Genomic DNA, 56,382 nt, shown 5'->3' on the forward strand with positions numbered 1-56,382 from the left:
ACCAGGCTACACGGGCACTGCTAGAACAGTCAGCGATCCAGGCGCACAGCTACCTCGACCAGCTGTTCTTCCGCCCAGGCACGGTCCTCACCCGCAGTGGTGACTACTTCCAGGTCTTCAGCCAGTTCAAGAAAAACTGCCTCGAACACTTGCACCGCAGCCTCCCGGCGTTAGCCCCTCGGGTTAAACCGCAGTCGCCCCTGAAAATCGCCAGCGACCCCATACCCGAGCAAATAGAGGGCTTCGACACACCGCCGCGCACCTTGAGCGACCACTGGCCAGCAGGGGAAGCCGAGGCGCAGAGCCGCCTGACGCGCTTTCTTGATGAGGTGATTGACGACTACCATCACCTGCGCGACCTCCCCGCCAAGCCGGGCACCAGCCAGCTCTCGGCTTATCTGGCCGCTGGGGTAATCTCGCCCCGGCAATGCCTGCACGGCGCCCTGGCGTGCAACCGGGGCGAGTTCGACAGCGGCAGCACGGGCGTCCAAACCTGGATTAACGAGCTGCTGTGGCGGGAGTTCTACAAGCACATCCTGACGGGTTATCCACAGGTCTCCCGGCACCGCGCCTTCCGCACCCACACCGAAGCCTTGCCATGGCGCGATGCGCCTGAAGACCTCGCGGCCTGGGAACAGGGGCGCACCGGCTTCCCGATCATCGATGCCGCCATGCGCCAGTTGCTGGACACCGGGTGGATGCACAACCGGCTGCGCATGATCGTCGCCATGTTTCTCAGCAAGAACCTGCTGATCGACTGGCGCAAAGGCGAACGGCATTTCATGCTCCATCTGATAGACGGTGACCTGGCGGCCAACAATGGTGGCTGGCAATGGAGCGCGTCCACCGGGACCGATGCAGTGCCCTACTTCCGCATCTTCAACCCGGTTTCGCAGTCTCAGCGCTTCGACCCGCAAGGGCGATTCATTCGCCACTGGGTACCGGAATTGCAAGCACTGGATGAGAAAGCCATTCATCAGCCCGTAAAGGCTGCGGATCTTTTTGCACCTAATTCGTATCACAATCCAATAGTCGATCTCGGCAGCAGTCGCCAGCGTGCATTGGAAGCCTTCAAAGGCCTTCCGCGCCGGCAGGATCAGGGGGCAGTATCGTGAACAGTACTCGCAGTTTCTGGGTAACAGGGGCCAGTAACGGATTAGGGCTGGCTTTGGTAGAGCGGCTGCTCGAGCAAGGGCATCGGGTGGCCGCCAGTGCCAGGGAATGCGAAGCACTGGATACACTGGGCGAACGTTTCGCCCCGCAGTTGGTGCGGCTGCCGGGGGAGTTGCAGGTACTGGAACAGGCGGATGCAGCCAGTACATTGTTGCTGAATACTTGGGGTTCGCTGGATTGCCTGATCATCAATGCCGGCACCAGTGATTACCTGGCCGACGACGTGCCCGATGACGAGCTGTTCGAGGCCATCGCCAGCGGCAACCTGGTGGCCAGCGAACATTGCCTGACCAGTGCCTTGCCGCTGCTGACGAAGGGTGATGCACCTCAGGTAATGGCCATCCTCAATCGCTACTCGGCCTCGCAGCTGTTTGCACCCACCCAGGTTGCCAGCGGCTTCAACAGCACTGCCCAGTGGCTTCGCGAGCAACGCCAGGTACTGGATAAGCTGCAGATCAGCTTGACGGTAGTGGGGCCACAATCGTTGAAAACACCCGTGACAACGGCGCAAGCGATACCCGAGGCCTGGACGCCTGAAAGCGCTGCCGAGGAACTGTTGCAGCGATTACCGCAACGCGAGCCGGAATTGGTACTGGAGACGCTGGACCTGAGCAGCTTGTGGCCACTACGGCCCTGATCTTGTAGGAGCAGCCTCGCGCTGCGAAGAGGCCGGTGAAATCACAAAGAATCTCGGCTGTTATCACCGGCCTCTTCGCAGCGCAAGGCTGCTCCTACAAGGGTGCGGGGCAGCTTAGAGCGCCATGCGGTAATGCAGGCTGTAGCGCTCTACACCGTCCAGCATTGGAAGACGCCAGGTACCGGAAACGCTGGACCTGTAGGAGCAGCCTTGTGCTGCGAAGAGGCCGGTGAGACCACAAAGAATCTCTGCTGCTATTACCGGCCTCTTCGCAGCGCAAGGCTGCTCCTACAAGGGTGCGGGGTAGCTAGAGCGCCATGCGGTAATGCAGGCTGTAGCTCTCTACACCGTCGTTAGGTTGCTTGATGCCAGCATTGGAATAGTGAATGGCACGCACACCAATTTCATGCCCGCCCGCAAAGCGCAGTCCAAAACCGATTCGGTCTTCGAACTGGAACGCCGAGCCCAGTTCATTGCTTTCAAGCTCAGTGCTGGAAAAGGCCGCGACGCCAATCCCGGCCTCGATATAGGGCTTTACCGAATCCCCCGCAAACTCATAAACGAATACCGGTGCGAACGACAGGCTGTGGTTGCTCGCGGTCTTGTCGCCATCCCAGTAGGTGTAACCCCCATCCCAATACCCGGTCAGGCGGCCAACGTTGGTCTGCCACCAGCTCGCGTCCCAGTTCGATTGCAGACCCAGCCGGTAGACCATGGTCGAGTCACCCGTCTGCCCCACCGAAAATGAAACATCGGCCGCCTGCGCCGACACTGCTTGCCCCAAGGTAAAGACGGCAGCCGCCGCCAAGCCGAGCAGTTTCCTCATAAGAAACATCCTTCTTCCTAATGCTGTTGTTAGTGTTCGCCTCGTGTCAGGCAAATCGGTAGAAATCGGCAGTGGTACGATAGTTCAGCTGATTTTCACGTTTTTTTCACAACGTAAAGCGTTGCACACTGTCGGACTTCTGCCACAGCAACGGTAGGATTTTTCTCAGGGATTGTGGGTCGGCACTGGTCCAGAAGCGGGTATCCACTGCCGGGCCCTCAGCCAGCAGGTCGCTGGCGCCCAGCAGACGCTGCAGTTGACGTGCCACGGCGGCGCCGGTATCGATGATGGCCACGTCCGCCGGCACCATGTCGGCCAGCAGCGTGCGCAGGAAGGGGTAATGCGTGCAACCCAGGATCAGCGTGTCGCAGCCAGCCGCCAGCAGCGGCTGCACATAGCCGAGCAACAACTGGCGCAAGGCCGGGCTGCTCAGGTCGCCGGTTTCGATCCGCTCGACCAGGCCGGGGCAAGGCTGGGTGACCACGCGCACATCGCTGGCGAAGCGGTCGAGCAACGCCGCGAACTTGGCGCTCTGCAAGGTGCCGGTCGTGGCCAGCACGCCGACCACGCCGGAGCGGGTGGCTGCAGCAGCCGGCTTTACCGCTGGCTCCATGCCTACCAGCGGCCATTGCGGGTACAGCTCGCGCAGGTCGGCAACGGCCGCCACTGTCGCGGTATTACAGGCCAGGACAAAGGCCTTGGCGCCTTGCTGCTGAAAGAACTCGGCAATACGCCGGCAGCGCTGGCGGATGTAATCCGCCGACTTTTCACCGTAAGGCACGTGCCCGCAATCGGCCACATACAGCAGTGATTCGTTAGGCAGCAGGCGCTGGATCTCGGCCAGTACCGACAAACCGCCGACCCCCGAATCCATTACGCCAATCGGCGCCGAACGCTCAGCCATCGCGCTTGCCACAGACCGCGCAAGCCGGGTCGCGCTTGACCCGCAGCTCACGAATGCGCGTGCCGAGGGCATCGATCAGCAACAGGCGGCCCACCAGTGGCTCGCCGAACCCCGCCAAGAGTTTCATCGCTTCTAGGGCCTGCAGGCTACCTACCAGCCCCACCAGCGGGCCGATTACACCGGCTTCGCTGCAGGTCAGTTCAGCCTCGCTGCCATGGCCATACAGGCAGTGGTAGCAAGGGCTGTAGTCACGCCGCGGGTCGAACACCGACAGCTGGCCTTCGAGGCGGATCGCCGCGCCACTGACCAGCGGTTTACCGGCAGCAACGCACGCAGCGTTGACCGCCTCGCGGGTAGAAAAGTTGTCGGAGCAGTCCAGCACCAGGTCGACCGCCGCCACCGCAGCGGCCAGCGAGTCCTCGTCCAACGCCTGGCGATGAGCGACAAGGCTGATCTCTGGGTTGATCGCCTCCAGGCGCTGCAGCGCCGAGTCCACCTTGCTCATGCCGACGCTTGCGCTGTCATGGATCACCTGGCGTTGCAGGTTGGTCAGGTCGACGGTGTCGAAGTCCGCCAGGTGCAGCTCACCCACGCCCGCCGCAGCCAGGTACAGCGCGACAGGCGAGCCCAAGCCACCGAGGCCGACGATCAGGGCCTTGCTCTGCTTGAGCCGCAGTTGGCCGTCGATATCGATCTGCGCCAGCAAGACCTGCCGGCTGTAGCGCAACAGTTCCTGATCACTCAGCATGGCAGGCGCCCCAGGGTAATGCGTTCATGGCGGCCCAGGTCCGTGCGGCTGGCCACCTCGCTAAAGCCGTGTTCAGCCAGCAAGGCGCGCACCGCTGCGGCCTGATCGTAGCCGTGCTCCAACAACAACCAGCCACCTGGCAGCAGGTGACGTGGCGCCTGGGCGGCAATCACGCGCAGGTCGTCCAGGCCATCTGTGCCCGCCACCAGCGCGCTGCTGGGCTCGAAGCGCACGTCGCCGGCGACCAGGTGCGGGTCTTCACTGGCGATATACGGCGGGTTGCTGACAATCAGGTCAAAGCGCGCATCGCCCAGGCCATCGAACCAGTGGCTGACACGCACCTGGACGTTAGCCAGCCCCAGGCGCTGTCGATTACGCTCGGCCAACGCGACCGCCTCCTCCACCCGGTCTACCGCTGTCACCTGCCAGGCCGGGCGATCGCCGGCCAACGCCAGGGCAATGGCCCCGGTCCCGGTGCCCAGGTCGAGCACCTTGGCCGGGGTTGCTGGCTGAAGCTCCAGGGCAGTCTCGACCAGCAGCTCGGTGTCCGGACGCGGGATCAGCGTATGCGGCGCCACTTCCAGGTCGATGTTCCAGAACCCTTGCTGCCCGAGGATATAGGCGACCGGCTCGCCACTACGGCGGCGCTGCAGGTAACCGGCGTAGGTGTCGGCCGCTTCGCTGCTGACGATGCGCTCGGGCCAGGTATGCAGGTAGCTGCGCGACTTGCCGATGGCCGCAGCCAGCAACAGTTCGGCATCCAGCCGCTCGGTGGGCGATTCGGGCAACTGCGCATTGCGCAGCAAGCTGGCGATGATGGTCATCAGTCCCCCAGGGCGGCCAGTTGATCGGCCTGGTATTCGGCCAACAGCGGTTCGATCACGGCGTCTACGCCACCGGCGAGGATGTCGTCCAGCGAATACAAGGTCAGGTTGATGCGGTGATCGGTGACCCGGCCCTGTGGATAATTGTAGGTGCGGATACGCTCGGAGCGGTCACCGGAGCCCACCAGCAGCTTGCGCTCACTGGCAATAGCGTTCTGCGCGGCGCTGGTCTGCATGTCGTTGAGCTTGGCCGACAGCCAGGACATGGCGCGCGCGCGGTTTTTGTGCTGCGAGCGTTCTTCCTGGCACTCGACCACCATACCGGTGGGTAAGTGGGTGATGCGCACCGCCGAGTCGGTCTTGTTGATGTGCTGGCCGCCGGCGCCGGAGGCGCGGTAGGTGTCCACGCGCAAGTCGGCCGGGTTGATCTCGATCGCGGCCTGCTCGTCGGGCTCGGGCAGCACCGCCACGGTGCACGCCGAGGTGTGGATACGGCCTTGGGACTCAGTTTCCGGCACGCGCTGCACGCGGTGTGCGCCCGATTCGAACTTGAGCTTGCCGTACACGCTTTCGCCTTCGACACGGGCAATGATTTCCTTGTAGCCGCCGTGTTCGCCTTCGTTCTCGGAAAGAATCTCCAAGCGCCAGCCACGCTTCTCGGCATAGCGCGAATACATGCGGAACAAGTCGCCCGAAAAGATCGCCGCCTCGTCGCCACCGGTGCCGGCGCGGATTTCGAGGAACACGTTGCGCCCATCGTTAGGGTCCTTGGGCAGCAGCATGCGTTGCAGCTGGGCTTCCAGCGTCAGCAATTGCTCCTTGGCTTCGCGCACTTCTTCCACGGCCATTTCACGCATGTCCGGGTCGCTGTCCTTGAGCAGCGCCTGGGCGCCTTCGAGGTCGTCCTGGACTTTGCGCCACGCTTGATAGGCAGCGTAGACCGGCTCGACTTCGGCGTATTCGCGGGAATAGGCGCGGAAACGCGTCTGGTCGGAGATGACTTCAGCGTCACCGAGCAGTGCGGTCAGTTCTTCGAAGCGGTCCTGGATGATATCCAGTTTGTTCAGCAGCGACGCTTTCATTGCGAGGATTTGTCCGTCGAGCCCTCGTTGAGGGCAAAGAGTTCCTGGGCCATGGCCAGCGCATCGAGGCGGCCCTCGGCCGAGAGCTTTTTCAGCTGCACGCTGGGGGCGTGCAGGAGTTTGTTGGTCAGGCCCCGGGCCAGTTGGGCCAGCACGTCTTCGGGGTTGCCGCCGTTGGCCAGCAGACGCTGGGCTTTTTGCAGTTCTTCATCCCGCAGCCGCTCGCTTTGCTGGCGATAGGCCTTGAGCACGTCCACCGCAGCCAGCTCGCGCAGGCGCACCATGAAGTCTTCGGCGCCCACCGACACCAGCTCTTCGGCGGCCTGGGCAGCGCCCTGGCGGCTCTTGAGGTTTTCTGCGACCACATCGTGCAGGTCATCGACGGTGTAGAGGTAAACGTCGTCGAGTTCGCCGACTTCGGGCTCGATGTCACGCGGGACGGCGATGTCGACCATGAAGATCGGCTTGTGCCGGCGTTGCTTCAGCGCGCTCTCGACCGCGCCCTTGCCGAGGATCGGCAACTGGCTGGCGGTGGAGCTGATGACGATGTCGCTGTTGGCCAGCTCTTGCGGGATGTCGGCCAGCAGCACGGCATGGGCGCCAAACTGCTCGGCCAGGGTACTGGCGCGCTCCAGGGTCCGGTTGGCCACGACGATACGCCGCACGCCTTGCTCGTGGAGGTGGCGGGCGACCAGGGTGATGGTCTCGCCGGCGCCAATCAGCAGCGCCTGGCTGCGCCCCAGGTCACTGAAGATCTGCCGCGCCAGGCTCACTGCGGCGAACGCCACCGAGACCGGGTTCTCGCCGATCGCGGTGTCGGTGCGCACCTGCTTGGCGGCACTGAAGGTGGCCTGGAACAGGCGCCCGAGCAGCGGGCCGACAGTGCCGGCCTCACGCGCCACGGCGTAGGCAGACTTCATCTGGCCGAGGATCTGCGGCTCGCCAAGCACCAGCGAGTCGAGGCCCGAGGCCACGCGCATCATGTGCCGCACAGCGTCGTGCTCTTCATGGATGTAGGCGCTGGCGCGCAGTTCATCCAGGCTCAGGCGGTGATAATCGGCTAGCCAATGCAGCACCGCGTCGGCAGACAAGTGGTCCTGCTCTATATAAAGCTCGCTACGGTTGCAGGTCGACAGGATCGCCGCTTCACGGCTGGCGGTCAGTCGGCAGAGCTGCTGCAGGGCGTCCACCAGCTGCTCTGGGGTAAACGCCACGCGCTCGCGTACGTCTACCGAGGCAGTCTTATGGTTGATACCAAGTGCAAGAAAGGCCATGCAAGGTCGCTGGTTGTGACGAGAAGCCGATAATTGTCCTCTTTCGCAGGTTCCAGAACAACCACCGTTCGCTATTGTCGTGATGGCGCCGGAATATCCCCTGCCAGCGCTCACCCGGAACCTGCTTGCCCCTGCCATGGTCGCAGTTAACCAAATGCTTCGCAGGTGGGTTTGCCACCGCGCTTGTGTCATCATGCTCCGACCGCCGGTGAGTCCTTTTAAGCCTTTTTATGAACAGACCCTACGCACTGCTGCTTGCCTTCGCCCTGCTCCAGGGTTGCCAGAGCCTGGCCCCGCAAAAAGCCGAGCCTCCCGTTGCCGAGGCCGGCACAGGCGAGGCCGAAAAACCCGTGGTGTACGGTTCGTTCAAGCAAGACACCCTTTATAGCCTGCTGGTCGCGGAGCTGGCCGGCCAGCGCAACCGCTTCGACATCGCCCTGGCCAACTACACCGACCAGGCCGAAAAGACCCAGGACCCTGGCGTGTCCGAGCGTGCCTACCGTATCGCCGAATACCTCGGCGCCGACGAGCCGGCCTTGGACAACGCCCTGGTCTGGGCCCGCAACGACCCTGACAACCTCGACGCCCAACGCGCCGCCGCCATCCAGTTGGCCCGTGCCGGGCGCTACGACGATGCCATGGTCTACATGGAAAAAGTCCTGCAGGGCCAGGGCGATACCCATTTCGACTTCCTCGCCCTGTCCGCCGCCGAGACCGACCAGAGCACCCGCGACGGCTTGCTGCAGAGCTTCGAACGCCTGCTGGTCAAGTACCCGGACAACGGCCAACTGGTGTTCGGCAAGGCGCTGCTGCTGAACCAGGACGGCAAGACCGAAGAAGCGCTTGAGCTGCTTGAGGCGCACCCGCCGCAAGACGGCGAGATCGCCCCGGTCCTGCTGCGCGCCCGCCTGCTGCAAGCCCTCGACCGCGGCAAAGAGGCCCTGCCCCTGCTTCGCGGTGCGATCCGCGACAACCCGGATGACAAACGGCTGCGCCTGACCTACGCCCGCACCCTGGTCGAGCAGGACCGCATGGCCGATGCCAAAAGCGAGTTCATCAGCCTGGTCCAGCAGTACCCCGAAGACGATGAGCTGCGTTACTCGCTGGCCCTGGTCTGCCTGGAAAACAAAGACTGGGATGAAGCCGAAGGCTACCTGCAGGAGCTGGTCGAGCGTGACAGCAACGTCGATGCCGCCCACCTGAACCTGGGCCGCATCCGCGAAGAGCGCCACGACCCCGAAGCCGCCTTGCGCGAATACGCCCTGGTCGGCCCCGGCCCCGACTACCTGCCGGCGCAACTGCGCCAGGCCGATATCCTGATTGCCAACGGCCGCGGCAGCGAGGCCTCGCGCCTGCTCGCCGAAGCCCGTGAGGCGCAGCCGGACGTCGCTGTGCAGCTGTACCTGATCGAGTCGGAAAGCTACAGCAACAACAACAAGGATGCCCAGGCCAACCAGGTGCTGCAGCAGGCCATCCAGCGCTACCCGGACGACCTCAACCTGCTTTACACCCGCGCTATGCTGGCCGAAAAGCGCGACGACCTGCCGCAGATGGAAAAAGACCTGCGCGCCATCATCGCCCGCGAACCCGAAAACGCCATGGCGCTGAACGCCCTGGGTTACACCCTGGCCGACCGCACCACCCGCTACGCCGAAGCTAAGGCGCTGATCGACAAAGCGCACCAGCTGACGCCAGACGACCCGGCCGTGCTCGACAGCCTGGGCTGGGTCGCCTACCGCCAGGGCAAACTCGACGAAGCCGAAGGCTACCTGCGCCAGGCCCTGGCGCGCTTCCCCGACCATGAAGTGGCCGCTCACCTGGGCGAAGTCCTGTGGGCCAACGGCAAGCGCCGTGAAGCCCGCCAGGTCTGGGCCAAGGCCTTCGAAGCCCAGCCCGACAGCCCTATCCTGCGCAAGACCGTACTGCGCCTGACCGGATCAGAGACCCTTTAACGCCATGTTCCTGCGCCATTTCATCACCTTCACCCTGATCGCCCTGCTCGCGGGCTGTGCCGGCTTCGGTAGCCGCGAAGCCCTGCAGGGCCAAGGCGACCCGCAGCAGTGGCGCCAGCACAAGGCGCAACTAAGCACCTTGGATGGCTGGCAGATCAACGGCAAGGTCGGCATCCGCGCCCCGCGCGATTCCGGCAGCGGCACGTTGTTCTGGCTGCAACGCCAGGACTACTACGACATCCGCCTGGCAGGCCCATTGGGCCGTGGCGCCGCCCGCCTGACCGGCCGCCCCGGTGGCGTGGTGCTGGAAGTGGCCAACCAGGGCCGCTACGAAGCGACCAGCCCCGAGGCCCTGCTGGAAGAACAACTGGGCTGGCAACTGCCGGTATCGCACTTGGTCTGGTGGGTGCGTGGCCTGCCCGCGCCCGACAGCAAGAGCAAGCTGACCCTGGACGGCGACAGCCGCCTGGCCAGCCTCGACCAGGATGGCTGGCAGGTCCAGTACCTGAGCTACACCGAGCAGAATGGCTACTGGCTGCCCGAGCGCCTGAAACTGCACGGCAAGGACCTCGACGTGACCCTGGTGGTCAAGGATTGGCAGCCACGCCAGCTGGGGCACTGATCGATGAACACGCTCACCCTGCCGGCCCCGGCCAAGCTCAACCTGTGGCTGCACATCATCGGCCGCCGCCCGGACGGTTACCACGAGCTGGAAACCGTCTTCCAGTTCCTCGACCACGCCGACGAATTGACCTTCGCCCTGCGTGAAGACGGCGAAATCCGCCTGCACACCGACATCGAGGCAGTGCCCCACGACAGCAACCTGATCGTACGCGCCGCACGCAAACTGCAAGCGCAATCCGGCACAACGCTTGGCGCCGATATCTGGCTGACCAAAGTCTTGCCCATGGGCGGTGGCATCGGTGGCGGCAGCTCGGATGCCGCGACCACCCTGCTGGCGCTGGCGCACTTATGGCAACTGGGCTGGGATGAAGACCGCCTGGCGGCCCTGGGCCTGAGCCTGGGCGCCGACGTGCCGGTATTCGTTCGCGGCCACGCGGCATTCGCCCAGGGTGTCGGCGAACAACTGACCCCGGTCGAGCCTGACGAACCCTGGTATGTCGTGCTGGTGCCGCAAGTGTCTGTCAGTACTGTAGAAATTTTTTCACATCCGCAGTTGACACGTGATTCCCTCCCCCTTAAGATGCGCCCCGTTCCCGAGGGAAACAGTCGAAATGACTGCCAACGGGTGGTTGAGCAGCGTTATCCAGAAGTTCGAAACGCATTGAATTCTCTGGGTAAATTCACCGAAGCTCGGCTAACCGGAACTGGAAGTTGTGTGTTTGGGGCCTTCCCAAGCAAAGCCGAAGCTGATAAAGTTCTGGCCCTTCTTTCAGCGACCCAAACAGGGTTTGTGGCGAAAGGAAGCAATATTTCGATGTTGCATCGCAAGCTACAAAGTCTGGTCAAGAAGTCGAGTGCATAGCGCTCGCAGCAACAGATACAGGGGCGTCGCCAAGCGGTAAGGCAGCAGGTTTTGATCCTGCCATGCGTTGGTTCGAATCCAGCCGCCCCTGCCATTTTCCTTATACTCATCCAGGTATACCCTCAGCCTTCAGGTACTGCGCGTGTCCAAGATGATGGTCTTTACGGGGAACGCTAACCCCGATCTGGCTCGGCGTGTCGTACGTCAGCTGCATATCCCTCTCGGTGACGTCTCTGTCGGTAAATTCTCCGACGGCGAGATCAGCACTGAGATCAATGAAAATGTCCGCGGTAAAGACGTCTTCATTATTCAGCCGACCTGTGCCCCGACCAACGATAACCTGATGGAACTGGTAGTGATGGCCGACGCCTTCCGCCGCTCCTCAGCATCCCGAATCACCGCCGTGATTCCTTACTTCGGATACGCCCGCCAGGACCGCCGTCCGCGTTCGGCACGTGTTGCTATCAGCGCCAAAGTCGTCGCTGACATGCTCACTGTCGTAGGTATCGACCGTGTACTCACCGTCGACCTGCACGCTGACCAGATCCAGGGTTTCTTCGATATTCCTGTCGACAACATTTACGGCTCGCCCGTATTGGTCGACGATATCGAAGACCAGCGTTTCGAGAACCTGATGATCGTCTCCCCGGACATCGGTGGTGTCGTGCGCGCACGCGCCGTCGCCAAGTCCCTGGGTGTCGATCTGGGTATCATCGATAAACGCCGCGAAAAGGCTAACCACTCCGAGGTTATGCACATCATCGGCGACGTCGAAGGGCGCACTTGCATCCTGGTAGACGACATGGTCGACACCGCCGGCACCCTGTGCCACGCGGCCAAAGCCCTGAAAGAGCACGGCGCTGCCAAGGTTTATGCCTACTGCACGCACCCTGTCCTGTCGGGCCGCGCGATCGAGAACATCGAGAAGTCGGTACTGGACGAGCTGGTGGTGACCAACACCGTTCCGCTGTCCGCCGCTGCTCAAGCCTGTGACCGTATCCGCCAGTTGGATATCGCACCGGTTGTCGCTGAAGCGGTACGCCGCATCAGCAATGAAGAATCGATCAGTGCGATGTTCCGCTAAGCGGAACACGTGTTGATGTGAAGCGCCCCGCCCCAGCATGTGTTGGGGCGGGGCTTTTTTGCCCACCCCGTTTGGCGCTGGTCGCAAACGCCTGCGGGAGATGGCTATTTTGGAGAAGCAAAATGACTGATTTCATCCTGAACGCCCAAAAGCGTACTGACCTGGGGAAAGGTGCGAGCCGCCGCCTGCGTCACTCGCTGAGCATCCCTGCCGTTGTCTACGGTGGCGGTAAAGACGCCGAGTCCCTGACCATCGTGTCGAAGGAAATCGCCAAACTGTTCGAAAACGAAGCTGCCTACAGCCACGTGATCGAGCTGAACGTTGACGGCGTCAAGCAAAACGTCATCGTCAAGGCCATGCAGCGCCACCCAGCCAAGCAATTCATCATGCACGCTGACTTCGTTCGCGTCGTTGCTGGCCAGAAGCTGACCGCCAAGGTTCCGGTTCACTTCATCGGCGAAGAAGCCCCGATCAAGAAAGGCGGCGAGATCTCGCACGTTGTTTCCGAGATCGAAGTTTCTTGCGAAGCCAAAGACCTGCCTGAGTTCATCGAAGTTGACCTGGCCAACGCCGAAGTCGGCAGCATCATCCACCTGTCGGACCTGAAAGCTCCGAAAGGCGTAGAGTTCGTCGCTCTGGCCCACGGTGATGACAAAGCTGTTGCCAACGTTCACGCGCCACGCGTTGCTCCAGAAGCTGAAGGCGCTGCCGAGTAATCCACTCGCACGCCGGTGTTGATCGGGTTACAGTGCCCCGCGCCCTGTAACCCACCAACTCCAAGGAAGAGCCCCTGACGTGACCGCCATCCAGTTGATCGTTGGCCTGGGTAACCCCGGCCCCGAATACGAACAGACCCGGCATAACGCAGGGGCTCTTTTCGTTGAACGCATTGCCAGCGCCCAGCGCGTCTCCTTGACCGCTGACCGCAAGTATTTCGGCCTGACGGCTAAATTCAGCCATCAGGGCAACGACGTTCGTCTGCTCATTCCCACCACCTACATGAACCGTAGCGGCCAGTCCGTGGCGGCCTTGGCCAATTTCTTCCGCATCAAGCCGGAAGCGATCCTGGTGGCGCATGACGAACTCGACCTGCCTCCAGGCGTCGCCAAGCTCAAACGCGGCGGCGGCCATGGTGGGCACAACGGCCTGCGCGACATCATCGCGCAGCTCGGCAACCAGAACGACTTCCACCGCCTGCGGCTTGGCATTGGCCACCCGGGCGACGCCAAACTGGTCTCCAACTTCGTCCTGGGCCGCGCGCCGCGCGCCGAGCAGGAGAAGCTCGATGCCAGCATCGATTTTGCCCTCGGCGTGCTGCCAGATGTCCTCGCTGGCGATTTCGCCAAGGCGATGCGCGAACTGCACAGCCAGAAGGCCTGATTTCCTAGAGAGGGAATACCCATGGGTTTCAATTGCGGCATCGTCGGCCTGCCCAACGTCGGCAAGTCCACCCTGTTCAACGCCCTGACCAAGTCTGGCATCGCGGCGGAGAACTTCCCTTTCTGCACCATCGAGCCGAACAGCGGCATCGTGCCGATGCCCGACGCGCGCCTCGCTGCACTGGCGGAAATCGTCAAGCCTAACCGCATCCTGCCGACCACCATGGAATTCGTCGACATCGCAGGCCTGGTGGCGGGCGCTTCGAAGGGTGAAGGCCTGGGCAACAAGTTCCTCGCCAACATCCGCGAGACCGATGCCATCGCCCACGTGGTGCGCTGCTTCGAAGACGAGAACGTGATTCACGTTTCCAACAGCGTCGACCCCAAGCGTGACATCGAGATCATCGACCTCGAGCTAATCTTCGCCGACCTCGACAGCTGCGAGAAGCAACTGCAGAAGGTTGCCCGCAACGCCAAGGGCGGCGACAAGGAAGCCCTGGCGCAAAAGGCCATCCTGGAAAAGCTGATCCCGCACTTCACCGAAGGCAAGCCCGCGCGCAGCCTGATGAAGCACATGGCTGACGACGAAAAGGCCGTCATCCGTGGCTTCCACCTGCTGACCAGCAAGCCGGTGATGTACATCGCCAACGTCGCTGAAGACGGCTTCGACAACAACCCGCACCTGGACGTAGTCCGTGCCATCGCCGAAGAAGAAGGTGCGGTCGTGGTGCCGGTCTGCAACAAGATCGAGGCCGAAATCGCCGAGCTGGACGACGGTGAAGAGAAAGACATGTTCCTCGAGGCCCTGGGCCTGGAAGAGCCTGGCCTGAACCGCGTGATCCGTGCCGGTTACGAGCTGCTGAACCTGCAGACCTACTTCACTGCCGGTGTGCAGGAAGTCCGCGCCTGGACAGTCCGCGTCGGCGCCACCGCGCCACAGGCCGCCGGTGTTATCCACACCGACTTCGAAAAAGGCTTCATCCGCGCCGAAGTGGTAGCGTATGACGACTTCATCCAGTTCAAGGGTGAAAGCGGCGCCAAGGAAGCCGGTAAATGGCGCCTGGAAGGTAAAGACTACATCGTCAAAGACGGTGACGTGATGCACTTCCGCTTCAACGTCTGATGGGAGCCGTGGGATTCCACGGTCCTTGAAAGACTTCAAAACCCCCGTGATCGCCAAGCGATACGGGGGTTTTGTGTTTTTGGGCCACCATTTTCATCCATTGAGATCCGAGCGTTCCTTGACTAGTCTTCCGGGTACAACGCCCATAACCCGATTTCAAAAACCGGGTATGGCGAAAACCGGAGATCAGACGATGCTTACTGATACCCAATGCCGCACCGCGAAGCCCAAGGACAAGCCTTACAAACTCACGGATGGAAAAGGCCTGTATCTCGAGGTCAAACCCAACGGCACCAAAGCGTGGCGTTACCGCTTCAGCATCCGTATCACAGACACCGCCAAGGAAAGCACCTTCGCGGTGGGTGACTATGCCATTGCGCCCCGTGGTGAGAGTGATGAGGACGCCTTGGCACGTCGTAAAGGTCGACGCTTCACACTGGCAGAAGCACGCGAAGAACGCCTCAAAGCCCGAGACCTGGTGAAACAAGGTATCAATCCCGCCAGACATCGACAACTGCTGCGCATCAAGCAGCAGCAAGACAACGCCACTACATTCGAGGCGGTCGCGCGGGAGTGGCTGGCACTCTAAAGACTGGGAAGACATCACAAAGGTCAAGCGCCTAGAAATGCTCGAACGCGTAGTGTTTCCGAAGATTGGTCCGTGGTCGATCAAAAGCATCACCCCCGCCCACATCCTGGACGTGCTCACCACCTCAGCGAAGAAAAAGGGTCTGACGGTCGCTGCGGCGGCCAAACGGAACATATCCGGTATTTTTGAACTCGCCGTCTCGACGCTGCGAGCAGATACAGACCCGGTCTATCCAGTGCGCCGCGCCCTGCCCGCTAACAAAACGCAGCACAAACGTCCGCTGACGACCGATGAAATTGGCCAGCTTTTACGCGACGTGGAAGGCCACTGCGGGCGCCATGAAACCGAAGTCGCCTTTCGCCTGATGTGGCTAACGTTATGCCGCCCAAATGAAGCGGTCGAAGCCCGCTGGGAAGAGTTCGACCTAGACGCGGCTCGCTGGCGTATCCCGGCTGAGCGAATGAAGAAGCGTAAAGAGCACAACGTGCCCCTGCCAACTCAGGCTGTCGCAGTGTTACGAGGCTTGCAAACCGTCACTGGCAAATACGAGCACCTCTTCCCCCATCGAGATGAACGCTCGAAACCCATGGTCGCGGCGTCGTTTCGCCAGATGCTGAAATCCCTGGGCTGGAGTGGGAAGTACAGCCCTCATGCCACCAGGACCACGGGGAGCACCCGCCTCAATGAATTGGGCTATCCGGGAGACTGGATTGAGCGTTAACTTGCCCATGCTGAACCGAACGCGGTGCGACGCACCTACAATCAGGCGGAATACTTGGCAGATCGCACAGTCATGATGCAGCAGTGGGCAGATATGCTCGACGCATGGATGCGCGGGCCAACGAATATTACGCCGATCACCAAGAGCATGGCCCGATAATGACGCGTCCACGGTGTGGCGACAGCGGCGACACTGGCGACATCCCACGTGCGACTTGGCCGGCAGCAGGCGACATCGGTGGCGACTGTCGCCGTGGTACGACGTGAACGACGGCTTTTCAGTCAAAGTCCCTGCGCATAGGAAGGCTCCGCATTCCCATGCACAGGGGCTCGCATCAAGAAGGCGACAAACGGCCCATCGTCCACTCACCACCACTCACGGTTACCTCTTTCCGCTATTGAATTTTGGCGCAATGAGCAGTGCCTAACTTGATTGACCCAGCCATCCCACCGGCGCTAGAAAGAAGCCTCGAAGCGCTGCCGCTGGCAGCACCCAGGTGACCCGAACCTTCAAGGTCACGCCGCGTTATGCGGTGGTTCTCCCAAGGGCGATTAGCATCCGGCAGCTCGCCCGGTCACCTTCCAGGTGATGGGTGCTCGCCCTCGTGCGCCAGCTACACCGTACTGCGCTGTCCTGCAGCAACCTAATCGCTTGGCCGATTCTTGCGCCAACTTGCGCCCGTTTCTTTTTCCAGAAAAGAGACGGGCGCTCCTGACACTGCTGCAGCCCTGATCGCACATGGCTTTGCGGCAATCCCCCTCGTGACAATCGGCGTGACAAACGCCGATGTCACCAGCAACAGCGCTGTAGATGATGGCGCCGCAGCCCAAGGAATGGACTGCACCTGACTGACAGTCAGGCATGCCCAGGTCATCGCATTGCTGCTTGCTTGTGGCTCAGGATCTCGCGGCGCTGGTCTCGTCAGTCAGTGCAGCCTCCACCCGCCCACCGCTATCGGTGATCAGGAGGCCAGATCATGAGATGCCCTTGCTCTTGGTCGTAAGGAGCCGCCAGTCCCGCGTCAGTGGACACCCTCACAGGTCGCAGGGGCCTTGATCCCTGATAACACTCAGCATTCTTGGCGGGATGACGTGAGGATGGACTTCAGGCTAGCTAAGAGAGGACACAGATCATGGCTGTAGTTGAAACGCGAGGTGGGTGGAAGGCCAGTCCCAAAACTAGCGAAGCCGGCCCCGTTCAAGCTTCACGAAAACCTGAAGTTGGACACCTCGTCATCGCAAGGGCTATTGTTTGGTAACCTCTACGCTTACCGGTTCACTGAGGATTGTAGCGAGAGGCTACAAGCTTCACCTGGGACGTAGAGGCTGAAGACGGTGATAGATACTAGCCTGGTGGCGAAGCTAAAGGCTGAGAATGCAAGATTGGTCGCCTTGCTGGATGCGCATGGCATCGATTGGCGTCTGCCGGCCGAGCCAGTCAAGATCGAGGTTGTTCAAGCAGAACACACACAACAATTTGGCACAGAAGCAAAGCTTGCCCTATTCCGGAGCTTGTTTCGTGGTAGGACAGACGTTTATCCAATTCGCTGGGAAAGCAAGGCAGGCAAATCAGGATACACACCCGCCTGCGCAAATGAATGGAAACCTGGCGTTTGTGAAAAGCCCCGAATTAAATGCGGGGACTGCGGTAATCGTCAGCTACTTCCTCTCACCGATGAGGTCGTTTATCGCCATCTCGCTGGTGAAGTGGTTATTGGCATCTACCCTCTACTCCCGGATGACACCTGCTATCTTCTGGCGGTCGACTTTGATGAAGCCGAATGGCGTGATGATGCACGAGCCTTCGCTCAGTCGTGTCATGAACTGAACGTACCAATGGCACTGGAAATATCCCGTTCAGGTAAAGGCGCTCATTGCTGGATTTTCTTCAAGCAAAGTGTTCCCGCTCATGATGCCCGACGTCTTGGTGCGGCAATCATCAGCCATGCATGTGAACGTACACGCCAATTGGCACTCACTTCTTATGATCGGTTGTTCCCAAATCAGGACTACATGCCTAAAGGCGGCTTCGGAAATCTCATCGCACTTCCATTGCAAAAGCGAGCCAGAGCTCACAACAACAGCGTTTTTGTCGACAGCGAGCTTGAACCTTATCTCGATCAGTGGGCCTTCTTAGCATCGGTTCAGAAAATGCCTCCGGAGGATATTCCGTTCGTTGTCACCCAAGCGATGGGGAAGCAGGACCCTACAGGAGTCATGTATGTTGACGACGACGGCGATGCAGAACCTTGGAAGGCTCGTGAGTCAAAGTCACCAAAATTGACGTGCCCATTGCCAGCCTCTATCAACGTCACGCTGGCTAACATGATTTACTTTGAAAAGTCGGCGTTGCCGCAACCATTAGCAAACCAGCTTGTCCGGCTAGCCGCGTTTCAAAATCCCGAATTCTACAAAGCTCAAGCCATGCGCATGTCGGTGTGGAACAAGCCGAGAATAATCGGTTGCGCCCAGAACTTCCCCAAACATATTGCGCTGCCACGTGGCTGCCTGGATGCTGCACTGGAGCTGCTAGGGGTAAATGGCATCTCCCCTGAGTTTCAAGATGAACGCTTCGCCGGTGACCCGATTGACGTGAGTTTCCTCGGGACCTTGCGTCCAGACCAGGAAGATGCCATCGGCAAAATGCTGAATCATGATACCGGAATTCTTTGCGCACCTACGGCGTTCGGCAAAACGGTCAGCGCAGCTGCATTGATTGCTAGACGTGGCGTTAACACATTAATACTTGTGCATCGGACCGAATTATTAAGACAGTGGCAAGAACGCGTGCAAGCGTTCTTGGGTGTTGGCAAGGGTGTGGTTGGAACGATTGGGGGCGGAAAAGCAAAACCTACAGGCATCATCGATATTGCCGTAATGCAATCGTTATCGCGAAAAGGTGAGATCAGCGATCACGTAAAAAACTACGGGCAAATTATCGTCGATGAGTGTCATCACCTGTCAGCAGTGTCATTCGAGGCACTACTGAGAACCGCGACTGCGCGATACGTGCTGGGCCTTACGGCAACCCCAGTGCGACGAGATGGGCAACAGCCAATCATTTTCATGCAATGCGGACCGATCCGACACTCTGCCGCTCGACCGGCGAGCGCACCTCATGATCTATCTGTCGTACCTCGACTGCTGCCAAAGCCTGTGGTGGTCCCCGACGGTTCTGGAATCCAAGACGTTTTTCGGAAGTTAGCAGACGACTCTGAGCGCACAGCCAAAATCGTCTCGGAGATCGAGCTGGCGTACAGCCAAGGTAGAAAAATTCTGGTGCTAACAGAGCGGACGGAGCATGTGGATACCTTGGAGTTGGAGTTGAAGCAGCGCGTGAACAACCTTTTCACACTTCATGGGCGAGTGCCTAAAAAACAACGAATTGCCCGTATGCATGAGCTTGAGTGCCTCCCCCCTGATGCACCACGAGTACTCTTGGCGACGGGAAAACTAGTGGGTGAAGGCTTCGATCATCCGCCATTGGACACGCTGGTGCTGGCAATGCCTATCTCATGGAAGGGAATCCTCCAGCAGTATGCAGGACGGTTGCATCGATCACATGCCGACAAAGCTGACGTGCGAGTGATCGACTTCGTTGACGAGGGGAATGCCGCGCTGGTGAGAATGTGGGATAAGCGCCAAGCAGGTTACAAAGCGATGGGCTACCGCATGACCGACCCCTTGATTACCATGGACTTACTTTGAATACGGTTTGACGGTTCATACGCCACTACTCCGCTGCAATCGCGAAACCATAGTTATCCTCAATATCCGGTTCGTTAGCCGCTTACACTCGAAACCCAATATCAGTCAGGTACTGCTCGGCAGTAGTGCCCAGACAAAAACGAATGGTGGTAAAAAAACCCGGCCAACGTTGACGGTAATAGCGCTCCGCAAGTGAGCGCAAGGCTTCCTCAGGGCGAATGTTCTGAAGGCGCAAGCTCTTCTTATTGCGTTCTATATCCCAGTGAACACGTAAGCGCGCCTCACACAAGCGAACGCAATTGAGATTGAGCATATCGATTGTGTGCTGCACCAACTCCTGGGTACTAGGGTGCTTGTTCCCCGGCAGCGCCGTGCGGGCACAGGCCTGCTCATCGGGAAGCAATCGTCCTGTACTTCTCTCCAGGAAAAACAGGCTTGGGAAAGAAGGTAAATTTATTGGATTGATGACCCAGCCCTCGCAGCTTTCAGCAAGCTTGCCAGTTCCAATCATCTGATCCTTGTAGGCATCACAACTGAGGTTGGACGGTAACGGATCTAGCGCATAGGGCGCCGGCACATGGCGCTGAGATCCGCCCATGCAGACTGCGATCATGTTCTGCCAATCAAGTGCCCAGTTATGGGCCATCGCGGTATCCGATTTGGGATGAAAATGCTCCACTCGACACTTAAGTGAATCATTGTCGCGGATGTCAATTTCACAGTAGCCACACAGTCCGCCCTGCCCATTGACTAAGCGAAACCGGATAGCCTCGTACGCAGTTCGACCAGTTGCGTCGCCCCGCATCTGATCCCAAGTACTCCGCAAATTCCCTGCACGATACCCCGCCAGCTCATCGGGTTCATCAAGCCTAATGACTTGCTTCATTCACCCAACTCCCACTTACGATTCTCAATCTGAAGATCAGCATCAAGCAGTGCTGGCTCCTGCCCCTGATAGCGCTCATCTAGCTTTTTGCGCAGTTCCAGAGCTCGCGGACTACTCCACTGGTCTCTATCAACCAACGCCAGGTACTCCTTCAACTCTTGAGTCGCAAGGCTGGCTGGAGGACGTACTTCATCAAGACCCAGCACCTGCCGAAGCATACGCTCCGGCTCCGAGCCTTCGGTGCCTGGTGGCGCGGAATAGACCTTATTGTCCTTCAGTATGCGGATGCACTCGGAAGGCACGGACGTCAACACTTGGGGGCTATGAGTGGTTATAACGAACTGGATTTGCGGGAATACTTCTCGCAATTGGGTAAGGATGATTTGCTGCCAACGTGGGTGCAGGTGCATGTCCACTTCGTCGATCAGCACCACGCCGCGTGTTTGCCTTGCTGCATCGCCCCCCAGATGAGGGTTGAGTTTGATACAGCGATAGGCGATATCACCGATCATGGCTAGCACACTTCGGATGCCATCGCTGAGTTGGTCAACATCCAAGGTGCCATGTAGGCCATGGCTGAGTACCAACGAGCTTTCCTGAGTTACGCTGAATTCCAACTGGTGCCATCCGGTCGTCGTACTGAGAAAGCTATCGATGGCTTGCTGAACAACACGAACACGATCTTCTGCAGCCTGCAGTTCCTCAACACGTGCGCGCCTTTCAAGCTGGCGAATTTGCTGTTCGCGCAGACTCTGAAATGCCCAGATGAACCATTCCTTGAAGTGCTTGTAGGATGAGGCCGGATCCAGGCAGTTCAGGTAGGCGAATGTGCGGACATAAAAGTCGGTTTCGCGAGTGTCATCTTTGCCTTTCAAATTTTCAGTCAGGCGCTTCTGCGCCCAGAGCCGCCCAGTACCGTAGTAGCCAAATACCGGCAGATCCAAAGTCGGCTTTTCCGGGTCTCGGATTTGATCCTGGACAGCACCAGCCCACTGCCGCATAAACCCAGTATCTCCGTCATCCTTGGTCTTGGTAGCTCTGGCTTCTTTATCTCGATAGCGAACCCATGTAGAGACTGCCCCGCTACCAAAGTCTCCAGACATAGTTACCCGAGCTGGTAACTGCCGGGCCATATCTCCACTGGTCAAACGCAACAGGCGCACGTCATCAATAGCGATAGCGTTACCAGGGTCATTGAATGCATTACGTGCGAGGTCGAAGCTATTGACAAAGGGCCAGAGCGCGATACGAATAGCATCCAACAGGGTTGATTTGCCCTGGCCATTTTCAGCCACCAATACGGTTAGCTGTGAATGCAAGGGGACTTCCAGATCTGCGTAACAGCGGAAGTTTTCCAGACGCAACAGATCCAGCTTCACAGGCTTTCCTCCGGCTTAATCACTAGGGATAACATCTCACTCAAGTAGCATTTGACTCTGGCAATGTCGAACTCCAGCTCGCTCTTGAATGGATGCTTAATGTAATAAAGGCTACTCACCTATCGGCCATCCACCAGTAAATTGGCAAGAATGTATTTTTCGCCCGGATTGTAGCGGGAGAAGATCTCGTTCTTGGTGTGCTCCGCGATCATCGGATCGAATAGATGCGCCAGTTGGATACAACACGCCTTCAAGGCCAGCTTGAATTCGCTAGCTGGGGCATCAACCGCCAGAGCTTTACCAGCCTGGGCCAGCTCAAGGCGGGGCTCGTCGCTGCGAAGCAGTATCTGGTCACCGTGACCACCGGCACATTTCTGGTAGCCGACGCGGACCGCCGAGTCACCAGCCTTGTCGACACTTGTGCCTTTAACCACCTCGTCGCCATGCAGGCCGCGAATCTGAGCGTCTTTTGCGATGTCCTCCAGACTGGCCATTCGAGTTTCTACAAATTGTCAACTTTATCAGTCTACTTGAATGCCGCCGACCTCGTCACTCGACCCTCTCAGAAAGAAAGCCCCGATACACGACGGCTTGGGCATCTGCTTGACGGGACGTCGGCTCCACCGAGGCAAATTCACCTGGCTTGGCCCGCGCCACGGTTCACAAATGAAGCTGAGCACCGAACTGCTACACACCTTGATACCGGGCTCACCATAGCAGAGAGGTTTGGTCAAATGCCTCAGCGTGCGGAGAAAAACGCAACCGCAGTGACAGCAAAGTCACACGCCACTCAAACCGGGCGCTAAACCGGGTATGACACATATCGACCCGTACTAAAACCCAGACCTTATGAGGCCTAAGCGCTCTGACTTCTGGTTTAACGTCTGACGTTCAGCGTTTGCCCGCCGACAAAAGCCTCCGAACGGGGGCTTTTGTGTTTCTGCAGCGTTACGGACGCTGTGGGAGCAGGCTTGCCCGCGAAGCATGCAACGTGGTTTATGGCACCGGCTTCGCCGGTGTTCGCGGGTAAACCCGCTCCCACAGGGCCCGCGTTCGCGACCACCAACTAAGCTTTCTCCAACGGGACCTCAAGCGGTTCATGCCCCCGCCCCCTGGAGCCTGCACCATGCCCGATACGCCCCCTCCCCCACGCTTCGACTGGCAACACTGGCTGCCCGGCGTGGTCACCCTGCTTCACTATCAGCGTGCCTGGCTGCCCAGGGACATCGCTGCCGGGCTGGTACTCACCAGCATGCTGGTGCCCGTGGGCATCGCCTACGCCGAAGCCTCTGGCGTACCCGGCATCTACGGCCTCTACGCCACCATCATTCCGCTGCTGGCCTATGCGCTGTTCGGCCCCAGCCGCATCCTGGTATTGGGCCCAGATTCGGCACTGGCCGCGCCCATCCTGGCGGTGGTGGTGCAGTACGCCGCCAGCGACCCGCAGCGCGCCATCACCATCGCCAGCATGATGGCCTTGGTCGCTGGGGTGTTCTGCATGGTCGCCGGCCTGCTGCGCCTGGGCTTCATCACCGAATTGCTGTCCAAGCCGATCCGCTATGGCTACATGAACGGCATCGCCTTGACCGTGCTGATCAGCCAACTGCCCAAACTGTTTGGCTTATCCATCGACAGCCAAGGCCCGCTGCGTGACATCTGGGGCCTGATCCAGGCCCTGCTTGCAGGCCAGGGCCACTGGCCCAGCTTCGTCATCGGCGCCGGCAGCCTGGCGCTGATTCTGCTGCTCAAACCCTTCAAGCGCTTGCCCGGCATCCTGATCGCCGTGGTGCTGGCGACACTGGCGGTGAGCCTGCTCGACCTCGACCAGAGCGGCGTCAAAGTCCTCGGCCAATTACCCCAGGGCCTGCCGGACCTGGTCTTCCCCTGGTTGAGCGATATCGACCTGGTGGAAGTGCTGCTCGGCGGCATCGCAGTGGCGCTGGTGTCATTCGCCGACACCAGCGTACTGTCACGCTCCTACGCGGCCCGCCTGAAGATGCCGGTCAACCCGAACCAGGAAATGTTTGGCCTGGGGGTGGCCAACCTGGCCAGCGGGCTGTTCCAGGGCATCTCGATCAGCAGCAGTTCGTCACGTACCCCTGTGGCTGAAGCAGCCGGGGCCAAGACCCAGCTCACCGGCATCATCGGGGCGCTGGCCGTGACCGTTCTGCTGCTGGTGGCGCCCAACCTGATGCATTACCTGCCCAACAGTGCCCTCGCCGCCGTGGTGATCGCCGCCGCACTGGGGCTGTTCGAATTCGCCGACCTCAAACGCATCTTCCACATGCAGCAATGGGAGTTCTGGCTGTCGTTTACCTGTTTTGTCGGGGTGGCAGTGTTTGGTGCCATTCCGGGTATCGGCATTGCCGTGGCGATTTCAGTCATCGAATTTCTCTGGGATGGCTGGCGGCCGCATTTTGCAGTGCTCGGCCGGGTGGATGGCACCCGCGGCTACCATGATGTGCAGCGCTACCCGCAAGCCCGGCGCATCCCGGGCCTGGTGCTGCTGCGGTGGGATGCGCCGCTGTTTTTTGCCAATGCCGAGCAGTTCCAGAGCACCGTGCTGGCGGCTGTGGAACAGTCCCCTACCGCCGTGCAACGTTTGGTAATTGCCGCGGAGCCTGTGACCAGCATCGACGTGACCTCCGCAGACATGCTCGCTGAACTGGACCGGGCGCTGGAGGCGCGCGGCGTGGAGTTGCAGTTCGCGGAGATGAAAGACCCGGTGAAAGACAAGATGAAGCGCTTTGAGTTGTTCCAGCACATGGGGGAAAAGGCCTTTCACCCCACCGTCGGTGCTGCGGTGGATGCCTACCTGGAAGACACCGGGGTCGACTGGCAGCCCTAATGCACCCACTGCCGTGCCCTGCGCCGGTCGATCCAGATCAGCAGCGCACTGGCATACACCGACACCGCCAAGAACAGCGCCATGCGCACTGCGAACGCGCGGTAGACATCCTGCCCCGCCGCGCTGTCCTGCACCGACTGCCCCAGCAGTATCAACATCGTAGTCAGGCAACTGACCCAATAGGCCGGGCTATGCCGCGTCGCCACCGCGCGGTACAGCCGCCGGGCCTGCCAAAGCGTGAACAGCAGCACCCACAGGAAAAACATCCACAGGTGCACGAACAGGCTCAATGCCCCCCACAGCAGGATCGCCAGCAGCCCGGCCAGCAAGGTCGAGCCAATCAGTTCTCGGCTGGCGTTGCGGGCATGGGTCTCGCTGGCTTGCTGACCGAGGCTCACCGACTTCATGATCAGCGGCATGAACGCGTCCGGTGCGATCAGCGCCAGCAAAAAGGCCGGCATGACGATCAGCGTGGCGCGCAGTGCGACCCAGCTGGCCCGTTCAGCGGCGAGCGGCGGCGGTGTCGGTTGCACAGGTGCGTCAGCCGGTTCGGGGAACATCACATGCGCCAGCGCCGTGCCCAAGGTTGCCAGGAGCATGCCTTTGGACAAGGCCTCGACCACCGACAGCGCCAAGGTGAAATCGCTGGTGCCGGCTGCGGCGATCATGGTCAGGCCGATCACCAGCAAGTTGGCCAACAGGCCGTTGCCGCCTTTCAGGGCATAACGCAGCACCAGAAACACGCCAACGCCCACCAGCAACACCCCGCTCACCGGGGCATGGCGCAGCAGAGGAATCAGCAACAGGCCACTGCCACAACTCAGCAGCACCAGCACGGCCAACGCCGGTGCCGCGCGCAACGGCAGTGGCTGGCTACGCATGGCCAACAGCAGCACCGCGAACACGGGTGCCAAAATCGGCACCGGCAAACCAAAACCGAAGCTGACCGCCAGGCACAGCGCCACGCCCCAGGCCAGGCGAAGCGCACGCTGGCGCCGCAGCTCAATAGGCATACGAGAGCCAGCTCATCAGCCACATGAACACCCGGCCAAGCACGTTCAACGGGTTGCCCTCGCTGGGCAGCGCCATCACCTCGGCTTGGCCCCCCACCCGCAAGCCGGACTTGTCTTCCAGTTGGTCCCGGTCGAGCTCGACTATGACCGGAAAGCGTTGAGCCGAGCGCAGCCATTCACGGCTGTTCTGCACGCTCGGCAGCGTGCCCGGTGGGTTGCTCTGGCCCACGCTGACGCCATAACCGATGCTGCGTATGCGCCCCTTCAGCACCGTCCCAGGCAGCGCATCGAGCACCACCAGCACCGGTGTGCCGGGGCGCAGGCGGCCGAGGTTGTTCTCGGTCAGGTCGGCGCTGATCCACACGTCATGGATCGCAATCAGGGTCATCATCGGGCTGCCGGCGCCCACGTAGTGGCCCACGTCGGTGCGCAGGTCGGTGATCAACCCGTTGGTATCGGCGCGCACCACCGTTCGCTCCAGGTCCAGGCGGGCCTTTTGCACATTCGCCGCCGCGCTGCGCACCTGCGCATTGTCCGCCTGCGCCCCACCCTGCTGCTCACGTGCCCGCACCACTTCGGCACGGGCTGCCGCGACTTGGCTGATGGCCTGGTCGCGCGTGGCCTGCGCGCCTTCCAGGCGGCGCTGCGAAACCGTGCCGGGGTCTTCCTCGATCAGCCGCTTCAGCCGCTCGGCGTCTTGCCGGGCCTTGCGCTCGTTGGCTTGGGCCGCCATCAACGCCGCCTGTGCCGAGTCGATGCCGGCCGTGTGGGCGCCGATCTGCCGGCCCACCGTGTCGAAGTCGGCTTCGGCGCGAGCCAGGGCAATGCGGTATTGCTCCTGGTCCAGTTCGAACAACACTTCGCCCTTGCGCACTTCCTGGTTATTACCCACGGCCACGCGCTTGACCTGGCCGGCCACCTCGGCGCTCACCGGCACCACGTAGGCTTGCAGGCGAGCCTGCTGGGTGTACGGTGTAAAACGGTCGGCCAGCAGGTACCAGAGCAGGCTCACAGCAATCAGCAGCAATACCCAGCGCAGGCCACGGTCGGGCGCTTGCGCGGGCGATTTTTGCGGGGTGTCGGTCATTTTTGCTCACCTGGTGGCTGTGCGCTGGGGGCAGGCTCATCCAGCAAGTCTCCCCAATCGGTGCGTTGCTGCATCTGGCGACGGGTGGCCGGGTCGATCGGCGCACGGCCTGGGTCCCAACCACCCCCCAGGGCCTTGTACAAGGTCACCAGGCTGCTGACGGCATTGCCGCGGCTGACCAGGTAGCCATCCTGTTGTTGCAGCAGCAACTGTTGGGCGTCGAGCACCCGCTGGAAGTCGGCGAACCCTTCGCGGTACTGCGACATGGCCAGGCTCAACGAGCGCTGCGCGGCTTGCGAGGCTTGATCGCGAATGCCAGCACTTTGCAGCGAGCGCACCAGGCCACTGGCGGCATCGTCAGCCTCACGGGCGGCTTCACGCACACTTTGCTGATACAGCTCGATCAATTGCTGCAAGCGCGCGTCCTCGACACGCACGGCGTTCTTGCGCCGGCCGTAGTCGAACGGGTTCCAGATCAGGCTTGGGCCGGCGGCGAGGTCAAGCGTGTTGGGCAGGTGGCTGGCCGAGACGAACGTCCAGCCGAGGCTGCCCAACAGGCTCAGCTGTGGATAAAGGTCAGCTTCGGCCACCCCGACCAGTGCCGATTGTGCCGCCACGGCCTGTTCGGCAGCGCGGATGTCTGGGCGCCGCTGCAACAGGCGAGCAGGCACGTCCTGCAGCAGTGCGCGGTCCGGCAGTGGCAACTGGCCGTATTGCGACTGCAGCTCCGGCAGTGGGCCGGGCGGGCGCCCGAGCAGCGAGCAGAGCACGTTGCGCAGGGCGTTGAGCTGGTTCTCGAACTCGGGGATGGTCGCCTGGGTCGCCAAGTACTGCGTGCGGGCCTGCTGCCAATCGAGTTCGTCATGCTCGCCATGGCGGAACAACCGCTCGGTGATCTCCAGGCTGCGCGCCTGGCGCTTGGCGTTTTCTTCGGCAATGGCAAGGCGCGCCTCGGCGGTACGCAATGCAAAGTAGGTGTCGGCTACCTGGGCCCGCAATAACAACATGGCATCGGCGTAGTTGGCCTGCGAGGCGAAGTACAGGGCATCGGCAGACTCGATGGCACGGCTGAAGCGCCCCCAGAAGTCAATTTCCCAGGCGATGTCGAACCCTGCGCTGGACTGCCAGAACACCGAATCGCGGGCAGTGTCGGTGCCAGACTGGTCCTGCTTGAGGTAGAGGCTTTGCGCCCGCACCTGCTGCAACTGCGGGTAACGCCCAGTCTGCACGATGGCCAGCTGTGCACGTGCCTCGGCGATACGCAGGCCGGCCACGCGCAGGTTGCTGTTGTGGGCGTCGGCTTCGGCGATCAGCGCATCCAGTGTCGGGTCGGCGAACACCTGCCACCACTGGCGAAAGTCCACCGTTGCATCGCGCCGCCCGGCCTGCTCCAGCAGGGGGGTGCTCCACGGGTCCAGCCAGGCCGTTTGCGGGGGGTGAAAGTCTGGCCCGACCTGGGTGCAGCCTGACAGCAAGGCAACCAGGCCCAAGGCGCGACGCCAGGAAGGTGCAGGCATGCCAGGCCCCGGCTCAGGCCGACGGTTCGACAGGGTTTTCGGGTACCTGCAGCGCGACCCATTGCCAGAACAACACGTAAGTCACGCCAAGAATCACCGGGCCGATGAACAGGCCGATAATGCCTTTGACCACCATGCCGCCCAGTGCGCCGATCAGCACCACAGGCATCGGCACATCGACCCCGCGCCCCAGCAGCAGGGGCTTGAGCACATTGTCAGCGAGGCCGGCAACGAAGGTGTAAACGGCAAACACGATGGTCGCCAGGGTGAAGCCCTCGGCATGGAACACGTAGGCGATCACCGGCAACGTGATCAGCGTGGCCGGCGCCTGGGCAATACCCAGCATGAGGATGGCAATCGCCAACATCCCCGCCCCCGGCACGCCCTTGATAACAAAGCCTACGCCGATCAGCAGCATCTGGATGAAGGCGATGCCGATTACGCCCTGGGCAACGGCGCGAATGGTGGCGGTACACAGTTTGGCAATCGACCTGCCGCGCTGCTCGCCGGATACGCGCATGGCAATGCGCTGCGCCGCCAGCTCGCCACGCGCGCCGAAGGCCATGATCACCCCCGAGATGATGATCGCCGCGATGAACATCAGAAACGCCCCCCCGGCACTGGCCGCGGCCCCCAGCAGCACACGCCCGGCGTCCTTGAGCTGCGGCATCATGCTGTTGAGCACCTCGCTCAAGCTCTCGGATGCTGCCAGCCACAAGGCATACAGGCGCGGCCCGATCAACGGCCAGGAAGCCACCGACTCGGAGGGTGTCGGTACGCTCCAGGCGCCGCTCTTGAGCAGCGTTAGCATGCTGTCCACCGACTCGGTGATCGACACCACCACCAGGTAGATCGGCACCAGCAACACCACCAGTACCAGCAGCACCACCACCGTTGCCGCATAGCCGTCCTTGAGCCCCCAGCGCCGCGTGATGCGGCCGTGCAGCGGGTACAGCGTGACGGCCAGGATCACCGCCCACAGCATCAGTTCGAGGAAAGGTTGGAACACCTGGAAGGAGAAGATCACCAGGGCAGCCACCAAGCCTGCCTTGATCAAGACATCGAGCAAGCCCTGCGACAGGGCGCTGTCCAGCTTGAAACTCGGCTGCATGCTTCACCTCCGAACAGTCAGTACGCCGTCGTGGCGCGAGTCAGTGGTCAGTTTCAGGCGTGGGGCGGGTGGCGTCGGGGTCGCGCAGCTGTCGGCTCAGGGCCATCATCACCAACGGCACCACTGCCATCGACAGGGTGATGGCCAGCACCAACAGGTCATGCACTTGCTGCTCGAGCACCTGGTGCTCAAGCGCCAACTTGAACACCACGAACGCAAACTCACCGCCAGACGCCAACACCACCCCCAGGCACAACGCCTGGGGCCGGTTCAGCCCACCGGCCGTACGGCCCAAAGCCACCAACAGCGGCAGCTTGACGCCCACCAGCAACAGCGTGAGCCCCAACACCGCCAAGGGCATGCCGAACAACAGGCGCAAGTCGGCGCTCATGCCCACGCCGACGAAGAACAGCCCAAGCAACAGGCCTTTGAGGGGTTCGATCTGGGTTTCGAGCTCGTGACGGAACGGCGACTCGGCCATCAACACGCCAGCGAGAAACGCACCAAGCGCCATCGAGATGCCGACATGCTCCATCACCCAAGCGGTGCCCAGTACCACCAGCAACGCGGTAGCGGTGGACAGCTCCGGCAATCCGGAGCCGACCGTCCATTTGAATATCGGGGTCATCAGGTAGCGGCCACCCACAATGATCACACCGATGCCGACCGCCACGCCCACCAGCGGCCACGTCCCTTCATCGGCGCGGCTGACATCCCCGCCCAGCAAGGGCACCACGGCAATCAGGGGGATGGCGGCAATGTCCTGGAACAGCAGAATCGCCACCGCCAGGCGCCCGTGCGGCTTGCCTAGGTCCTTGCGCTCGGCCAGCACCTGCAAGCCAAACGCCGTCGACGATAGGGCCAGTCCCAGCCCCAGCACGACGGCCGCCGCCTTCGATTGGCCGAACAGCCAAAAGGCGAGCAGGCCCAGCACCGCGGCGGTCAGCCCGACCTGCAACGAGCCAACGCCGAACAGCGCCCGGCGCATGGTCCACAGGCGGCGTGGCGAAAGCTCGAGGCCAATGACGAACAGCAGCATCACCACGCCCATCTCTGACAGGCGTGCGACGTTATCCGGGTTACCCAGCAAACCCAGCACCGAAGGGCCGATGAGGATGCCGGCCAGCAGATACCCCGGCACGGCCCCCAGTTTCAAACGCTGCGCCAGTGGCACCAGCAGTACCACGGCCAAGAGGAACACCACCGTTGCCTGGAGCAAGCTGCCGTCATGTGGCATAGGTCTACACCCTGTAGGCTCCCCGCGGGGATGGGGTCAGTAACGCGCTTCGACAACCTTGAACGGGTAGTTCACCGCCTTGTACTTGCCGACTTTGCCGCGCTTGGGCAATTTCACGACCTGGTCGCGGGTGATGTCCTTGTAGGGAATGCGGCCGAGCAGGTGGCTGATGATGTTCAGCCGTGCGCGCCGCTTGTCGTTGGAGTGGGCCATGAACCATGGCGCCCAGGAAGAATCCGACGCGGCGAACATGTCATCGCGGGCTCTGGTGTAGTCATCCCAGCGGGTATACGACTTCAGGTCCATCGGGGACAGCTTCCACAGCTTGCGGCCGTCATTGATGCGGTCCTGCAGGCGGCGGGTCTGCTCTTCGGCGCTGACCTCCAGCCAGTATTTGATGAGGATGATCCCCGACTCGACCATCATCTTCTCGAACAACGGCACCACAGTGAGAAACTTGTTGGCCTGTTCATCGCTGCAAAACCCCATCACCCGCTCGACACCGGCGCGGTTGTACCAACTGCGGTCGAAGATCACCACCTCGCCTGCAGCAGGCAGATGGCCCAGGTAGCGTTGCACGTACATCTGGGTTTTTTCCCGCTCGGTCGGCGCCGGCAGCGCCACCACACGGAACACCCGCGGGCTGACTCGCTCGGTGAGGGCCTTGATGGTCCCGCCCTTGCCCGCCCCATCGCGGCCTTCAAAGACGATGCACACCTTCAGGCCCTTGGCCACGACCCATTCCTGCAGCTTTACCAACTCGACGTGAAGGTGCTTGAGCGCCTTCTCGTAGGCCTTGCCGCCCAATTTTTCGGGCTGTGCCTGAGGGTCCTTCTTCTTGGCTGACTTCGACATGGCTCGCTCCCACTGGCGAATGAAGACTCAGTATGGTCGATCCATGGCGGTTTGCCGCTTCGCTTATTACTCCCGCGCCGAGCCTGCTCAGGCATGGCTTGCTCGGTCTCTGTGTGTAGGAGCAGCCTTGCGCTGCGAAGAGGCCGGTGACTGCCTGAAAGATTCTCTGTGCTACACCGGCCTCTTCGCAGCGCAAGGCTGCTCCTACACAGAGCCGTCCGCCGTGCGAGGCAGGGCGCTACTTGGCCAGCTTGTCGTAACTGGTCATCAGGTTGCGGTAATCGGGAAGGTGGTTGGAGAACAGCGTCCCCAGCCCTTCGACATCGTTACGCCAGTCCCGGTGCAGCTCGCAGGCCACGCCGAACCAGGTCATCAGTTGTGCCCCGGCAGCCTCCATGCGCCGCCAGGCCGAATCGCGGGTCAATTCGTTGAAGGTGCCAGAGGCGTCAGTGACGACGAACACCTCGAAGCCCTCCTCCAGTGCCGACAGTGCCGGGAACGCGACGCACACCTCAGTCACTACACCGGCGATCAACAGTTGCTTCTTGCCCGTGGCCTTGACGGCTTTGACGAAGTCTTCGTTGTCCCAGGCGTTGATGTTGCCGGGGCGAGCGATGTAGGGGGCATCGGGGAACTGCGCCTTGAGCTCGGGGACCAACGGGCCGTTGGGGCCGGTTTCGAAGCTGGTGGTGAGGATGGTCGGCAGCTTGAAGTACTGGGCCAGGTCTGCCAGGGCCAGGACGTTGTTTTTGAAGCGGTCCGGATCGATGTCACGCACCAGCGAAAGCAAACCCGCCTGGTGATCGACCAGCAGGACTGCGGCGTTGTTCTTGTCCAGACGCTTGTATTGGAAGGCCATGGTGAAGCTCCTTGCATCAGCAGATGGGGAGTATCAGCGTAGGCAAGGATCAGAGATGGCGGAGACCGTCAGTCGGGGCGCATGCCGCCGTCAGTATTCACGCCGCTTGCGAAACGCCCAACGCCCCACCAGCACGGTGAAGGTCGCCACCAGTGCCACCAGTACCCAGAAGCCATGTGGGTCGTCCGACAGCGGCACGCCACCGACATTCATGCCGAAGAAGCCGGCGATGATGTTGATGGGCAGCGCCAGCACGGTCACCACCGTCAGGGTGAACAGGGTGCGGTTGGTCTGCTCGTTGAGCTTGGCGGCGATCTCTTCCTGCAGCAACTTGATCCGCTCACCCAGGGCGGTGAGGTCGCTGATCACCAGGGTGAACTCTTCGGTCGCCGCGCGCAGCTGGCGCATGTCCTGTTCCTGCAGCCAGTCCGGTGGGCGGTTGAGCAGGCGCAGCAGGGCCCCAGGCTCGAGCGCCAGCAGGCGCTGCAAGCGCACCAGTACCCGACGCATGCTGCTGAGTTCGGCGCGGTTGTCACTCAGGCGCTGGGACAGCAACTGGTCTTCGATGCGATCGACGCTGGTGGTGGTCTCGCGCACGATCTGGGTCAACACATCGCCCTGGTCGCGCAGCAGATGCACCAGCAGTTCGATGGACGAATGGAAGCGCTCGCCTCGCTTGACCGACGAGCGCAGCTTGTCCACCGAATGCAACGGCTGCAAACGCGCGCTGACCAGCAGCTGGCTGCTGGCGCAGGCCCACAGCGTGGAAATGTCCGACGACACCAGGCCGAAGTTGAACACCACATCGTTGACCACCGCCAACAGGGCCGAATCGGCATGTTCGATACGGGTCGACCGGGAGCCCTCGCGCAAGGTTTCGAAAAACGCCTCGGGCAGCGTCAGGTGGGCGCGCAGCCAGCGCTCGCAAGCGGCATGGGCCAGGTTCAGGTGCAGCCATAAAAATTCGTCGGGCTCAGGCGGTTCGCCAAGCTTGCGCAGCAGCTGCGCCGAATCGATCTCGCGACCGGGCTGGCCTGGGCGGAAGGCAAAAGCATAAAGCAGGCCGAACAGGTCATGGTCCTGTTGCGGATGCAGCGCGGGATGACCCATTCGAACTCGCAATGAGGCATTGAGGTTGATGGCAGAAAGGGTGCGGGATGTAGGTTGCAGTTCGATGACAGCGGGTTTGGCGTATGCCGGTCATTTGGGGATAGCCCCGCCAGTTGGCCCATACAAGCGGATCGTCGCTTACTTGGCGACTCGACGATATTGCTGTCTAGGACTGCGAGCAGAATGAGGATCAGTCATTTCGATCAAACCCATAGCAATTGCTGGTTTAAGGTAATTCTTGCTGAATGTGGGACGGTGCGAGAGCCCAAGGCGATCCATCAATTCATTGGCCTTCAATGAAATCCCAATGGGCAGAACATTGAGCAGTCTCGCTACTTGATCGGTTACTTGATCGCCTACTTGATCGCTACCCACTGCTTCGCTGAGGGCCTGAAGCAGTGCTTGGAGCATATACTCGACAAACGGGGTTGCTTCACCAGACTGATCGGCTGCAGCAAGCGCCGAATAGTAGGCTTCTTGCTGCTCACGGATTACCGTTTCTACCGGAAGGTATGCCAGGACTGGTCGCCAACGGCTAAGCAACAGCGTCTGCCAGAGCCGTCCCATTCGCCCATTTCCATCAGCAAACGGGTGGATGAACTCAAACTCGTAGTGAAATACACAGCTGATGATCAGGGGGTGCCAATCGTTTTTTTCGAGCCAGTGCAATAGGCCCTGCACGAGCGTCGCGACTCGACTGGCTGGGGGCGCCATGTGCAGTAAGCGTACCCCGCGATAGATCCCTACGCCCCCCTTGCGAAAATGGCCAGCGTCATCAATCAGCCCTTGCATCAGCATACCGTGTGCAGCGAGGAGATCGTCTTGAGAGCCGGGGCGCCAGTTCGCCATTGCATCATAGGTAACGAATGCATTTCGCACTTCCTGGATTTCACGTGGCAACCCCAATACCCGCTTGCCATCCAGCAATGCAGTTACCTGTTCCACGCTCAACGTATTGTTCTCTATTGCAAGTGATGCCTGGATAGTCCGAATACGGTTGCCCCGGCGCAGTTGCGGCGTCAGCCCGCTGTCCGAGTGAGCAGCCAACAACCCCACAAGCTCACTGATCTCGGCAACCAATGCCAAAATACGAGGTGTTACCGTGAGCGGTGGTTCGTACTTACTCATTGCCTACAGTCCAAGGAGGTAAGGGGCTTCGTCAGTTTTACGTTCTACACGCCAATGGCTGCTGCTCAACACGACTCCTTCCACCTTAATCCACGGGCAATACGAGGGTAAAGCCAGCCAAACATCACTTCACACTTTCCTGAACTGATTATTTGCCCCCAGCGATTTTTCCCCCCGCCAAGCGCCACCAGAATCGCTCACCACAATCACAAAAAGCGTGAGGCCACTCCCGTGGACCAGACACTCCAGGTACGGCAAGCCGCCGCCGACCTCATCGATGCCTTTGCCAGCAACGACACCGCCCGCTACTTCGCCTGCTTCAGCGAAGACGCCACCTTCCTCTTCCACACCTTGGCGCAGCCGCTGTTGTCGCGTGGCGCTTATGAAGCCGTGTGGGCCCAGTGGCAGGCCGACGGTTTTGCCGTGCTGGCGTGTGAGTCGGGCAATGCGCAAGTGAGCCTGCAAGGTGACGTGGCGATCTTCATGCACGATGTGGCCACGCACATCCGCATCGCCGGTGAAGAGCACCAGCTGGCCGAGCGTGAAACCATCGTCTTTCGCCGCCAGGGCGAGCGCTGGTTGGCCTGCCATGAACACCTGTCGGTCGTCACCACCGCCTGATCCTCTTTTACGCGGCCTTGCCGCTCTGCCATCGCACCCACAATAAGGCCCGCGCACTGCGCCGGGCGACAACAACCGCGCTGGAGTATCACCATGAGCCACTCGACCGGTATCGAGACCAACGGCGTCGAACAGATTCCCGACGACCAACGCCACGCCTCCCCGCTTGACCTGTTCCGCCTGATTTTCGGCGGTGCCAATACCTTTGCCACGGCCGTGCTGGGCAGCTTCCCAGTGCTGTTCGGGTTGTCGTTCCAGGCCGGGGTCTGGGCGATTGTGCTCGGGGTCGGCATCGGTGCCATCATCCTCGCCCCCATGGGCCTGTTCGGTGCGCTCAACGGCACCAACAACGCGGTGTCGTCGGGCGCGCACTTCGGCGTGCATGGGCGTATCGTCGGCTCGTTCCTGTCGCTGCTCACCGCCGTGGCGTTCTTCTCGCTGTCGGTGTGGAGCTCGGGCGATGCCCTGGTGGGTGGCGCCAAACGCCTCGCCGGCCTACCGGAAACCGACCTCACCCTGGGCCTTGCCTATGGCCTGTTCGCGGTGTTGGTCCTGGTGGTGTGCATCTTCGGCTTCCGCTTCATGCTGTGGGTCAACAAGATTGCCGTGTGGGCGTCGAGCTTGCTGTTCTTGCTGGGCATCGCGGCCTTCGCCGGGCCGTTCGATGCGGGCTACGCCGGCAGCGTCAACCTTGGCCAAGCGGGCTTCTGGGCAGCCTTCGTCGGTGCGGCGATCCTGGCCATGAGCAACCCGGTGTCGTTCGGTGCGTTCCTGGGCGACTGGTCGCGCTACATTCCGCGGACCACGCCCAAGTCGCGCATCATGCTGGCGGTGATCGGCGCCCAGGCCGCGACCTTGATCCCGTTCCTGTTCGGCCTGTGCACCGCCACCTTGGTCGCCAGCCAGGCGCCTGACTACATCGCGGCCAACAACTATGTCGGCGGCCTGCTGGCGATCTCGCCGAGCTGGTTCTTCCTGCCGGTGTGCCTGATTGCGGTGATCGGCGGCATGTCCACCGGTACCACCGCGCTGTACGGCACGGGCCTGGACATGTCCAGCGTGTTCCCGCGCTTGCTCAGCCGCGCCGCCGCAACCTTGCTGATCGGCGTGCTGGCGATCGGCTTCATCTTCATCGGCCGCTTCACCTTCAACCTGGTGCAGAGCGTGTCGACCTTCGCCGTGCTGATCATCACCTGCACCAGCCCATGGATGGTGATCATGATCCTCGGCCTGATCACCCGTCGCGGCTTCTACCATGCCGATGACCTGCAGGTGTTCACCCGTGGCCAGCGCGGCGGCCACTACTGGTTCACGCACGGCTGGAACTGGCGCGGCATGGGGGCGTGGATCCCCAGCGCGGCAATCGGCCTGTGCTTCGTCAACCTGCCGGGTCAGTTCGTCGGCCCGCTGGGCGACCTGGCCGGCGGCATCGACCTGAGCCTGCCAGTAACCTTAGGGCTGGCGGGAGTACTGTACCTCGCCCTGCTCAACCTGTTCCCTGAACCTGCTGGCGTGTATGGGCCCAATGGCCCGCGCTGGGTGCGCTGCAAAAGCACCTCGCATGCGCCGGTAATCACTGCCGAAATGGCCTGACTGGAATTTGCCCATGACCACTTCTCACTACATCGCCGGCCGCTGGGTCGAAGGCCAAGGCAGCGACTGCATCAGCGTCAATGACCCTGCACTGGGCCAGCCCTTCGCCGAATTGATGGCCGCCAGCGTTGCCCAGGTCGACCAAGCCGTGGCCGCCGCGCGCGAAGCCCTGCCGGCCTGGAAGCAGACCAGCGCCAGCGAACGTGCAGCGTACCTGCGCGGTTTCGCCGAGCAACTCGGGCAGCGCCGCGAAGCGTTGATCACCCTGCAGATGCGCAACAACGGCAAGCCGCGCCACGAGGCCGAAATCGACCTGGACGACGCGATTGCCACCTTCAGCTACTACGCCGACCTGGCGGAGCAGTTGCCGCAAAAGAACCGCGACGTGCCCCTGGCCGCGCCCGGCTTCACCGCCCGCACCCGCCTGGAACCGGTCGGCGTGGTCGGCCTGATCGTGCCGTGGAACTTCCCGCTGGTGACCAGCGCCTGGAAGCTCGCCCCCGCCTTGGCCGCAGGCTGCACCGTGGTGCTCAAGCCTTCGGAAGTCACCCCGCTGATCGAGCAGGCTTACGGCCAGATCGCCGAGGCCCTCGGCCTGCCCGCTGGCGTGCTGAACATCGTCAACGGTAAGGCCGAAACCGGCGCGGCGCTGAGTAACCACGCAGGCCTGGACAAGCTGTCGTTCACCGGCAGCAACAGTGTTGGCAGCCAGGTGATGCGCAGCGCTTCTGCCCAATGCCGGCCCGTGACGCTGGAGCTGGGCGGCAAGTCGGCGATCGTGGTGTTCGATGATTGCGACATCGACCAGGCCGTGGAATGGATTGTCGCTGGCATCAGCTGGAACGCCGGGCAGATGTGCTCGGCCACCTCACGCCTGCTGGTGCAGGACGGTATCGCCGATGCGCTGCTGCCGCGCTTGCAGGCGGCACTGGAGAACCTGCGGGTGGGCAACCCGTTGAGCGAAGAAGTGGACATGGGCCCGCTGACCAGCCAGGCGCAATGGCTGAAGGTTGCCAGCTACTTCGCCACCGCACGCGAAGAGGGCCTGCAATGCCTGGCCGGCGGCAAAGCGCTGGACCGTGACGGCTGGTTCGTCAGCCCCACGCTGTATGTGGACGTCCCGGCCCACAGCCGCCTGTGGACCGAAGAGATCTTCGGCCCGGTGCTGTGTGCACGGCGCTTCACCACTGAAGCGCAGGCGATCGCCGAAGCCAACGACAGCCGCTTCGGCCTGGTGGCCACGGTCTGCTCTGCCGACCTGGAACGCGCCGAACGCGTTGCCGATGCGCTGGAAGTTGGCCACGTGTGGATCAACTCGGTGCAGGCAGTATTCGTCGAGACCTCGTGGGGCGGAACCAAAGGCAGCGGCATCGGGCGCGAGCTCGGGCCCTGGGGGTTGTCGGGGTACCTCTCGGTGAAGCATGTGACGCGCTGCCTGGGTTAACCCCAGCAGCTGGTCAAGAAGCCCCTTGCTGACAGATGTCACAAGGGGCTTTTGCTTTGCGCTTGATTCCGTTTCACAAAGGCCCCCATGGCCACGTGACTTTTCAGTCATCGCGCAAAGTCCCACTTCCTGGTACCCCCACAATCACAACACCAGGCCGGACCACCATGCACCCTCAACGCACCGCCTTGCACAACGAACTGCACGCTCGCCCGTCGCTGTATTTCGACGGCCCGGCCCATGTCTTCCACCTCGCCTTGCTCGGCGGCGATGCAGCGTGTGCGGCGCTGCTGCAACGCTGCTGCCCAAAGGCGCAGGACATCAACGCAGCGCAGGGCATTACCCGGCTGGACGGGCACCCGTTCAAATGGGAACGGCACACCGAGTTCTTCACCCTGACCCTGGTGGTGCCCTGCTCCACCGCCAACACCGAGTGGCAAGCCCTGCCACAGGTGCTGGCCGAAGCCATCGCCCCGCAAACGGCGCAGGTGATCAATGCGGTGCAGGTGCTGGTCCGCGACGAACAGGACCTCGACCTGAGCCACTATGGCTTCAAAGACCCCTGCGGCTCCTGTGTGGGCGGTGGCGATGCGTCGGTGTGGAGCGATTTTCGCCTGACCGAGGACGGTACCAACCGCTTCCTGTTCATCAATCGCCGCCTCAATGCCTACCGCCAGGGCCGCATGATCCGGCGCCTGCTGGAGATCGAAACCTACCGCATGATGGCCTCGCTGACCCTGACCACGGCCAAGGCCCTGAGCCAGGAGCTGGACGCCTTCGACAAGACCCTGGTGAGCCTGTCCGAACGCAGCGCCGGGGGCGATGGCCACGACTCCAAGGGGCTGCTCGACGCCATCGCCCTGCTCTCGCGCCAGGTGGTCAGCCATACGGTGAAGACCCGCCACCGCTTCGGCGCCACCCAGGCGTATGCGCAACTGGTGTTTGAGCGGTTGGCTGAACTGCGCGAGAGCCACGTGGGCGATTGCCAGCGGTTGGGCGTGTTCATCGAACGCCGGTTCAAGCCTACGGTGCGTTACTGCGCAGCCACCGAGCAACGGCTGGAGCAGTTGGCGAAGAATGTCGCCAACCTGGGGGACCTGCTGCAGGCCAGGGTGCAGGTAGAGATGGAAGAGCAGAACGCAGAGATCCTGCGCAGCCTCAATGCCCGGGCCGACGCCCAGGTGAAGATTCAGCGGGCGGTGGAGGGGCTGTCGATCATCGCCATCACCTATTACCTGTTGAACCTGTTCAAGCTGCTGTATGGCGGGCTGAATGTGCTGGGGGTGGGGCTGACGGCGCGGGATGGGTTGTTGGCGATGGCGCCGCCAGTGCTGTTAGTGCTGCTGGTGATCCTGGTGAGGATCAGGCAGGCCAAGCAGCATTGAAACCCAATCGCCGGCAAGCCCGCGCCTCCAGGCCCCTGCTAGCGCAGAACCTGTGGGAGCGGGCTTGCCCGCGAATGGGCCGCACCGCGGCCCCGGCTTCACGCCGGCTCGTCAGCCGGGCGCGCGCCCTCTTGCACCAACACCATGCTTTGCGGCGACGACAGCGGGATACCCTCATCGCGCAACCGGCCAAGAATGGTGAACAGCAGGTCACTGCGCGTGCCCGACACCTGCCGCGGCCCCGCCACGTAACCACTGACGCCAATGACCATGCCGCTGGTGGTCAGGTCCTTGAACGACACCGAACACGCGGGTGCATCCAGAATCGCTTCGTGCTCCTGGTACGCCGCCAGCAGTAATTCCCGCACACGGTTGGCATCGGTTTCCAGCGGCAAGGTCAGGGTAATGCTGACCACCCCAAGGGCATTGCCCATGGTCACGTTGCGCACGTTTTGCGAGATGAACTGCGAGTTGGGCACGATCACCGTCGAGCGGTCGGACATCTGAATCTCGGTGGCGCGCACGTTGATGCGGCGGATATCACCCTCGACACCGGCCAGGCTGACCCAGTCGCCCACCTTTACCGGGCGCTCGGTGAGCAGGATCAGGCCGGAGATGAAGTTCTGCACGATCTGCTGCAGACCAAAACCGATACCGACCGACAGCGCACTCACCACCCAAGTCAGGCTGGTCAGGTTGATGCGCAGGGTCGACATCACCAGCATGGCCAGGAACAGGAAGCCCAGGTAACCCACCAGCGTCACCAGCGAGGCACGCATGCCGGCGTCCATGTCGGTTTCCGGCAACAGGCGCTCGCTCAACCAGCGCTTGAGCACACGAATACCGAACATGCCGCCGAAGAACATCACCACCGCCAGCAGGATGTCCTGCGGCACGATGTTCATGTTGCCGAGCATCTTGCCGCCGGTGTCGTCCCAATCCCCCAGGCTGAGCAGCAATTCGCCGGGGCTGGTGCCCGACGGCGTCAAGGCCAGCAGTACCGCCAGGAACAGCAACACAGTGCGACCAATGCCGGCGAGAATCGTGCTGGCCTGGGCCTGATGACGCGGCGCCAGGCCCAGTGTCGACGCCAAGGCCAGGCCACCGGGCTGACGAGGCGACAGCAGGGTTTCGCACAGGTCACCGAGGAAGGTGGTCAACAGGTAGGCACAGGTAGCCACCACGCTGATCCACAGCAACTTGGCGGTCAGGAAGTAGGCCAGGGTCAGGAAGCCGGCCAGCAGTGCCAGCACGATCAGCCCTACCCACACCACGATGACGAAGGGGATCAGCCCCGCCAGGCCGGTCGGGCGCTCCAGGTCATGCTTGCGCAAGGTGCGGCGGTAGCGCAGCAAGGCCACCGAGAAAATCACCGCCACCACCAGCGCGGTCAGGCCGTTGGTGGCCACGGTCAGCGCCAGGCTGGTGCCGATCACGCTATTGATGCGCTCCTGGGTCAGCAGCACCATCAACGCCAGGGCCAGCAGTTTGGGGAACCAACCCAGGGCGCTGGCCACTTCATCGTGGATGGGTGGCAGGCGCCAGGACGGGCGCTGCAGCATCAACATGGCGCGGCCCAGGCCCGAAATGAAGGCGCTGAACACCACCAGGGTAAGGATATGGTTGGTCAGGCTGGCGATGTCCGAACCCAGCTCGGCGCTGCTTTCCAGGCCCCAGCGCAGCAGCGACACGGAGCCGGCGATGGTACCCAGCGTCGCCAGGCTGACGCTCAGGGCCAAGGCGCTGCGGCGCAGGCGGCCTTCCGGCAGCCAGCGGATCATGGCGTCTGCCAGCAGGCGTTCGAGCAGGCGACGGACCAAGGTCCAGACCAGGATTGCCGCCACCAGGCTGGTCAGGAACAACCAGCGATGCTCGGCACTGAACGCGCTAGCCACGGCATCGGCCGCCTCGCCGCGCAGGTCTCGCAGGCGACTCAGGTCTTCAGCGGTAGGGCGGATCAGCGATTGCCAGAACGCCGGGGTCAGCGGGCTGGTCGCGCGGCTGGTGACCTGCGAGTTGAACTGGCTGCGGCGCAGGTTGACGATCTGCGTGGACAGGTCGCGGGCCGACTGGGTCAGCTTGGTCGCCTGTTCCTGCTCGGCCAATACGGACTTTTTCTGCGCCTCGAGGTCCTTGCGCTGAAGCGTGATGGTCGCGGTCTCGTCCGGCTGGGGCGGGCCAAGCACCTTGAGTTTGTCGTCCAGGCCCTCAACGTCGGTGGTCCGCAGCGCACTCAGTGCATCGGCCTGACGCTGAACCTGCATGGCGGCCTGGCGCAACTGCGAGAGCACGTCGTCATTGGCGTTGCTGGTGACGCCCTGGCGGATCTCGTCGAGTCGGTCATTCAGTTGCTCAAGGCTCGCGTTTTCTTCGAGCACCGGCAGTTCGGCAGCGGCCAGGCTGGAGACTGGCGTGGCCGGTGCGGACCAGGCCGGGGTGGCCAATGCCACCATCAGGGCCAATACGCCTAGGCAATAACGGGCAAGGCTGACACGCCTCATCGAACATTCCTCTATACATTTCGATTTGGCGGGGGATTCTACGCGGCTTGAGGCGATCAGGAGAGTGCCGTTTCTCGCTTGAGCAGTTGCTGCTTGCGCTCGACGCCCCAGCGGTAGCCACTGATATCGCCATCGCGGCGAACCACCCGGTGGCACGGGATGGCCACGGCAATGCGGTTGGCGGCGCAGGCCATGGCCACCGCGCGCACCGCCTTGGGTGCGCCGATACGCTCGGCGATGTCGGTGTAACTGACCCGACAGCCGGCCGGCACCTCGCGCAGGGCCTGCCAGACCCGCTCCTGAAAAGCCGTGCCTTGTACATCCAAAGGCAGCGCCAGGCCCAGTGCCGGCGCTTCGACAAAGCCCACCACCTCGGCGACCACGCGTTCATATTCGTTGTCGCCGCCTATCAGCCGGGCATTGGGGAACTGGTCCTGCAACGCGTGCAGCAGTAGTTCGGGGTCATCACCCAGCAGGATCGCGCAAATGCCCTTCTCGCTCTGCGCCACCAATATCGCCCCCAGCGAACACTGGCCCAGCGCAAAGCGAATGGTCGCCCCCTGCCCGCCGGCACGGTAGGCCTTGGGGCGCATGCCCAGGCGTTGCTCGGCACTTTCGTAGAAGCGGCTGTTGGAGTTGTAGCCGGCGTCATAGATGGCATCGGTGACTGAGCGCTGATCATTGTCCAGGTGCTCGCGCAGGCGCCTGGCACGAAATGCCGAAGCGTAAGCCTTGGGGGTCAAGCCCGTTTCGGCCTTGAACAGGCGGTGCAGGTGAAAGGGGCTGACGGCCAGTTGTGCACTGAGTTGGTCGAGATTCGGCGAAATCTCGTCGCCCTCGAGCAGGCGGCAGGCGCGGGTGACCAGTTCGCTACGCCGGGTTGCAGTGGCACGGCTCGCGCTCGTGCAACGCTTGCAGGCCCGGTAACCCGCAGATTCGGCAGCGGCGGCATCGCTGTAGAACGCGACGTTTTCGCGCTTGGCCATGCGCGCTTTGCAGCCAGGGCGGCAGTAGATACCGGTGGTGCGCACGGCGTAGACGAAGTGACCGGCGGCGTTGCCGTCGCGAGCCTGCACGGCCTGCCAACGTTGTTCGGAGGTTGTGTAGGGTTTCATCGCGGGTTACCTCTTATCTTTATCGCCTGTACCGGCCTCTTCGCGGGCAAGCCCGCTCCCACAGGTACACCACGGGTCCCGACGACAGTGGAGACCTTGTGGGAGCTGGCTTGCCAGCGAAGAGGCCGGTGCAGGCACAGCAAATACCTCAGGCCCGCCACAGGTACCAGGCCGCCACGGTCCGGAACGGGCGCCAGCCACCGCCCAGCGAGCGCATCTGCGCCGGCGTCGGTGCTTTCTCCAGCCCCTTGAGCCGACGATACCCCTCACGCACCGCGAAGTCGTCGACCGGCAGAATGTCCGAACGCTCAAGGCAATAGATCAGCAACATCTCCACCGTCCAGCGCCCTACCCCGCGCAAGGCCACCAGGCGCTCGATCAACGCGTCATCGGGCATGGCCAGCGCCTCCTCGCGGCTGGGCACCACCCCCGCTAGGCGGGCCTGGGCAATGCCCTGAACCGTGGCTGCCTTGCTCGCCGAAAAACCACACGCACGCATCGCCTCTGGCGTTACGGCCAGCAATTGCTGCGGTGCGGGAAAGCCGCCTTCAGGGAACAGCGCCAACAGCCGGCCCAAAATCGACTCGGCAGCGCGTGCATGCAACTGCTGGTAGGCAATCGCCCGTACCAGCGCCTCATAAGGCTCGCGTCCCGGCGTCGCCTGGTGCAGGCACGGCCCGATCGCTGCGATATGCCGCGCCCAGTCCGGATCCGAGTCGGCCAGGTAGCGGGCAGCTTCCCCGTAGGCTTCGGGCGAAAGGTCAGCCAGGATCATAGCGGCTCCAACACGTCGACTAGAGGCCTAGCTTAGCCCAACCGCTCATCGGCGAAACGCCGGATCTTGCGCGGCTAATTCCTGGCATACCATTGCTCTGCGGCGCGTTACCCGCATAGAATTGAGAACTATTCACAATCGCGCACGCTCACGGGATCAGGCCTTCGATACGATGCAGATCAACGACACGCTCAAGCCCACCGAGGTCGCTCTGCTCTATCAGTCCCACCACGCCTGGCTAAGTAGCTGGCTGCGCAGCCGGGTCGGGTGCCATGAGCATGCTGCCGACCTGGCCCAGGATACCTTCGTCCGGGTGTTGCGTGCCCGGCAGGCCTCACCGCTCAAGGAGCCCCGCGCCTACCTCAGCGCCATCGCCCGGGGGCTGATGATCGACCAGTTCCGCCGCCGCGCCCTGGAGCGGGCCTATCAGGAAAGCCTGGCCCACCTGCCGGAAGCCGAAGTGCCCAGCGAGGAACACCGGCTGGTCATCCTCGATACGCTGGAACGCCTCGACCGCGCCCTGCAGGCGCTGAAGCCGCGGGTGCGGCAGGCCTTTCTGCTGGCCCAGATCGACGGGCTGAGCATCGCGCAGATCGCCCTGCAGCTGGATGTGTCCCGCGCGACCATCGAGCGCGACTTGGCCAAGGCCCTGGGTGTCTGCTACCGGTTGCGTTATGCCGAACGCTGAGAACGCCCCCGCGCAAACCCAGGTCGACCAGGCCATCGACTGGCTGGTGAAACTGCGCTTCGACACCCCCAGCCCGCGTACCGAGCGGCAATTCCAGCAATGGCTGGCCAGCCACCCACAAAACCCTCAGGCCTGGCAGCGTGTCAGCAGCCTCAGCGACGAGCTGGCCGGGCTGCCCAAGGCACTGAGCCGACGCACCCTCGACGCCAGCCAGCGCCAGCACAGCAGCCGCCGAGACCACCTCAAGCTGCTGGCGCTGTTGGCCGTTGGCGGCAGCCTGGGCTGGGCCGCACGCGCGCCCTTGGGCCTGCCGCAGCTACTGGCCGACAGCAGCACCGCGGCGGGTGAACGTCGGCAATTGCAAGGCAGTGATGGCAGCCGTATCCAGCTCAACACCGCCAGTGCCATCGACCTGCACTACAGCAGCCAACAACGACTGCTAGAACTGATACGGGGCGAGGTTAGCCTGGACGCCAACGCCAACGACAGCCGCCCCTTCCGCATCGATACCCGTGTCGGCACCTTGGGCACACTCGACGGCCAACTGCTGCTGCGCGAAAACGACAATGGCTTGTTGTTGGCCGTACGCCGTGGCGAGGTCACACTGTTCCCCGCGTCGCCTTCAGCGCGGTTGGTACAGGCTGGCGAAACCTTGCAGGTGCAGGCCAACGGCAGCTCGCAGGCCGTGAGCCTGCGCAGCGACCCGTGGGGCTGGACCGACGGCGTGCTCAGCGTGCAGCAGATGCCGCTGGGCGAATTCGCGGCGGAGCTGGCCCGCTACCGCCCGGGCCTGCTGCGCTGCGCCGACGAAGTGGCAAACCTCAAGGTCTCCGGCACCTACCAGCTGGCCGATACCGGGCAGATTCTGCAATTGCTCACGCGCAGCCTGCCGGTGCGGGTCGAGTACCGCACACGCTATTGGGTGAGCATCGACGCCGCCTGAACCCCGCGTGGTCAGTCCGCCACCGCGCGCAGGCGCCCTGCCCGCCGGTACGACTGCCGGGCAAAACAGACGAACAACCCTGCCATGATCGCCAGCGCCATCGGCAACCCGTGCGGTGCCACATCCATCGCCGCGCCACTGACCAGCGGCCCGATCAGGCTGCCCACACCCCACAGCAAGCCGACGCTGGCATTGGCCGTGACCAGGTCCTGCCCTTTGAAGCGCTGCCCGATCAGCACCAGCGCCAAGGTGTAGATGCCCCCCGCCACTGCGCCCAGCACCACCAGCAGCGGCCACAGCAACCAGGTCATCTGCAGCAGCCACGGCAGGCCGATGCCGATCAGCATCGCCACCAGGCCGCACACCAGGTGCAGCCCGGTGCGCTCGACCCGGTCGGCCAACCAGCCCAAAGGCAGCTGGAACAGCATGTCGCCAGCAAACACCACCGTCACCATCAGCGCCGCCACACCCACGGCAAAGCCGTGGCTGGTGGCGTACACCGGCAGCAGCGACAGCACCACGGCGTCGAAGAAGGAGAAGAACAGCACCGCCACGCACAAGGCCGGCGCCACGCGGAAGAACCCGGCCAGGCCGAAGCTTTTTTCGCCTTCTTCATGCTCGACGTAGTCGTTGGGCACGGTCAGCACGATGCACAGCAGCGCCAGGCCATAGCAGGCGGTGACTACGCCAGTGATCCATGGGCTGTCGGCGCCCAGCACGGCCAGCATTGCCGGGCCGAGTACCTGGAAGCCGGTAAAGCTGGTGGCATACAGGGCCATGATTTTGCCGCGGTTGTGCTCTGGGCACAGCTCGTTGACCCAGGACTCGCCCAGAATGATGGCGATACCCATGCCGATGCCCAGGCCCAAGCGCAGCAACGCCAGCAACCAGATCGAGTCGAAAGCCGACTCCAGCAAGGCGATGCTGACGGTGCACAGGCTGAAGCACAGCAGGTAGATGGTGCGCCGGGTCAGGCGCCGGCAGCAGGCGTCGACCATGAACGCCGAAAGCATCATCCCGGCTGCCGGGATGGCCGAAATAATGCCGATTTCCAGCGTGCCTGCGCCGGCCTCATGCAGTCGCAACGACACCAACGGCAGGCTGGCCCCCAGGCTGAAGCCCACCACCGACACGGCGAACAACAGGCCCGCCAGCAAACGCATGTTCATTTACCACTCCTTGCAAACCGAAAAGACGAGCAAACACGAGCGCGCACGCCGGGACGGCGGACGACGCAAAAGCGCGGATCAGTTCAGGGCAAGGTGTGGCGAGAAGGTGAAGGCAAACAGCACGCTGCGCCGACGCTTGAGCACCGTGTCGCTCGGCCACGCACGACGCAGGGCCTGGAGTGCAGGCTGGCGAGCAGGTGGGAGGGACGGGTTACGGCGCATTGCTTTGACTACGCAGGTTGGAGAAAAGAGGCGGCACTCTAGGCTAACGGTGGTCGGGCCGTCAATCGTCTGGGGGCCGCCGCACGACCTATTCCGGCCAGTCCTGTGCTCGGCAAGGCGGCTCCTTGTAGGAGCGGCCTTGCGTCGCGATTGGGCTGCGCGGCAGCCCCTTACAGGCTCAACGCTTGCTGGTAGACGGCAGGAATACCGCCAACAACCCGAACAACGGCAGGAACGAGCACACGCCATACACGTACTCGATACCGCGCAAGTCCGCGACATACCCCAGCAGCGCCGCGCCAATGCCGCCGAAGCCGAACATAAGCCCGAAGAAGATCCCGGCAATCATGCCCACGCTGCCCGGCACCAGCTCCTGCGCATACACCACGATGGCCGAAAACGCCGAGGCCAGGATGAAGCCGATCACCACGCTCAGCACGGTGGTCCAGAACAGGTCGGCATACGGCAGCGCCAGGGTGAACGGTGTCACGCCGAGAATGGAGAACCAGATCACCGCCTTGCGCCCGATACGGTCACCGATCGGCCCGCCGAAGAAGGTACCGGCCGCCACCGCGCCCAGGAACAGGAACAGGTGCAGCTGCGAGCTGGCCACCGAGACGTCGAACTTTTCGATCAGGTAGAAGGTGAAGTAGCTCGTGAAGCTGGCCATGTAGAAGTACTTCGAGAACACCAACAGGCCCAGCACGATCAGCGCCGCGATCACCCGCTTGCGCGAGATGCCATGGGTGGCCTGCACCACCTTGCGGGCCTTGGCCTGGTTGAGGTGCTCCTTGTACCAGCTACGCAGCATCAGGGTCACGGCGAAGAAGAACAGCCCCGCCAGGCCAAACCAGGCCACGTGCGTTTGCCCGAACGGGATGACGATCGCCGCCGCCAGCAGTGGCCCCAGCGCCGAGCCGGTGTTGCCGCCTACCTGGAAGGTCGATTGGGCCAGACCAAAACGCCCGCCCGAGGCCAACCGCGCGATGCGCGAGGTTTCTGGGTGGAAGGTGGATGAACCAATGCCCACCAGCGCCGAGGCCAGCAGGATCATCGGGAAGCTGCCGACAAAGGCCAGCATGACGATCCCCACCAGCGTGCACAGGGTGCCCATCGGCAGCAGGTTGGGGGCGGGCCGGCGGTCGGTAAAGAAGCCGACCCAAGGCTGCAGCAGCGAGGCGGTTATCTGGAATGTCAGGGTGATCATGCCGATCTGGGCGAAGCTCAGGTCGTAGTTGGCCTTGAGCATCGGGTAGATCGCCGGCAGCACCGACTGGATCAGGTCATTGATCAAGTGCGCCAGGGCGCAGAAGCCGATGATGCGCATCACCAACGGGTTGGCAGGGTTCGCCGCTGCGCTGGTGGACGCTGTGGAGGTGCTACTGATGGCCATGTGCCTGAATCTCCGTCCGCAGGTTTGGGATCCGATTATCGGGAAACAAATAGATACATAGCTACCTTTTTTATCCCTCCGTCGAAACGTACTTGTAAATGGTTCTCAATATAATTAGCATCCTCGACTCATTCCCCTGTCATCGTTGGGCGAAACGGCCCCTATCGTGAGCAGACCGATCCCATGAGCCCGATGCCCGCCAAGCAACTCCAGCCCGACCCTCAGCAGGAAGCCCTGGAGTGGTTTTCCCGTTTGCGTCAGCCCGGCTGTGACGAAGGCGAACGCCAGGTGTTTGCCGCCTGGTGCCAGGCGCCGCAGAACGCCCAAGCCTACGCTGAACTGGAAACCTTTTGGCAACAGCTGCAACCGCCACCGGCACGGCCCCGACCGCGGCAGATAAACACGCGCCGCAGCCACCTGGGCAAATGGCTGGCGCTGCTGTTTTTGCTGGTGATGGGCGCTTTGGCCTACCTGTACTGGCCACTGATGCAACGCCTGGGCAGCGAACTGCACACCGACGTGGGCGAACGCCGTAGCCTGCGCCTGCCCGACGGCTCGACCCTGCACCTGGACAGCGCCAGCGCGATGAACGTCGACCTGCGTGGCCGTACCCGCCAGTTGCACCTGGTACAAGGCCAGGTCTACCTGGAGGTCCTGCTCGACGGCCGGGCCATGGAGGTAGAAGTGGGCGATGCGCTCATCCAGGTATTTGGCACCCGGCTGCAAATCGCGCGCTATGCGCACCACGACGAGCTGGTGGTGCTCAGTGGCAAGGCCATGGTTGTGCAGGCCGGCGAGCAGCGCCTGGTCTCGGCGGGTGAACGGGTGAGCTTCGACGGCACACGAATCGATACTGTGCAAAAAACCGATCTGAAAACTGCCGACAGCTGGCGCAGCGGCCGCCTGCGCGCCACCGATATGCCGCTTGGGCAGGTGCTGGAACGCCTGGCCGGTTACCAGGGCGAACGCCTGTGGATACTCGACGCACACACCGCCCATCGGCGCGTGAGCGGCGATTTCAACCTCGACCGCCCTGCCGAAAGCCTCGCCGCACTGGCCAGCGCCCAGCAATTGCAGCTGCACAGCATGCTCGGGCACTGGCTGATCGTTCGCTGAAGGCGGGCCTGGCGGCTAAGTTTTTGAAAGCGTGCAAATTTTTTTTGAAATGAGTGTTGACAGAGGGGCATCACAAGGGAATAATGCGCGCCATTGGCTACATAGCTCAGTTGGTTAGAGCATAGCATTCATAATGCTGGGGTCCGGGGTTCAAGTCCCTGTGTAGCCACCAATCATGATAAAGGGCTTACCGAAAGGTAGGCCCTTTTTCTTTGCCTGTGAAAAAGTTACGGCGTCTCCGACAACTGACCCAGTGCGATGTGCTAAATCCACACTGCTGTAAGCAATGCCAGCACTGCCATCAGGGCCAGCACTTTCATTGTCAGAGCCGTACGCGCGGCAGGCGCATGCTCGTGCAAATAGGTCTCGATTTCCTGCATGCGCTTAAAGGCTTCGATGTGCTCTTCGTCTTGGGCCAACCAGACACGAAAAGCCTTGCGCTCGCGGCCACTCGGCTGGCCGTTAAGGCGCCCCAGCCATTCGACGGCTTCGTATAGGATTTCGGGGCTCATAACGGCGACCCATTGAGGCATTGGCGCAACCACACCAGCAGCCACGGGTGACAGCCCCTGCACCAGTCATCCAGGCATTTTGCGGCGGGAAATAGAGGTATTTTCATCGCGAGGCTTCGCAAATGGGAATGATTCTATTCTAAATTGCCACTACCCGACATGCAATCACCGGCTTGACGCAGGTTTTCACTTGCCTGTCCGAAGGATCCTGCCTGATGCGATCACATCGCTACAACTGATAGAAATACCAGGTGCCCACCCTGCCCTGTCAGCGCACATTCGCCATTACAACTGCCAGACCAAGGCCGATCAGCGCCAAGCCAATCACTCGGTCCATCATGACTTGCCGCTCGATCATCGCCTTGCGCAATGCCGTGCTGGAGAAGAACACCGCCACCAGGCTGAACCACACCCAATGGGCAAACGACATGAACGCGCCGTAAGCGAAGTCCAGCGCCAGCGGGCTACCCGGCTGCACCACCTGGGTGTAGGCGCTGATGACGAAGAGCATGGTCTTGGGGTTCAGGGCGTTGGTCAGAAACCCGGTGCGCAGTGCCGCCCTCAGGCTGGCACCGGTGTCTTGGCCAACGCCGTCGAGGTGGATGCGCGTGGTGTTGGTCAGCGATTTATAGCCTAGGTAGATCAGGTACCCAGCACCGACGACCTTTATGAACAGGAACAGGGGTGGGCTCTGGCTGATGATCACGGCGATACCCAGCACCGTATACAGCACATGCACCTGCACGCCCAAGGCGATCCCCACCGCAGCCGCCAGTCCGGCTTTACGGCCCTGTGCATAACTGCTGCGGGTGACCATGGCGAAGTCGGCCCCCGGGCTGATGACGGCAAGGATGGTAAACAGGGCTACGGCGATGAGTTCGGTCATTGGCGGGTCTCGATTGGCGATGAAAATGCACAGACGCGCCGATTATCTTGGGCTTATGGGCCGCTAAAAATCGATTTATAGTGGCGGATATTCGATAGTTTTTCTCACAGAGGTGCAGTGCTTGTACTGGCCTCTTCGCGGGCAAGCCCGCTCCTACAGGTGCTGTGCACACTTCATGAATGCGCGATCCTTGTGGGAGCGGGCTTGCCCGCGAAGAGGCCGGAACAGGCACCACAAAACCATGAAACTGCCCCCTCTCAACGCCTTCCGCTACTTCGACATTGCCGCCGAAACCGAAAGCTTCGTGCGCGCCGCCGAGCGCCTGCATGTCACCCACGGCGCGGTCAGCCGGCAGGTACGGCTGCTTGAGGAAAGCCTCGGCATCGAACTGTTCGAGCGCCGCAACCGGGCCATCTTCCTCACCGCCGCCGGCCGTGCGTTGCATGGCACCACCCAGGCCATGTTCGAACAGCTCGAAGGCGCCGTGCAGCGCCTGCAACAGCAGGAGCGCGACAACGTGCTGGTGCTCTCCTGCGAGCCCACCATCGCCATGCGCTGGCTGATCCCGCGCCTGCCGCGCTTCCACAGCGCCCACCCCGACCTGCAACTGCATCTGGTAGCCGCCGGTGGGCCGCTGGACTTCGCGCGCAGCGGCGTCGACCTGGCGCTGCGCCGCGATGACTTCCACTGGGACCGCCAACTGCATCACCGCAAAATCTGCGACGAATGGATCGGCCCGGTCTGCCGCCCCGGCGCCGCCACCGGCCTGGACGGCCAGCGCTTATTGCACAGCCGCACCCGGCCCAGCGCCTGGCCCACCTGGCTGCGCCTGAGCGAACAACGGGCCAGGCACACCGAGCGCAGCGACTATGAGCATTTCTATTTGTCGATCCAGGCCGCCAGCGCGGGCCTGGGCCTGGCCATGGGGTCAGCCCTGATGGTGCGCGACGAGCTCGACAGCGGCCAACTGCAGGCCCCTTTCGGCTTCTTGCGCGACGGCTCTGCCTATCACCTGCTCAGCCCGCAGCCGCTGGACGAGGGTGGCAAGCGCCAGCGCTTCGCCGAATGGGTGATCGACGAATGCCAGGCCTGCCTGGCTCACTTGGGTTTGATACAGAACGACGACCCGGCGCTGCCATCGCCACCCCAGGTGCGGTAGCCGGCCGTGTCGACATGAATACGACCTGACGGGTAGCGGCCCAGGCCCATGTTCCAGGCTTGGCCATGCTGTTGCCAGAAACGGCACAACGGGTTGGGGTCGGCCCAGGCCGGCAACAGCATATCGACGGCGAAGGCGCGGGTGTGGGCGCTGTTGGCGGCGCCACCGGCGCAGACGTTCAGGCGCGGGTCACGGTAGGCTGAAACCACCTCGAACTGGCGCAGGATGCCTTGATCGCCGAGGGTTTTGAGCAGCGACAGTGTCGAGCGCACCGCAGGCCATTGGCTGGCCGGCGGCACCGCAAACGGCGACGCCCGGCACAGCTTCCAGTCCGAGGCCGAGCGAAGCAGTTGGTGAATAGGCACCACCCCATACAAGCGGGCATCTACCAGCATCTCGCGGAACGGGCGAGTCTGATGATCGCCAGCCCATTGGGCGAACATCCACACGTCGCGGTCATCGGCCTGCGCCGCATTGACCGCCCACATCCCCGCCACCAGCAGTAGCCACTTCGTCCCTGTCATCCCTACTCCCGGCTCAAGCCTCATGGCCTGTAATTGGGGCCGCTTGGCAGCCCATCGCCGCGGCTGGTCACCACGACAATCCCTCAGGTATAGCGCAGTATAGAGAGGCTCCCACACCTGTGGGAGCTCCTATGGTTTTTGCCATTAGTCCAACGCCCGCAACCGATACTGCGGCGGCAGTTGGGCGAACCCGCTGATGGTGGTGTCCAGACTCTTCCAACGCCCGTCCTTGATGCCGTAGATGCAGCCATGCACCGACAGCTCCTGCCCACGGTGCCAGGCGTTCTGCACGATGCTGGTGTGGGCCACGTTGGCGACCTGCTGGATCACGTTCAGCTCGCACAGGCGATCGACCTGCGCCTCTTCGGTTTCAAGCTTGGCCAGCTCACCGCGCTTTTCGTAGTACAAGTCGCGAATCGAACGCAGCCAGCCGTCGATCAAGCCTAGCTGGCGGTCCTGCATGGCGGCGCGCACGCCGCCGCAGCCGTAGTGGCCGGTGACCAGGATGTGTTTGACCTTGAGCACTTCGACGGCGTACTGGATCACCGACAGGCAGTTAAGGTCGGTGTGCAGCACGACGTTGGCGACATTGCGGTGGACGAACAGGTCGCCGGGCAGCATGCCGACGATCTCGTTGGCCGGCACCCGCGCATCGGAGCAGCCGATCCAGAGGAATTCCGGGGTTTGCTGACGGGCCAGTTTGGCGAAGAAATCGGGGTCACGCTGGGTGATGGCATCGGCCCAGCGCGCATTGTTGTCGATCAGTTCCTGCAGGTCGTGCATGGTCTTGCCTCATCAGGTTGTACCTGTGTGACTGGACCTGCGCCTGAGGGGTCACTCCTCGAACAGGGTGCAGGCCATCACCAGGGCGTCTTCACGGCCACCCGCGACCGGGTAGTAGTCGCGGCGGCGGCCGATTTCGTTGAACCCGTAGCGCTCGTACAACCGATAGGCCGACTGGTTGCTGGCACGCACCTCCAAGAAGCACTCACGCTTCTTCCAGGCGTGCCTGAATGAACCCCTGGACAAAATCGCGTGCAGCGTCCGGGCCTTGGTCCATAAACGATAGATCGACAGATCTCAATCGACGCCACCTATTTGCTTTCTATCTGACAGCTTCATGACCGGATCGTAGGGCGTGAATGAACCTACATGGTTAGACCTGCCTTGCAGCATCTAGAATCTGTAAAGATTATCGCTTAGCTGATCTGCGAATCCAACTAACAATTCCACTCACACCCTCACAAACGTAATCCCTCACCTCGCCAACTCTCACTGTCCTTCCATATTTATTGTATAACGCTTCTCTCGCTTCTTCCGTTGCCTTAGAATCGAGCATATCTAAATAATCTAGCGCGATAGTTCTATTGTCTGGAACATTACTATCATTAGAAAACAACTCGAGTTGAGAATTCTCAATTCGATCTTTCATTCTGGCTTTAACCAGCCCCCTGTTGACATCAGCCTGCGGTTTTTGAATGAGACCTCCTTCTTGCTTCAAGCGCTTTGACACCCCAGCCTCTACGGGTGACGCAGCACGCTTACGCGAAGCATGAATCCCCTCAGAGCGAGGGCTAATCGTTGTAGTAATCCTTGGAAAATTCTGTACCTGACTCTTTCCAAATAAACCATCTGAATAATAACTCGGCCCAGTGCGCGCAGTGGGTGCAGTGGGTGCAGTGGGTGCAGTGGGTGCTGTAAGCGACGCCACCCAATCAAAGTGGCTTGATAAGCCATAATAGTAGGTGATGTGGCCACTAGGGTCCGTACGATTCACTGGGTCACCCCCGCAGTAAACATACGCATTCACGCCTCCTCTACCAAACGGACTGAATTCATCAGGCGAGTTGAAGCGATGGGTAACAACGTCAAAAAAACGATAACCGTTCCCAAGAAAGTAACCGATTGGCAACAATGACTGCATCTGGCCTGCGAAGCCAATCAGCGACTCCATACCCCTCTGGAAGCCATAAGGTGAATAGGCTACCGATTTAGACCCTGTACCGGACTCACCTATCACAGAGCCCATGCCATCCGAAGCAAGCATCATCGTTTGCTGAAGATCATTGGCAACCTTTCGTTCGACAAGCCGCATACCCGCAGCCTGGATCAACGAACTGCAACGGCCTTCCTGCCAAACAGTGCGTACTGCATCCCCTTCATAAAAAAACCAAGCACCCGTGAAAGTCTTCATGGTCGTAATACTCAGAATTCCCATCCCAATGATTCAGAACGCGAAGCCCTTTGTATACTGGTAAAAATGCCAGGATCGCTTCTGGGGTAACTCGGAAGCCGAGCGCAGCAACGGGTGAATCGGCACCACGCCATAGTATGCGCTAGGGGGCTGGCAGCCAGCGCATCAGCGAATGGACCGCACCTTCACTCTTCGAACAACGTACAAGCCATCACCAGCGCATCCTCGCGCCCGCCCGCCATGGGGTAGTAATCCCGCCGGCGGCCGATCTCGTTGAAGCCATAGCGCTCATACAACCGATACGCCGACTGGTTGCTGGCGCGCACCTCGAGGAAGCACTCCCGGCCATTGAGCTGGTAAGCCCGCGCCATCAGGTGCTCGAGCAGACGCAGGCCCAGGCCACACCCCTGGTTCTCGGGTTTGACGGTGATGTTGAGCAGGTGCGCCTCGTCGATGATCACGTTGATCACGCCGTGGCCGACCTGCTGCTGGCCATCGAACATCAGCCACACTTCGTAGGACTTGAGCGCATCCTGAAAGATTCCGCGGGTCCAGGGATGACTGAACGCGGCATATTCGATCTTAAGCACGGCATCCAGATCCGCCTCGGTCATCGGGCGGAAACTGATCGATTCACTCATTCAACGCTCTTCCAGCGCGCCATCAGCTGGCGCATGGCTTTCCAGACGTCCGCCTTGCGCTGCGGCTCGTCCATCAACAGTTCAAGGCCCGGCAAGGCCCAGGCTTCGCCCAGGCCCTCGAGCTTCAGTACTTGGTAGTAGGTGTGCGCATCGGCATTGCCGGCGAAGCGCAGCGCGGGCAGGCCGATCAGCCACAAGCAGTTGCACGGGGCTTCTTCCAGGCGTGCCTGGATGAACCCTTGGACAAAATCGCGTGCAGCGTCCGGGCCCTGGTCCATGTTGCCGCGCACCAGCAACGGCCAGCGGACCGGCTCGCCGATGATCTGCGGGGCGTCGGGCAGGCCGGCGGCGCGCAGCATGTCCTTGAGCAGCAGGTAGGACGGGTCGCGGCTCTGGAAGGGCTGACCGGTGGCCAGTTCCACCAGCAGCAGGCAACTGCCGGCACGCAGCAACTGCAGCGAGAAACGTGGCGGCGGCACCGGGGCCGGGCGCGGTGCGGGCGCTTCTGGCTCAGCTTCGGCTGGCTTGGCGGCGGGCTTTGCGGTGCTGCCGGGGCGCGGAATTTCGATTTTCGGGCGTTCGCCAGAGCGTGCCTGAGGGGCGGCTGGCGCCGGCTGGTTGGCCGCCGGTGCAGGCCTGACCTCGAAGTCGATGTCTTCGACCGGCGCCACCGGCAATAGCAGTTCGGGGCGCGACGGTGCGGCGAACGGCAGTTCGGCGCGCGGCAGCCAGTGCACCACTTGCATGGCGGAGAGGTAGGCGCGGCGACGGGGTTCGGTCAGCACTGGGCGGGTATCCGGAGGGTTGAAACAATCGGGCATTCTAACGCGTACGCCTTGGGTTTTGCAGTGTTGTTGAGATCGAGCGCCGCGCGGGCGGCGCTCGATCTCACAGGCGCCAAAGCGCTCCCGCCATACCCCTAAAAAACCAAGGGACATCTCTCATTACAGACCAAGGGGTGA

The 56,382-nt window shown here is 62.0% G+C and carries 50 protein-coding genes, 2 tRNA genes and 3 pseudogenes (1 of these 55 only partly in view); 23 read left to right on the forward strand and 32 right to left on the reverse strand.

Annotation, left to right across the window (positions count from 1 at the left end):
• Positions 1 to 1,115, forward strand: partial view of a deoxyribodipyrimidine photo-lyase gene (gene phrB / locus D886_RS0113650; protein WP_027594468.1) — the 3' portion only. The gene continues 328 nt to the left of window position 1, outside the view; only the last 1,115 of its 1,443 coding nucleotides appear in the window; its start codon lies beyond the left edge, outside the window; the stop codon is at positions 1,113 to 1,115.
• Complete coding sequence (locus tag D886_RS0113655) at positions 1,112 to 1,810, forward strand: SDR family oxidoreductase (RefSeq protein WP_177323894.1); 699 nt, start codon at positions 1,112 to 1,114, stop codon at positions 1,808 to 1,810. Before phrB ends, D886_RS0113655 begins: the two co-directional genes overlap by 4 nt.
• A gap of 307 nt (positions 1,811 to 2,117) precedes the next feature.
• On the opposite strand, the gene D886_RS0113660 is transcribed toward D886_RS0113655, so the two are convergent.
• The 6 genes from D886_RS0113660 to hemA all read right to left on the reverse strand — a co-directional run bounded on the left by D886_RS0113660 (position 2,118) and on the right by hemA (position 7,468).
• Positions 2,118 to 2,636 (reverse strand): acyloxyacyl hydrolase, encoded by a 519-nt coding sequence (locus tag D886_RS0113660; RefSeq protein WP_027594470.1) that lies wholly within the window; start codon positions 2,634 to 2,636, stop codon positions 2,118 to 2,120.
• A 106-nt stretch (positions 2,637 to 2,742) separates the two neighbouring features.
• On the reverse strand, positions 2,743 to 3,540 hold the full coding sequence (murI, locus tag D886_RS0113665) for a glutamate racemase (protein ID WP_027594471.1): 798 nt from the start codon (positions 3,538 to 3,540) through the stop codon (positions 2,743 to 2,745).
• On the reverse strand, positions 3,533 to 4,288 hold the full coding sequence (locus tag D886_RS0113670; protein WP_027594472.1) for a molybdopterin-synthase adenylyltransferase MoeB: 756 nt from the start codon (positions 4,286 to 4,288) through the stop codon (positions 3,533 to 3,535). The genes murI and D886_RS0113670 overlap by 8 nt, the downstream gene beginning before the upstream one ends.
• On the reverse strand, positions 4,282 to 5,112 hold the full coding sequence (gene prmC / locus D886_RS0113675; RefSeq protein ID WP_027594473.1) for a peptide chain release factor N(5)-glutamine methyltransferase: 831 nt from the start codon (positions 5,110 to 5,112) through the stop codon (positions 4,282 to 4,284). Before prmC ends, D886_RS0113670 begins: the two co-directional genes overlap by 7 nt.
• Complete coding sequence (prfA, locus tag D886_RS0113680) at positions 5,112 to 6,194, reverse strand: peptide chain release factor 1 (protein ID WP_027594474.1); 1,083 nt, start codon at positions 6,192 to 6,194, stop codon at positions 5,112 to 5,114. Before prfA ends, prmC begins: the two co-directional genes overlap by 1 nt.
• A complete protein-coding gene (hemA, locus tag D886_RS0113685; protein ID WP_027594475.1) occupies positions 6,191 to 7,468 on the reverse strand; it encodes a glutamyl-tRNA reductase in 1,278 nt (425 codons plus the stop codon). The genes prfA and hemA overlap by 4 nt, the downstream gene beginning before the upstream one ends.
• 230 nt (positions 7,469 to 7,698) lie before the next feature.
• Here hemA and D886_RS0113690 point away from each other — a divergent pair, with 230 nt between their 5' ends.
• The 10 genes and pseudogenes from D886_RS0113690 to D886_RS0113735 all read left to right on the forward strand — a co-directional run bounded on the left by D886_RS0113690 (position 7,699) and on the right by D886_RS0113735 (position 19,509).
• Positions 7,699 to 9,420, forward strand: coding sequence for a tetratricopeptide repeat protein (locus tag D886_RS0113690; protein ID WP_027594476.1), 1,722 nt, complete (start codon positions 7,699 to 7,701; stop codon positions 9,418 to 9,420).
• A 4-nt stretch (positions 9,421 to 9,424) separates the two neighbouring features.
• Positions 9,425 to 10,042: a lipoprotein insertase outer membrane protein LolB gene (gene lolB, locus D886_RS0113695; RefSeq protein ID WP_027594477.1), complete on the forward strand. Its 618-nt coding sequence runs from the start codon at positions 9,425 to 9,427 to the stop codon at positions 10,040 to 10,042.
• A gap of 3 nt (positions 10,043 to 10,045) precedes the next feature.
• Positions 10,046 to 10,906, forward strand: coding sequence for a 4-(cytidine 5'-diphospho)-2-C-methyl-D-erythritol kinase (ispE, locus tag D886_RS0113700; protein ID WP_027594478.1), 861 nt, complete (start codon positions 10,046 to 10,048; stop codon positions 10,904 to 10,906).
• 19 nt (positions 10,907 to 10,925) lie between these two features.
• Positions 10,926 to 11,000: transfer RNA gene (locus tag D886_RS0113705), tRNA-Gln, on the forward strand.
• A gap of 48 nt (positions 11,001 to 11,048) precedes the next feature.
• Positions 11,049 to 11,990 carry a ribose-phosphate pyrophosphokinase gene (locus D886_RS0113710; RefSeq protein WP_003247410.1) on the forward strand — a complete coding sequence of 314 codons (942 nt, stop codon included), beginning with the start codon at positions 11,049 to 11,051 and terminating at the stop codon, positions 11,988 to 11,990.
• A 122-nt stretch (positions 11,991 to 12,112) separates the two neighbouring features.
• Positions 12,113 to 12,706 (forward strand): 50S ribosomal protein L25/general stress protein Ctc, encoded by a 594-nt coding sequence (locus tag D886_RS0113715; RefSeq protein ID WP_027594479.1) that lies wholly within the window; start codon positions 12,113 to 12,115, stop codon positions 12,704 to 12,706.
• Between the two features lie 79 nt (positions 12,707 to 12,785).
• Positions 12,786 to 13,370 carry an aminoacyl-tRNA hydrolase gene (gene pth / locus D886_RS0113720; protein ID WP_008099045.1) on the forward strand — a complete coding sequence of 195 codons (585 nt, stop codon included), beginning with the start codon at positions 12,786 to 12,788 and terminating at the stop codon, positions 13,368 to 13,370.
• A 21-nt stretch (positions 13,371 to 13,391) separates the two neighbouring features.
• Positions 13,392 to 14,492, forward strand: a complete 1,101-nt coding sequence (gene ychF, locus D886_RS0113725) for a redox-regulated ATPase YchF (protein WP_027594480.1) — start codon at positions 13,392 to 13,394, stop codon at positions 14,490 to 14,492.
• 193 nt (positions 14,493 to 14,685) lie between these two features.
• Positions 14,686 to 15,961: pseudogene (locus D886_RS26965) on the forward strand (tyrosine-type recombinase/integrase).
• Between the two features lie 1,175 nt (positions 15,962 to 17,136).
• The gene (locus D886_RS0113735) at positions 17,137 to 19,509 is read left to right on the forward strand and encodes a DEAD/DEAH box helicase family protein (protein WP_027594481.1); all 2,373 of its coding nucleotides are present in this window, start codon (positions 17,137 to 17,139) and stop codon (positions 19,507 to 19,509) included.
• 82 nt (positions 19,510 to 19,591) lie between these two features.
• Here D886_RS0113735 and D886_RS0113740 read toward each other — a convergent pair whose 3' ends face one another.
• The 3 genes from D886_RS0113740 to D886_RS0113755 all read right to left on the reverse strand — a co-directional run bounded on the left by D886_RS0113740 (position 19,592) and on the right by D886_RS0113755 (position 22,268).
• The gene (locus D886_RS0113740; RefSeq protein WP_027594482.1) at positions 19,592 to 20,395 is read right to left on the reverse strand and encodes a retron system putative HNH endonuclease; all 804 of its coding nucleotides are present in this window, start codon (positions 20,393 to 20,395) and stop codon (positions 19,592 to 19,594) included.
• Positions 20,392 to 21,774, reverse strand: a complete 1,383-nt coding sequence (locus D886_RS0113745; protein ID WP_050580752.1) for an AAA family ATPase — start codon at positions 21,772 to 21,774, stop codon at positions 20,392 to 20,394. Before D886_RS0113745 ends, D886_RS0113740 begins: the two co-directional genes overlap by 4 nt.
• 119 nt (positions 21,775 to 21,893) lie before the next feature.
• A complete protein-coding gene (locus D886_RS0113755; RefSeq protein WP_027594484.1) occupies positions 21,894 to 22,268 on the reverse strand; it encodes a hypothetical protein in 375 nt (124 codons plus the stop codon).
• Positions 22,269 to 22,308: 40 nt separating this feature from the next.
• On the opposite strand from D886_RS0113755, the gene tnpB reads away from it, so the two are divergent.
• Together tnpB and D886_RS0113760 are read left to right on the forward strand one after the other, a co-directional pair.
• Complete coding sequence (tnpB, locus tag D886_RS28845; RefSeq protein ID WP_143491101.1) at positions 22,309 to 22,491, forward strand: IS66 family insertion sequence element accessory protein TnpB; 183 nt, start codon at positions 22,309 to 22,311, stop codon at positions 22,489 to 22,491.
• A 409-nt stretch (positions 22,492 to 22,900) separates the two neighbouring features.
• On the forward strand, positions 22,901 to 24,622 hold the full coding sequence (locus tag D886_RS0113760; protein WP_027594485.1) for a SulP family inorganic anion transporter: 1,722 nt from the start codon (positions 22,901 to 22,903) through the stop codon (positions 24,620 to 24,622).
• On the opposite strand, the gene D886_RS0113765 is transcribed toward D886_RS0113760, so the two are convergent.
• The 9 genes from D886_RS0113765 to D886_RS0113805 form a co-directional block, all read right to left on the reverse strand.
• On the reverse strand, positions 24,619 to 25,635 hold the full coding sequence (locus tag D886_RS0113765; protein ID WP_027594486.1) for a DUF2955 domain-containing protein: 1,017 nt from the start codon (positions 25,633 to 25,635) through the stop codon (positions 24,619 to 24,621). The two genes, D886_RS0113760 and D886_RS0113765, sit on opposite strands and share 4 nt — an antisense overlap.
• Entirely contained in the window at positions 25,625 to 26,722 is a 1,098-nt protein-coding gene (locus tag D886_RS0113770; RefSeq protein ID WP_027594487.1) for an HlyD family secretion protein, read from the reverse strand. Before D886_RS0113770 ends, D886_RS0113765 begins: the two co-directional genes overlap by 11 nt.
• Positions 26,719 to 28,239: an efflux transporter outer membrane subunit gene (locus tag D886_RS0113775; protein ID WP_027594488.1), complete on the reverse strand. Its 1,521-nt coding sequence runs from the start codon at positions 28,237 to 28,239 to the stop codon at positions 26,719 to 26,721. The genes D886_RS0113770 and D886_RS0113775 overlap by 4 nt, the downstream gene beginning before the upstream one ends.
• 13 nt (positions 28,240 to 28,252) lie before the next feature.
• Entirely contained in the window at positions 28,253 to 29,350 is a 1,098-nt protein-coding gene (locus D886_RS0113780; RefSeq protein WP_027594489.1) for an AI-2E family transporter, read from the reverse strand.
• 40 nt (positions 29,351 to 29,390) lie between these two features.
• Complete coding sequence (locus D886_RS0113785; RefSeq protein WP_027594490.1) at positions 29,391 to 30,587, reverse strand: monovalent cation:proton antiporter-2 (CPA2) family protein; 1,197 nt, start codon at positions 30,585 to 30,587, stop codon at positions 29,391 to 29,393.
• Between the two features lie 36 nt (positions 30,588 to 30,623).
• Positions 30,624 to 31,442 (reverse strand): polyphosphate kinase 2, encoded by an 819-nt coding sequence (gene ppk2 / locus D886_RS0113790; RefSeq protein WP_027594491.1) that lies wholly within the window; start codon positions 31,440 to 31,442, stop codon positions 30,624 to 30,626.
• A gap of 238 nt (positions 31,443 to 31,680) precedes the next feature.
• The gene (gene ycaC / locus D886_RS0113795) at positions 31,681 to 32,301 is read right to left on the reverse strand and encodes an isochorismate family cysteine hydrolase YcaC (protein WP_027594492.1); all 621 of its coding nucleotides are present in this window, start codon (positions 32,299 to 32,301) and stop codon (positions 31,681 to 31,683) included.
• Positions 32,302 to 32,391: 90 nt separating this feature from the next.
• Positions 32,392 to 33,411 carry a transporter gene (locus D886_RS0113800; protein WP_027594493.1) on the reverse strand — a complete coding sequence of 340 codons (1,020 nt, stop codon included), beginning with the start codon at positions 33,409 to 33,411 and terminating at the stop codon, positions 32,392 to 32,394.
• Positions 33,412 to 33,549: 138 nt separating this feature from the next.
• Positions 33,550 to 34,539, reverse strand: a complete 990-nt coding sequence (locus D886_RS0113805) for a Fic family protein (protein ID WP_027594494.1) — start codon at positions 34,537 to 34,539, stop codon at positions 33,550 to 33,552.
• 231 nt (positions 34,540 to 34,770) lie between these two features.
• On the opposite strand from D886_RS0113805, the gene D886_RS0113810 reads away from it, so the two are divergent.
• The 4 genes from D886_RS0113810 (at position 34,771) to D886_RS0113825 (ending at position 39,582) form a co-directional block, all read left to right on the forward strand.
• Positions 34,771 to 35,160, forward strand: coding sequence for a nuclear transport factor 2 family protein (locus D886_RS0113810; RefSeq protein ID WP_027594495.1), 390 nt, complete (start codon positions 34,771 to 34,773; stop codon positions 35,158 to 35,160).
• Between the two features lie 93 nt (positions 35,161 to 35,253).
• Complete coding sequence (locus D886_RS0113815; protein WP_027594496.1) at positions 35,254 to 36,753, forward strand: cytosine permease; 1,500 nt, start codon at positions 35,254 to 35,256, stop codon at positions 36,751 to 36,753.
• Positions 36,754 to 36,766: 13 nt separating this feature from the next.
• Positions 36,767 to 38,197, forward strand: coding sequence for an aldehyde dehydrogenase family protein (locus D886_RS0113820; protein ID WP_027594497.1), 1,431 nt, complete (start codon positions 36,767 to 36,769; stop codon positions 38,195 to 38,197).
• 167 nt (positions 38,198 to 38,364) lie between these two features.
• Positions 38,365 to 39,582, forward strand: a complete 1,218-nt coding sequence (locus tag D886_RS0113825; protein WP_027594498.1) for a DUF3422 domain-containing protein — start codon at positions 38,365 to 38,367, stop codon at positions 39,580 to 39,582.
• A gap of 98 nt (positions 39,583 to 39,680) precedes the next feature.
• Here the strand turns inward: D886_RS0113825 and D886_RS0113830 are convergent, their stop codons facing one another.
• The 3 genes from D886_RS0113830 to D886_RS0113840 form a co-directional block, all read right to left on the reverse strand.
• Positions 39,681 to 42,083, reverse strand: a complete 2,403-nt coding sequence (locus D886_RS0113830) for a DUF3772 domain-containing protein (protein WP_027594499.1) — start codon at positions 42,081 to 42,083, stop codon at positions 39,681 to 39,683.
• A gap of 56 nt (positions 42,084 to 42,139) precedes the next feature.
• Positions 42,140 to 43,198, reverse strand: coding sequence for a bifunctional DNA-binding transcriptional regulator/O6-methylguanine-DNA methyltransferase Ada (gene ada, locus D886_RS0113835; RefSeq protein WP_027594500.1), 1,059 nt, complete (start codon positions 43,196 to 43,198; stop codon positions 42,140 to 42,142).
• A 148-nt stretch (positions 43,199 to 43,346) separates the two neighbouring features.
• Complete coding sequence (locus D886_RS0113840) at positions 43,347 to 43,973, reverse strand: DNA-3-methyladenine glycosylase (RefSeq protein ID WP_027594501.1); 627 nt, start codon at positions 43,971 to 43,973, stop codon at positions 43,347 to 43,349.
• 172 nt (positions 43,974 to 44,145) lie between these two features.
• Between D886_RS0113840 and D886_RS0113845 the strand changes: the two genes are divergently transcribed.
• Both D886_RS0113845 and D886_RS0113850 read left to right on the forward strand, forming a co-directional pair.
• Entirely contained in the window at positions 44,146 to 44,661 is a 516-nt protein-coding gene (locus tag D886_RS0113845) for a sigma-70 family RNA polymerase sigma factor (RefSeq protein ID WP_027594502.1), read from the forward strand.
• Positions 44,648 to 45,604: a FecR domain-containing protein gene (locus D886_RS0113850; RefSeq protein WP_027594503.1), complete on the forward strand. Its 957-nt coding sequence runs from the start codon at positions 44,648 to 44,650 to the stop codon at positions 45,602 to 45,604. The genes D886_RS0113845 and D886_RS0113850 overlap by 14 nt, the downstream gene beginning before the upstream one ends.
• An 11-nt stretch (positions 45,605 to 45,615) precedes the next feature.
• Here the strand turns inward: D886_RS0113850 and D886_RS0113855 are convergent, their stop codons facing one another.
• Together D886_RS0113855 and D886_RS0113860 are read right to left on the reverse strand one after the other, a co-directional pair.
• On the reverse strand, positions 45,616 to 46,773 hold the full coding sequence (locus tag D886_RS0113855) for an MFS transporter (protein ID WP_027594504.1): 1,158 nt from the start codon (positions 46,771 to 46,773) through the stop codon (positions 45,616 to 45,618).
• A 400-nt stretch (positions 46,774 to 47,173) separates the two neighbouring features.
• On the reverse strand, positions 47,174 to 48,388 hold the full coding sequence (locus D886_RS0113860) for an MFS transporter (RefSeq protein WP_027594505.1): 1,215 nt from the start codon (positions 48,386 to 48,388) through the stop codon (positions 47,174 to 47,176).
• A 192-nt stretch (positions 48,389 to 48,580) separates the two neighbouring features.
• On the opposite strand from D886_RS0113860, the gene D886_RS0113865 reads away from it, so the two are divergent.
• Complete coding sequence (locus D886_RS0113865) at positions 48,581 to 49,504, forward strand: FecR domain-containing protein (RefSeq protein WP_033694200.1); 924 nt, start codon at positions 48,581 to 48,583, stop codon at positions 49,502 to 49,504.
• A gap of 95 nt (positions 49,505 to 49,599) precedes the next feature.
• Positions 49,600 to 49,676 (forward strand) — tRNA-Met (locus D886_RS0113870).
• A 91-nt stretch (positions 49,677 to 49,767) separates the two neighbouring features.
• On the opposite strand, the gene D886_RS0113875 is transcribed toward D886_RS0113870, so the two are convergent.
• Positions 49,768 to 50,016 (reverse strand): DUF4880 domain-containing protein, encoded by a 249-nt coding sequence (locus D886_RS0113875; protein ID WP_027594507.1) that lies wholly within the window; start codon positions 50,014 to 50,016, stop codon positions 49,768 to 49,770.
• 268 nt (positions 50,017 to 50,284) lie between these two features.
• Positions 50,285 to 50,902, reverse strand: coding sequence for a LysE family translocator (locus tag D886_RS0113880; RefSeq protein WP_027594508.1), 618 nt, complete (start codon positions 50,900 to 50,902; stop codon positions 50,285 to 50,287).
• Positions 50,903 to 51,143: 241 nt separating this feature from the next.
• Between D886_RS0113880 and D886_RS0113885 the strand changes: the two genes are divergently transcribed.
• Positions 51,144 to 52,061, forward strand: coding sequence for a LysR substrate-binding domain-containing protein (locus D886_RS0113885; protein ID WP_027594509.1), 918 nt, complete (start codon positions 51,144 to 51,146; stop codon positions 52,059 to 52,061).
• Here the strand turns inward: D886_RS0113885 and D886_RS0113890 are convergent.
• From D886_RS0113890 to D886_RS0113910, 7 genes and pseudogenes are all read right to left on the reverse strand, one after another.
• Positions 52,001 to 52,585, reverse strand: coding sequence for a D-Ala-D-Ala carboxypeptidase family metallohydrolase (locus D886_RS0113890; protein ID WP_027594510.1), 585 nt, complete (start codon positions 52,583 to 52,585; stop codon positions 52,001 to 52,003). The two genes, D886_RS0113885 and D886_RS0113890, sit on opposite strands and share 61 nt — an antisense overlap.
• Positions 52,586 to 52,729: 144 nt before the next feature.
• Positions 52,730 to 53,368, reverse strand: coding sequence for a carbonate dehydratase (can, locus tag D886_RS0113895; RefSeq protein ID WP_027594511.1), 639 nt, complete (start codon positions 53,366 to 53,368; stop codon positions 52,730 to 52,732).
• Positions 53,369 to 53,419: 51 nt separating this feature from the next.
• Positions 53,420 to 53,578 (reverse strand): annotated as a pseudogene (locus tag D886_RS26970) (ribosomal-protein-alanine N-acetyltransferase); the annotation flags it as partial.
• Positions 53,577 to 53,645, reverse strand: a pseudogene (locus D886_RS28850) (energy transducer TonB); the annotation flags it as partial. The pseudogenes D886_RS26970 and D886_RS28850, both read right to left, overlap by 2 nt.
• 132 nt (positions 53,646 to 53,777) lie before the next feature.
• Positions 53,778 to 54,779 carry an RHS repeat-associated core domain-containing protein gene (locus tag D886_RS27840; protein WP_256215068.1) on the reverse strand — a complete coding sequence of 334 codons (1,002 nt, stop codon included), beginning with the start codon at positions 54,777 to 54,779 and terminating at the stop codon, positions 53,778 to 53,780.
• Between the two features lie 185 nt (positions 54,780 to 54,964).
• Positions 54,965 to 55,420: a ribosomal protein S18-alanine N-acetyltransferase gene (gene rimI / locus D886_RS0113905; protein ID WP_027594512.1), complete on the reverse strand. Its 456-nt coding sequence runs from the start codon at positions 55,418 to 55,420 to the stop codon at positions 54,965 to 54,967.
• Positions 55,417 to 56,205 carry a hypothetical protein gene (locus D886_RS0113910; RefSeq protein ID WP_027594513.1) on the reverse strand — a complete coding sequence of 263 codons (789 nt, stop codon included), beginning with the start codon at positions 56,203 to 56,205 and terminating at the stop codon, positions 55,417 to 55,419. The genes rimI and D886_RS0113910 overlap by 4 nt, the downstream gene beginning before the upstream one ends.
• Positions 56,206 to 56,382: the final 177 nt, after the last annotated feature.

This window comes from Pseudomonas sp. LAIL14HWK12:I7 (assembly GCF_000483465.1).
In the GTDB taxonomy this organism is placed as follows: Bacteria; Pseudomonadota; Gammaproteobacteria; order Pseudomonadales; family Pseudomonadaceae; genus Aquipseudomonas; species Aquipseudomonas kermanshahensis.

What these genes read in the sequence shown, in the direction of transcription:
- ycaC (WP_027594492.1), bottom strand. Translation starts at nt 32,301, where the DNA reads ATGGCCTTCCAATACAAGCGTCTGGACAAGAACAACGCCGCAGTCCTG.
- rimI (WP_027594512.1), bottom strand. Translation starts at nt 55,420, where the DNA reads ATGAGTGAATCGATCAGTTTCCGCCCGATGACCGAGGCGGATCTGGAT.
- D886_RS0113850 (WP_027594503.1), top strand. Translation starts at nt 44,648, where the DNA reads ATGCCGAACGCTGAGAACGCCCCCGCGCAAACCCAGGTCGACCAGGCC.
- D886_RS0113770 (WP_027594487.1), bottom strand. Translation starts at nt 26,722, where the DNA reads ATGACCGACACCCCGCAAAAATCGCCCGCGCAAGCGCCCGACCGTGGC.
- prfA (WP_027594474.1), bottom strand. Translation starts at nt 6,194, where the DNA reads ATGAAAGCGTCGCTGCTGAACAAACTGGATATCATCCAGGACCGCTTC.
- D886_RS0113760 (WP_027594485.1), top strand. Translation starts at nt 22,901, where the DNA reads ATGCCCGATACGCCCCCTCCCCCACGCTTCGACTGGCAACACTGGCTG.
- ada (WP_027594500.1), bottom strand. Translation starts at nt 43,198, where the DNA reads ATGAAACCCTACACAACCTCCGAACAACGTTGGCAGGCCGTGCAGGCT.
- D886_RS0113875 (WP_027594507.1), bottom strand. Translation starts at nt 50,016, where the DNA reads ATGAGCCCCGAAATCCTATACGAAGCCGTCGAATGGCTGGGGCGCCTT.
- lolB (WP_027594477.1), top strand. Translation starts at nt 9,425, where the DNA reads ATGTTCCTGCGCCATTTCATCACCTTCACCCTGATCGCCCTGCTCGCG.
- tnpB (WP_143491101.1), top strand. Translation starts at nt 22,309, where the DNA reads ATGCCGCCGACCTCGTCACTCGACCCTCTCAGAAAGAAAGCCCCGATA.
- D886_RS0113840 (WP_027594501.1), bottom strand. Translation starts at nt 43,973, where the DNA reads ATGATCCTGGCTGACCTTTCGCCCGAAGCCTACGGGGAAGCTGCCCGC.
- ispE (WP_027594478.1), top strand. Translation starts at nt 10,046, where the DNA reads ATGAACACGCTCACCCTGCCGGCCCCGGCCAAGCTCAACCTGTGGCTG.
- D886_RS0113785 (WP_027594490.1), bottom strand. Translation starts at nt 30,587, where the DNA reads ATGCCACATGACGGCAGCTTGCTCCAGGCAACGGTGGTGTTCCTCTTG.
- hemA (WP_027594475.1), bottom strand. Translation starts at nt 7,468, where the DNA reads ATGGCCTTTCTTGCACTTGGTATCAACCATAAGACTGCCTCGGTAGAC.
- D886_RS0113755 (WP_027594484.1), bottom strand. Translation starts at nt 22,268, where the DNA reads ATGGCCAGTCTGGAGGACATCGCAAAAGACGCTCAGATTCGCGGCCTG.
- D886_RS0113885 (WP_027594509.1), top strand. Translation starts at nt 51,144, where the DNA reads ATGAAACTGCCCCCTCTCAACGCCTTCCGCTACTTCGACATTGCCGCC.
- D886_RS0113805 (WP_027594494.1), bottom strand. Translation starts at nt 34,539, where the DNA reads ATGAGTAAGTACGAACCACCGCTCACGGTAACACCTCGTATTTTGGCA.
- D886_RS0113780 (WP_027594489.1), bottom strand. Translation starts at nt 29,350, where the DNA reads ATGCAGCCGAGTTTCAAGCTGGACAGCGCCCTGTCGCAGGGCTTGCTC.
- D886_RS0113860 (WP_027594505.1), bottom strand. Translation starts at nt 48,388, where the DNA reads ATGGCCATCAGTAGCACCTCCACAGCGTCCACCAGCGCAGCGGCGAAC.
- D886_RS0113740 (WP_027594482.1), bottom strand. Translation starts at nt 20,395, where the DNA reads ATGAAGCAAGTCATTAGGCTTGATGAACCCGATGAGCTGGCGGGGTAT.
- ppk2 (WP_027594491.1), bottom strand. Translation starts at nt 31,442, where the DNA reads ATGTCGAAGTCAGCCAAGAAGAAGGACCCTCAGGCACAGCCCGAAAAA.
- D886_RS0113890 (WP_027594510.1), bottom strand. Translation starts at nt 52,585, where the DNA reads ATGACAGGGACGAAGTGGCTACTGCTGGTGGCGGGGATGTGGGCGGTC.
- D886_RS0113815 (WP_027594496.1), top strand. Translation starts at nt 35,254, where the DNA reads ATGAGCCACTCGACCGGTATCGAGACCAACGGCGTCGAACAGATTCCC.
- D886_RS0113855 (WP_027594504.1), bottom strand. Translation starts at nt 46,773, where the DNA reads ATGAACATGCGTTTGCTGGCGGGCCTGTTGTTCGCCGTGTCGGTGGTG.
- D886_RS0113830 (WP_027594499.1), bottom strand. Translation starts at nt 42,083, where the DNA reads ATGAGGCGTGTCAGCCTTGCCCGTTATTGCCTAGGCGTATTGGCCCTG.
- can (WP_027594511.1), bottom strand. Translation starts at nt 53,368, where the DNA reads ATGCACGACCTGCAGGAACTGATCGACAACAATGCGCGCTGGGCCGAT.
- ychF (WP_027594480.1), top strand. Translation starts at nt 13,392, where the DNA reads ATGGGTTTCAATTGCGGCATCGTCGGCCTGCCCAACGTCGGCAAGTCC.
- D886_RS0113670 (WP_027594472.1), bottom strand. Translation starts at nt 4,288, where the DNA reads ATGCTGAGTGATCAGGAACTGTTGCGCTACAGCCGGCAGGTCTTGCTG.
- D886_RS27840 (WP_256215068.1), bottom strand. Translation starts at nt 54,779, where the DNA reads ATGAAGACTTTCACGGGTGCTTGGTTTTTTTATGAAGGGGATGCAGTA.
- D886_RS0113825 (WP_027594498.1), top strand. Translation starts at nt 38,365, where the DNA reads ATGCACCCTCAACGCACCGCCTTGCACAACGAACTGCACGCTCGCCCG.
- murI (WP_027594471.1), bottom strand. Translation starts at nt 3,540, where the DNA reads ATGGCTGAGCGTTCGGCGCCGATTGGCGTAATGGATTCGGGGGTCGGC.
- D886_RS0113765 (WP_027594486.1), bottom strand. Translation starts at nt 25,635, where the DNA reads ATGCCTATTGAGCTGCGGCGCCAGCGTGCGCTTCGCCTGGCCTGGGGC.
- D886_RS0113865 (WP_033694200.1), top strand. Translation starts at nt 48,581, where the DNA reads ATGCCCGCCAAGCAACTCCAGCCCGACCCTCAGCAGGAAGCCCTGGAG.
- prmC (WP_027594473.1), bottom strand. Translation starts at nt 5,112, where the DNA reads ATGACCATCATCGCCAGCTTGCTGCGCAATGCGCAGTTGCCCGAATCG.
- D886_RS0113845 (WP_027594502.1), top strand. Translation starts at nt 44,146, where the DNA reads ATGCAGATCAACGACACGCTCAAGCCCACCGAGGTCGCTCTGCTCTAT.
- D886_RS0113880 (WP_027594508.1), bottom strand. Translation starts at nt 50,902, where the DNA reads ATGACCGAACTCATCGCCGTAGCCCTGTTTACCATCCTTGCCGTCATC.
- D886_RS0113660 (WP_027594470.1), bottom strand. Translation starts at nt 2,636, where the DNA reads ATGAGGAAACTGCTCGGCTTGGCGGCGGCTGCCGTCTTTACCTTGGGG.
- D886_RS0113715 (WP_027594479.1), top strand. Translation starts at nt 12,113, where the DNA reads ATGACTGATTTCATCCTGAACGCCCAAAAGCGTACTGACCTGGGGAAA.
- D886_RS0113800 (WP_027594493.1), bottom strand. Translation starts at nt 33,411, where the DNA reads ATGGGTCATCCCGCGCTGCATCCGCAACAGGACCATGACCTGTTCGGC.
- D886_RS0113820 (WP_027594497.1), top strand. Translation starts at nt 36,767, where the DNA reads ATGACCACTTCTCACTACATCGCCGGCCGCTGGGTCGAAGGCCAAGGC.
- D886_RS0113775 (WP_027594488.1), bottom strand. Translation starts at nt 28,239, where the DNA reads ATGCCTGCACCTTCCTGGCGTCGCGCCTTGGGCCTGGTTGCCTTGCTG.
- D886_RS0113690 (WP_027594476.1), top strand. Translation starts at nt 7,699, where the DNA reads ATGAACAGACCCTACGCACTGCTGCTTGCCTTCGCCCTGCTCCAGGGT.